The sequence below is a fragment of the Paraburkholderia sp. BL6669N2 genome, assembly GCF_003387275.1.
Classification (GTDB): Bacteria; Pseudomonadota; Gammaproteobacteria; order Burkholderiales; family Burkholderiaceae; genus Paraburkholderia.
Genome location: NZ_QUNA01000001.1, coordinates 4,873,843 through 4,931,513, shown reverse-complemented (window position 1 = coordinate 4,931,513; position 57,671 = coordinate 4,873,843). Strand labels below are relative to the sequence as shown.

56 protein-coding genes and 1 tRNA gene (2 of these 57 only partly in view) are annotated in these 57,671 nt (G+C 62.5%); 13 read left to right on the top strand and 44 right to left on the bottom strand.

Annotated elements, in window-relative coordinates:
- From B0G80_RS22345 to B0G80_RS22210, 28 genes are all read right to left on the bottom strand, one after another.
- Positions 1-519: the 5' portion of an acyl-CoA dehydrogenase family protein gene (locus B0G80_RS22345; RefSeq protein ID WP_116119433.1), read on the bottom strand. It extends 609 nt beyond the left edge of the window; only the first 519 of its 1,128 coding nucleotides appear in the window; the start codon lies at positions 517-519; its stop codon lies beyond the left edge, outside the window.
- Positions 520-529: 10 nt separating this feature from the next.
- Positions 530-1,726: an acyl-CoA dehydrogenase family protein gene (locus B0G80_RS22340; protein ID WP_116119432.1), complete on the bottom strand. Its 1,197-nt coding sequence runs from the start codon at positions 1,724-1,726 to the stop codon at positions 530-532.
- Between the two features lie 48 nt (positions 1,727-1,774).
- On the bottom strand, positions 1,775-2,200 hold the full coding sequence (locus B0G80_RS22335; RefSeq protein ID WP_106280386.1) for a DUF1178 family protein: 426 nt from the start codon (positions 2,198-2,200) through the stop codon (positions 1,775-1,777).
- 228 nt (positions 2,201-2,428) lie between these two features.
- A complete protein-coding gene (locus B0G80_RS22330; RefSeq protein WP_116119431.1) occupies positions 2,429-2,953 on the bottom strand; it encodes an AlpA family transcriptional regulator in 525 nt (174 codons plus the stop codon).
- Between the two features lie 54 nt (positions 2,954-3,007).
- Positions 3,008-3,253: a hypothetical protein gene (locus B0G80_RS46995; protein WP_106280382.1), complete on the bottom strand. Its 246-nt coding sequence runs from the start codon at positions 3,251-3,253 to the stop codon at positions 3,008-3,010.
- A gap of 339 nt (positions 3,254-3,592) precedes the next feature.
- Positions 3,593-4,177, bottom strand: a complete 585-nt coding sequence (locus B0G80_RS22320) for an NUDIX domain-containing protein (RefSeq protein WP_106280380.1) — start codon at positions 4,175-4,177, stop codon at positions 3,593-3,595.
- Between the two features lie 41 nt (positions 4,178-4,218).
- Positions 4,219-4,515 (bottom strand): DUF2818 family protein, encoded by a 297-nt coding sequence (locus tag B0G80_RS22315; protein ID WP_007175603.1) that lies wholly within the window; start codon positions 4,513-4,515, stop codon positions 4,219-4,221.
- Positions 4,515-5,987: an NADH-quinone oxidoreductase subunit NuoN gene (nuoN, locus tag B0G80_RS22310; protein ID WP_106280378.1), complete on the bottom strand. Its 1,473-nt coding sequence runs from the start codon at positions 5,985-5,987 to the stop codon at positions 4,515-4,517. The genes B0G80_RS22315 and nuoN overlap by 1 nt, the downstream gene beginning before the upstream one ends.
- A 24-nt stretch (positions 5,988-6,011) precedes the next feature.
- The gene (locus B0G80_RS22305; protein WP_116119430.1) at positions 6,012-7,502 is read right to left on the bottom strand and encodes an NADH-quinone oxidoreductase subunit M; all 1,491 of its coding nucleotides are present in this window, start codon (positions 7,500-7,502) and stop codon (positions 6,012-6,014) included.
- A gap of 14 nt (positions 7,503-7,516) precedes the next feature.
- Positions 7,517-9,583 carry an NADH-quinone oxidoreductase subunit L gene (nuoL, locus tag B0G80_RS22300; protein ID WP_116119429.1) on the bottom strand — a complete coding sequence of 689 codons (2,067 nt, stop codon included), beginning with the start codon at positions 9,581-9,583 and terminating at the stop codon, positions 7,517-7,519.
- A 17-nt stretch (positions 9,584-9,600) separates the two neighbouring features.
- Entirely contained in the window at positions 9,601-9,906 is a 306-nt protein-coding gene (nuoK, locus tag B0G80_RS22295; protein WP_013339863.1) for an NADH-quinone oxidoreductase subunit NuoK, read from the bottom strand.
- Positions 9,907-9,926: 20 nt separating this feature from the next.
- Complete coding sequence (locus B0G80_RS22290) at positions 9,927-10,616, bottom strand: NADH-quinone oxidoreductase subunit J (protein WP_106306767.1); 690 nt, start codon at positions 10,614-10,616, stop codon at positions 9,927-9,929.
- Positions 10,617-10,799: 183 nt separating this feature from the next.
- Positions 10,800-11,288 (bottom strand): NADH-quinone oxidoreductase subunit NuoI, encoded by a 489-nt coding sequence (gene nuoI / locus B0G80_RS22285; protein WP_012432383.1) that lies wholly within the window; start codon positions 11,286-11,288, stop codon positions 10,800-10,802.
- A 15-nt stretch (positions 11,289-11,303) separates the two neighbouring features.
- Entirely contained in the window at positions 11,304-12,368 is a 1,065-nt protein-coding gene (gene nuoH, locus B0G80_RS22280; protein WP_116119428.1) for an NADH-quinone oxidoreductase subunit NuoH, read from the bottom strand.
- Positions 12,369-14,702, bottom strand: coding sequence for an NADH-quinone oxidoreductase subunit NuoG (nuoG, locus tag B0G80_RS22275; RefSeq protein ID WP_116119427.1), 2,334 nt, complete (start codon positions 14,700-14,702; stop codon positions 12,369-12,371).
- Positions 14,703-14,825: 123 nt separating this feature from the next.
- Positions 14,826-16,154 carry an NADH-quinone oxidoreductase subunit NuoF gene (gene nuoF / locus B0G80_RS22270; protein WP_106306762.1) on the bottom strand — a complete coding sequence of 443 codons (1,329 nt, stop codon included), beginning with the start codon at positions 16,152-16,154 and terminating at the stop codon, positions 14,826-14,828.
- Complete coding sequence (gene nuoE, locus B0G80_RS22265; RefSeq protein ID WP_106280364.1) at positions 16,151-16,636, bottom strand: NADH-quinone oxidoreductase subunit NuoE; 486 nt, start codon at positions 16,634-16,636, stop codon at positions 16,151-16,153. The genes nuoF and nuoE overlap by 4 nt, the downstream gene beginning before the upstream one ends.
- A gap of 131 nt (positions 16,637-16,767) precedes the next feature.
- A complete protein-coding gene (locus B0G80_RS22260; protein ID WP_012432378.1) occupies positions 16,768-18,021 on the bottom strand; it encodes an NADH-quinone oxidoreductase subunit D in 1,254 nt (417 codons plus the stop codon).
- Positions 18,022-18,030: 9 nt separating this feature from the next.
- Positions 18,031-18,633 (bottom strand): NADH-quinone oxidoreductase subunit C, encoded by a 603-nt coding sequence (locus tag B0G80_RS22255; protein ID WP_106280363.1) that lies wholly within the window; start codon positions 18,631-18,633, stop codon positions 18,031-18,033.
- A gap of 21 nt (positions 18,634-18,654) precedes the next feature.
- Entirely contained in the window at positions 18,655-19,134 is a 480-nt protein-coding gene (locus tag B0G80_RS22250) for an NADH-quinone oxidoreductase subunit B family protein (RefSeq protein ID WP_006052903.1), read from the bottom strand.
- 63 nt (positions 19,135-19,197) lie between these two features.
- Positions 19,198-19,557 carry an NADH-quinone oxidoreductase subunit A gene (locus B0G80_RS22245; protein ID WP_013339872.1) on the bottom strand — a complete coding sequence of 120 codons (360 nt, stop codon included), beginning with the start codon at positions 19,555-19,557 and terminating at the stop codon, positions 19,198-19,200.
- 162 nt (positions 19,558-19,719) lie between these two features.
- Positions 19,720-19,804, bottom strand: a tRNA-Leu gene (locus B0G80_RS22240).
- 113 nt (positions 19,805-19,917) lie between these two features.
- Entirely contained in the window at positions 19,918-20,295 is a 378-nt protein-coding gene (gene secG, locus B0G80_RS22235) for a preprotein translocase subunit SecG (protein WP_095419939.1), read from the bottom strand.
- Positions 20,296-20,378: 83 nt separating this feature from the next.
- Positions 20,379-21,158 (bottom strand): triose-phosphate isomerase, encoded by a 780-nt coding sequence (tpiA, locus tag B0G80_RS22230; RefSeq protein ID WP_116119426.1) that lies wholly within the window; start codon positions 21,156-21,158, stop codon positions 20,379-20,381.
- A gap of 120 nt (positions 21,159-21,278) precedes the next feature.
- Positions 21,279-22,295 carry an NAD(P)H-quinone oxidoreductase gene (locus B0G80_RS22225; protein WP_106280359.1) on the bottom strand — a complete coding sequence of 339 codons (1,017 nt, stop codon included), beginning with the start codon at positions 22,293-22,295 and terminating at the stop codon, positions 21,279-21,281.
- Between the two features lie 151 nt (positions 22,296-22,446).
- Positions 22,447-24,603 carry a polyribonucleotide nucleotidyltransferase gene (gene pnp, locus B0G80_RS22220; RefSeq protein ID WP_181920001.1) on the bottom strand — a complete coding sequence of 719 codons (2,157 nt, stop codon included), beginning with the start codon at positions 24,601-24,603 and terminating at the stop codon, positions 22,447-22,449.
- A 344-nt stretch (positions 24,604-24,947) separates the two neighbouring features.
- Positions 24,948-25,220, bottom strand: coding sequence for a 30S ribosomal protein S15 (rpsO, locus tag B0G80_RS22215; RefSeq protein WP_011487489.1), 273 nt, complete (start codon positions 25,218-25,220; stop codon positions 24,948-24,950).
- Positions 25,221-25,395: 175 nt separating this feature from the next.
- Entirely contained in the window at positions 25,396-26,739 is a 1,344-nt protein-coding gene (locus tag B0G80_RS22210) for a branched-chain amino acid ABC transporter substrate-binding protein (RefSeq protein ID WP_116119425.1), read from the bottom strand.
- Positions 26,740-26,922: 183 nt separating this feature from the next.
- On the opposite strand from B0G80_RS22210, the gene B0G80_RS22205 reads away from it, so the two are divergent.
- From B0G80_RS22205 to B0G80_RS22195, 3 genes are all read left to right on the top strand, one after another.
- On the top strand, positions 26,923-27,474 hold the full coding sequence (locus B0G80_RS22205; RefSeq protein WP_116119424.1) for a hypothetical protein: 552 nt from the start codon (positions 26,923-26,925) through the stop codon (positions 27,472-27,474).
- A gap of 226 nt (positions 27,475-27,700) precedes the next feature.
- A complete protein-coding gene (locus B0G80_RS22200; RefSeq protein ID WP_106280351.1) occupies positions 27,701-28,339 on the top strand; it encodes a carbonic anhydrase in 639 nt (212 codons plus the stop codon).
- Between the two features lie 87 nt (positions 28,340-28,426).
- On the top strand, positions 28,427-30,007 hold the full coding sequence (locus B0G80_RS22195; protein WP_116119423.1) for a SulP family inorganic anion transporter: 1,581 nt from the start codon (positions 28,427-28,429) through the stop codon (positions 30,005-30,007).
- A 129-nt stretch (positions 30,008-30,136) separates the two neighbouring features.
- Here B0G80_RS22195 and B0G80_RS22190 read toward each other — a convergent pair whose 3' ends face one another.
- From B0G80_RS22190 to B0G80_RS22165, 6 genes are all read right to left on the bottom strand, one after another.
- The gene (locus B0G80_RS22190) at positions 30,137-31,684 is read right to left on the bottom strand and encodes a 2-isopropylmalate synthase (RefSeq protein ID WP_116119422.1); all 1,548 of its coding nucleotides are present in this window, start codon (positions 31,682-31,684) and stop codon (positions 30,137-30,139) included.
- Positions 31,685-32,101: 417 nt separating this feature from the next.
- A complete protein-coding gene (gene pssA, locus B0G80_RS22185; RefSeq protein ID WP_012432366.1) occupies positions 32,102-32,968 on the bottom strand; it encodes a CDP-diacylglycerol--serine O-phosphatidyltransferase in 867 nt (288 codons plus the stop codon).
- A 23-nt stretch (positions 32,969-32,991) separates the two neighbouring features.
- Positions 32,992-33,630 (bottom strand): phosphatidylserine decarboxylase, encoded by a 639-nt coding sequence (locus B0G80_RS22180; RefSeq protein ID WP_012432365.1) that lies wholly within the window; start codon positions 33,628-33,630, stop codon positions 32,992-32,994.
- 132 nt (positions 33,631-33,762) lie between these two features.
- Positions 33,763-34,779 carry a ketol-acid reductoisomerase gene (gene ilvC / locus B0G80_RS22175; RefSeq protein ID WP_074763518.1) on the bottom strand — a complete coding sequence of 339 codons (1,017 nt, stop codon included), beginning with the start codon at positions 34,777-34,779 and terminating at the stop codon, positions 33,763-33,765.
- A gap of 121 nt (positions 34,780-34,900) precedes the next feature.
- Entirely contained in the window at positions 34,901-35,392 is a 492-nt protein-coding gene (gene ilvN, locus B0G80_RS22170) for an acetolactate synthase small subunit (protein ID WP_012432363.1), read from the bottom strand.
- 124 nt (positions 35,393-35,516) lie between these two features.
- The gene (locus B0G80_RS22165) at positions 35,517-37,280 is read right to left on the bottom strand and encodes an acetolactate synthase 3 catalytic subunit (RefSeq protein ID WP_012432362.1); all 1,764 of its coding nucleotides are present in this window, start codon (positions 37,278-37,280) and stop codon (positions 35,517-35,519) included.
- 362 nt (positions 37,281-37,642) lie between these two features.
- Here B0G80_RS22165 and B0G80_RS22160 point away from each other — a divergent pair, with 362 nt between their 5' ends.
- The 10 genes from B0G80_RS22160 (at position 37,643) to B0G80_RS22115 (ending at position 45,239) form a co-directional block, all read left to right on the top strand.
- On the top strand, positions 37,643-38,206 hold the full coding sequence (locus tag B0G80_RS22160; RefSeq protein WP_116119421.1) for an RNA polymerase sigma factor: 564 nt from the start codon (positions 37,643-37,645) through the stop codon (positions 38,204-38,206).
- A complete protein-coding gene (locus tag B0G80_RS22155) occupies positions 38,203-38,631 on the top strand; it encodes a DUF3619 family protein (RefSeq protein WP_116119420.1) in 429 nt (142 codons plus the stop codon). The genes B0G80_RS22160 and B0G80_RS22155 overlap by 4 nt, the downstream gene beginning before the upstream one ends.
- Before the next feature lie 16 nt (positions 38,632-38,647).
- Complete coding sequence (locus B0G80_RS22150; RefSeq protein WP_116119419.1) at positions 38,648-39,403, top strand: DUF3106 domain-containing protein; 756 nt, start codon at positions 38,648-38,650, stop codon at positions 39,401-39,403.
- A 13-nt stretch (positions 39,404-39,416) separates the two neighbouring features.
- Complete coding sequence (locus tag B0G80_RS22145; RefSeq protein WP_116119418.1) at positions 39,417-39,941, top strand: RDD family protein; 525 nt, start codon at positions 39,417-39,419, stop codon at positions 39,939-39,941.
- Positions 39,942-40,274: 333 nt separating this feature from the next.
- Entirely contained in the window at positions 40,275-41,216 is a 942-nt protein-coding gene (locus tag B0G80_RS22140; protein WP_116119417.1) for a UDP-2,3-diacylglucosamine diphosphatase, read from the top strand.
- A 36-nt stretch (positions 41,217-41,252) separates the two neighbouring features.
- A complete protein-coding gene (locus B0G80_RS22135; protein ID WP_106280336.1) occupies positions 41,253-42,284 on the top strand; it encodes a glycosyltransferase family 1 protein in 1,032 nt (343 codons plus the stop codon).
- 20 nt (positions 42,285-42,304) lie between these two features.
- Entirely contained in the window at positions 42,305-42,952 is a 648-nt protein-coding gene (locus B0G80_RS22130) for a diacylglycerol kinase (RefSeq protein WP_116119829.1), read from the top strand.
- A gap of 203 nt (positions 42,953-43,155) precedes the next feature.
- Positions 43,156-43,881, top strand: a complete 726-nt coding sequence (locus B0G80_RS22125; RefSeq protein ID WP_106306725.1) for a TetR/AcrR family transcriptional regulator — start codon at positions 43,156-43,158, stop codon at positions 43,879-43,881.
- 2 nt (positions 43,882-43,883) lie between these two features.
- Positions 43,884-44,468, top strand: a complete 585-nt coding sequence (locus B0G80_RS22120) for a TIGR00730 family Rossman fold protein (protein ID WP_106280332.1) — start codon at positions 43,884-43,886, stop codon at positions 44,466-44,468.
- A 24-nt stretch (positions 44,469-44,492) separates the two neighbouring features.
- Entirely contained in the window at positions 44,493-45,239 is a 747-nt protein-coding gene (locus B0G80_RS22115; protein ID WP_116119416.1) for an SDR family oxidoreductase, read from the top strand.
- A 160-nt stretch (positions 45,240-45,399) separates the two neighbouring features.
- Here the strand turns inward: B0G80_RS22115 and B0G80_RS22110 are convergent, their stop codons facing one another.
- From B0G80_RS22110 to kdpA, 10 genes are all read right to left on the bottom strand, one after another.
- On the bottom strand, positions 45,400-46,035 hold the full coding sequence (locus B0G80_RS22110) for a DUF924 family protein (protein WP_116119415.1): 636 nt from the start codon (positions 46,033-46,035) through the stop codon (positions 45,400-45,402).
- Positions 46,028-46,441, bottom strand: a complete 414-nt coding sequence (locus B0G80_RS22105) for a group II truncated hemoglobin (protein ID WP_116119414.1) — start codon at positions 46,439-46,441, stop codon at positions 46,028-46,030. The genes B0G80_RS22110 and B0G80_RS22105 overlap by 8 nt, the downstream gene beginning before the upstream one ends.
- 27 nt (positions 46,442-46,468) lie before the next feature.
- A complete protein-coding gene (locus B0G80_RS22100) occupies positions 46,469-49,054 on the bottom strand; it encodes an ABC transporter permease (protein ID WP_181920000.1) in 2,586 nt (861 codons plus the stop codon).
- Positions 49,051-49,662 (bottom strand): DUF4126 domain-containing protein, encoded by a 612-nt coding sequence (locus B0G80_RS22095; protein WP_012432348.1) that lies wholly within the window; start codon positions 49,660-49,662, stop codon positions 49,051-49,053. The genes B0G80_RS22100 and B0G80_RS22095 overlap by 4 nt, the downstream gene beginning before the upstream one ends.
- A gap of 257 nt (positions 49,663-49,919) precedes the next feature.
- The gene (sugE, locus tag B0G80_RS22090) at positions 49,920-50,240 is read right to left on the bottom strand and encodes a quaternary ammonium compound efflux SMR transporter SugE (protein ID WP_116119413.1); all 321 of its coding nucleotides are present in this window, start codon (positions 50,238-50,240) and stop codon (positions 49,920-49,922) included.
- A 152-nt stretch (positions 50,241-50,392) separates the two neighbouring features.
- Positions 50,393-51,091 (bottom strand): two-component system response regulator KdpE, encoded by a 699-nt coding sequence (kdpE, locus tag B0G80_RS22085; RefSeq protein ID WP_116119412.1) that lies wholly within the window; start codon positions 51,089-51,091, stop codon positions 50,393-50,395.
- Positions 51,084-53,918, bottom strand: coding sequence for a DUF4118 domain-containing protein (locus tag B0G80_RS22080; protein WP_116119411.1), 2,835 nt, complete (start codon positions 53,916-53,918; stop codon positions 51,084-51,086). Before B0G80_RS22080 ends, kdpE begins: the two co-directional genes overlap by 8 nt.
- A gap of 172 nt (positions 53,919-54,090) precedes the next feature.
- On the bottom strand, positions 54,091-54,669 hold the full coding sequence (gene kdpC / locus B0G80_RS22075) for a potassium-transporting ATPase subunit KdpC (RefSeq protein ID WP_116119410.1): 579 nt from the start codon (positions 54,667-54,669) through the stop codon (positions 54,091-54,093).
- A 43-nt stretch (positions 54,670-54,712) separates the two neighbouring features.
- Complete coding sequence (gene kdpB / locus B0G80_RS22070) at positions 54,713-56,797, bottom strand: potassium-transporting ATPase subunit KdpB (RefSeq protein WP_106280318.1); 2,085 nt, start codon at positions 56,795-56,797, stop codon at positions 54,713-54,715.
- 68 nt (positions 56,798-56,865) lie between these two features.
- Positions 56,866-57,671, bottom strand: partial view of a potassium-transporting ATPase subunit KdpA gene (gene kdpA, locus B0G80_RS22065; protein WP_116119409.1) — the 3' end only. Its footprint extends 1,000 nt past the window's final position; 806 of the gene's 1,806 nt are visible here — the last part of the coding sequence; its start codon lies off the right edge, out of view; its stop codon occupies positions 56,866-56,868.

The window sequence follows — 57,671 nt, the reverse complement described above, 5'->3', positions numbered from 1 at the left end:
ATTCAGCCGGGCCGGGACGATCCAGTGATCCGCCTGGCCGCCGTGTTGCACCACAGACTTCGTGCCGCTCAATGTCTGCTGCTCGCCCTGCCCGCTTACGCCTGTCTCGACCGCGAACAGATCGTAGCGCGCATGCGGTTCGTGAAATGCCACGGCCAGCTTGATCTCGCCTTGAGCAGCACGTTCGAGCAGCGACGCGTCTTCGCCCTGGTCGCTACCTGCGAGGCGCAACGCCTCGATACCGACCGCAGTCGCCCAATAAGGCTCGACGACCAGCGCACGGCCGAGTTCCTGCATCACGACCAGCATGTCGATCGGGCCGCCGTTAAAGCCGCCTTGCGCTTCCGGCACCGGCAACGCTGTCAGACCCAGTTCGGCAAACGCGGCCCAATGCGCGTCCGACACGCCGGTTTCCGATCGCACGATCGCCTGTCGCGCTTCGAACCCGTAGTTCTTGTCCAGATAGCGGCGCAGCGCGTCGGCGAATTGCTGCTGTTCGTCGTTGAAAGTGAAGTCCATGCGCCGCTCCTCAGAGTCCGAGAATCATCTGCGCGATGATGTTCTTTTGAATTTCGTTCGAGCCGCCGTAAATCGACGTCTTGCGGAAGTTGAAGTAGTACGCGGCGAGAGGCGCGGCATCGTCGTCGCCGGCCAGGCTGTGTTCGCGTTCGCCTTCGAGGAACGGAACGTCGAATGGTGCGGCGAGCGGCCCGACTGCTTCGAACATCAGTTCGGTCAGTGCTTGCTGCACTTCCGTGCCCTTGATCTTCAGCATCGACGCTTCCGGTCCCGGTCCGCGTCCGCCCGTTTCATTAGCGACGACGCGTTGCACGGTGACTTCGAGCGCCATCAACTCGATCTCGAGGCTCGCAACTTTCGCGGCGAACACCGGGTCTTGCAGAAGCGGCTTGCCGTTCTTTCTCTGATTCAGCGCAAGGCGTTTCAGGAAAACGAGTTCGCGCTTCGATTGGCCGACCCGCGCAATGCCGGTGCGCTCGTGGCCGAGCAGATATTTCGCGTAAGTCCAGCCGCGATTCTCTTCACCAACCAGATTCTCGACCGGCACCTTCACGTCTTCGAAAAAGACCTCGTTGACTTCGTGGTCCTCGTCGAGCGTAATGATCGGCCGCACGGTGATGCCCGGCGTTTTCATGTCGATCAGCAGGAACGAGATGCCCTCCTGCTTTTTGGCGCCGCTGTCCGTGCGCACCAGGCAGAACATCATGTCGGCGTACTGGCCGAGCGTGGTCCATGTTTTCTGACCGTTGACCACGTAATGGTCGCCGACGCGATCGGCGCGTGTGCGCAGCGAGGCCAGATCCGAACCCGAGCCCGGCTCGGAATAACCCTGACACCACCAGTCCGTACCGTCGAGAATGCGCGGCAAGTAGTGACGCTTCTGCGCCTCGTTGCCGTATTTCATCAGTACCGGCGCCACCATAGAGACGCCGAAAGGTAGCACGGACGGCGCGCCGATGCGCGCGCACTCTTCGTCCCAGATGTGCCGCTGGGTCGCGTCCCAGCCCGGGCCGCCATACTCTTTCGGCCACGCGATCGCCGACCAGCCGCGCGTGCCGAGCAGCTTATGCCAGCCTGCGAAGTCTTCGCGGGCAAGACGCTTGTGATTGAGTACCTTGTCGCTCAGCTCACGAGGCAGATTCGCTTCGAGCCAGGCGCGGATGTCTGCGCGGAACGCGTTATCAGCAGCGGAATAGTCCAGATCCATGCGTCGTGTCTCCTGGCCGCCACCATCCGCCGCCAGTGAGCCACTGCGCTATTGCAGCGGTTCCTTCAAGGCAGCCGGGACCGGCAGCGGCATCACTTCAATGCCTTCTTCGACCAAGGCTTTCGCGTCTTCCGGTGTCGTGACACCGCGAATATTGCGTGCGGGCGCTTCATTGTAGTGAATGCGCCGTGCTTCCTCGGCGAAGCGGTCGCCCACGTTCTCGGTCTTTTCCAGTACCTCGCGCAAGGCGCGCATGACACGCGCCTGCATTTCCCCCGCGCCCGCCGGCGCTTTCGTTTCGGTCGCACCCGACAGGTTCAGGCGCGGGGCCGACGGCAAACGGCTCACCTCGTTCGCACCGCAGATCGGACATTCGACGAGCTTGCGGGACTGCTGCGATTCGAAGTCATCAGTCGAAGCGAACCAGCCTTCGAACCGATGGCCATGCGGACACTGTAAATCGAGGACCTTCATGTGGAATCAGGGCTTGCGTGCCAGTTTAGCGCAAAACGTAAATTTGTGAACGGTCGTTCGTAAATTTTTACGGACAACGGTACCGGTGGCGGAAGTTGCGGACAATCCGAACGCGGTGGGCGATTTTAACGCTTTGCGCAAAGGCCTGCCGAAGGTGCTCCGGAAGGCAAACAGGCTTGCCGATCACCTACGCTTGCGGTGCTTCGCACGCCGCCTGCCGTAGCGCTTTTACGCGACGAGACATTCCAGTTGACGGCCAAGCCGGGGCTCGAGTTCGCGTGCCTCTTTCGCGAGGTTGATCTGCTTGACCGCTCTCGCAATGTCGAACACGTCTGGCTTGATTTCATAGCCACCGCGCGCAGCGAGCCAGTCAAGGATGTCCGACAGATGCCATACCGACGCACTGCCCTCGTGGACCGGCGGCGGAAAGTCGATTGCGTGACTCAGCATCAGCTTGCGCATGTTTTGCCGCGACACGCCGGCGACTTCCGCGACGTCAGTCAGTCCGACGAAGTCGGGGCCGGCCTCGATAAGACGCGCGGACGGCACCACCCGCTTGATGTCCTGGAGAGCGCTGACCACCGCCTCGAATGCGGACTCGCCTTCGCGAGTGAAAAACAGCGAGATGCGGCCCGGTTGCCCGATACCCACGGTGGCGTCGTCGCACCCGGCTTCGCCCAGACGCTCGACGATCGCGTCAAGATCGCAGTCTTCAACCGCGAGACCGTACTTCAGCGTGAATACATATTCCATAAATTACTCCTGCCTTCATTCAGTCCCAAAGCTTTCGCCCAAAGAACGGATTTGCTACCGGCGAGCCGTGCAGTTGTCGACGATGCGCCTCAGATGTCTGGCGTGGTTGCCGGGATTCTTCGGCGTGCTCCAGACGCTCGATATGCAGAACTCGCCACACCGACACTCCGCGTCTTTATCAGGACAGTACATCCGTCCCCAAGCGTGACCTTTGCCACCACCCTGAACACGCCAGCCGTTTTTCTCGGCGTACACCAACGCGGCCTCAACCTCTTTCTTGGAATGGGTTCCTCGAACCATCTGATGTCCTCCAATTTAGCGGGTGTGGATCAGGTTGTCAAGTGACAACCTGATCCACACCCGAAATCAAATGCGCCCACCGCCACTTCGTCATCCGAAATAAAACGAACAGTGGAAGTCGATCTCGAAGGTCGATACTAGAGGGACAAAGGCCGCAGGACGAGACTGTCGAATGGCATAAGGCAAACGACACACTTTTAAGACGCCGGCCAACATGCCGGCAATTGCGCAATTTCGCGCGCGTCGCAATGAGAAAAGCCCCTGCCGGTCTTAGACCAACAAGGGCTTTCTCAGACTTCCGAAGCAGCTAGCAGCGCGCGCGTATTCTTCGCTGCAGTGTTATTCAGGCTCCGCCAACGGCCACGCACCCGACAACACTTTCTCCAGCCAGAACGTGCCGATCACCGTCTTGACATCAGTCACCTTGCCGGTGCGCACCCACTCGGACATCTCCGGCACGGTCGCCGTGAACAGTTCGAGAAACTCGCCTTCGTCGAGCTTGCGCTCACCGGCGGTCAAACCGCGCGCAAGATAGATATCGATAAATTCGGTCGAATAGGAAATGATCGGGTGAATGCGCGTCAGATAAACATACTCGCGCGCGCTATAACCCGTCTCTTCCCGCAGTTCACGTATCGCGCAGGCCAGTGCGCCTTCGTTCGGATCGAGCTTGCCGGCCGGATACTCGACCATGACCTTGCCCATTGGGTAGCGATACTGGCTTTCGAGCAGCACGCGGCCGTCGTCAAACAATGGAATCACCATGACGGCGCCGGAATGCTGAACATATTCGCGCGTGGCGTGCTTACCGTCCGGCAGGCGAACGGTATCGCATTTGAGCGTCAGAAACGGTCCCTGATGGATCGTTTTGCTCTCAATGCAGGTCTCTTTGAGCGCGGCGTCGTGATCGGGAAGTTCAGCCATATGCGGACCTTAGGACAGGGTGCGCCGACGGCGAGACGCCGTCAGCGGCGTTTGACGAGATACTGAAAGGTAAAGCCAGGGAACGCGAACACCACGAAGAGTGCGAACGTGATCGCGTAGAATTGCCAACCCTGTTCAAAGCGGTTACCCGCGCGCGCTTCCAGCAGAAAACCAAGCGCGCCGACCACGAAGTACAGCACGATCAATTCGGCAATCCGGATCCAGGCGCTTTTCTTCGCCGCTTTCAACGGCACGGCGGCGAAGAGGCGCTGATTCAGAAACGGCAGGTTGGCGCCGACCAGCGCCAACAGCACGATAAACCAACCCGCTGCCGACATCAGAGCAGCAGCGTGTGCTGGATAGCCTGCAGGCAGGCCTTCAACAACGGATCCGGCACGATACCGAGCACCAATACGGCCACACCGTTGAACGCGAGCAAGGCACGCGTGCTGGTGTCAGCGAGAATGGGCGACTTGTCTTGCGGATCGTCGAAATACATCAGCTTGACGATACGCAGGTAGTAGAACGCGCCAAACAGCGACGTGATCACGGCCAGCACCGTCAGCCAGGTCAAACCGGCGTTCATGGTGGCCTGCAGCACCGCGAGCTTCGCGTAGAAGCCGACCGCGGGCGGAATGCCGGCGAGCGAGAACATCATGATCATCATCACGAACGCGAACACCGGGCTGCGTTGATTCAAACCCTTGAAGTCCTCGAGCGTGTCCGCTTCGAAATCGCGGCGCGCCAGCAGCATGATGACGCCGAACGTGCCCATCGTCGTGATCAGGTAGACGATGCTGTAGTACATCGCCGAGCCGTATGCATTGGCGGCGCCCGTGGTCTTGCTGTCGACCACACCGGCCAGCAGACCCAGCAGTACGAAGCCCATATTCGAGATCGCCGAATACGCGAGCATGCGCTTGACGTTGCGTTGCACGATACCGGTAATGTTGCCGACGATCAGCGACAGCGCCGCGAGAATCACCAGCATTTGCTGCCATTCCACCGCCAGCGGCAACAGGCCCATCACCAGGAAACGCAGACCCCAGGCGAACGCGGCAACCTTAGGGCCACCGCCGACCATCAGCGTCATCGCCGTCGGCGCGCCCTGGTACACGTCGGGCACCCACATGTGGAACGGCACCGCGCCCATCTTGAACGCCACGCCCGCCACGATGAAGATCACGCCGAACAGCAGCACGCTCGGGTCGTAGTGGCTCGTGCCGATCGCCTTGAACACTTCGTTCAGGTCGAGCGAACCGGTCGCGCCGTACAGCATGGAGATGCCGTACAGCAGGAAACCGGAAGCCAGCGCGCCCAGCACGTAATACTTCATGGCCGCTTCGTTCGACGGCGCCGCGTCACGACGCAAGGCGATCGCACCATACAGCGACAGCGACATCAGTTCCAGGCCGAGATACAGCGTCAGGAAGTTATTGCCGGAGATCATGACGAGCTGGCCGAGCAGCGAGAACATACCCAACAGGAAGAACTCGCCGCGGAACAGACCGCGATCTTCGAGGTAACGACGCGAATACACGATCGACACCGCGTAGCCGAGCGTCACCACGGCTTTCATCACGTTGGCGAACGAATCCACCACGTACATATGGCCGAAGTAGTAGCGCACTTGCGGGTCGAACGCGTTCATCGCGAACCAGACGCCGGCGACCAGCGTCGAGAAGAACGCGATGAAGTACGTGGTACGGCGACCGGCCTGGCCGACGAACGTGTCGTTGAGCCACGCGACGACAACGGCGAGCATCACCAGCGCGTCGGGCAACAGAGCAGTCATAGGGGCGTTTTGCATGGTCTCTAAATTCCTCGCTCGGCGTTACTGAGGCAACGGCAGCTTTGACTGCGCAACGTGGGCGAGGAGGTTTTCCACGGATACGTGCATCACATCGGTAAAGGGCTTCGGATACAGGCCCATGAACAGCGTCAGTGCGGCAAGCACTGCCAGCATGAAAAATTCGCGACGGTTGATGTCGAGCAGACCCTTCACGTGATCGTTGGCGATCGCGCCGAAGTACACGCGCTTGTACATCCACAGCGTGTAGGCCGCGCCGAGAATCAACGTGACCGCCGCACCGCCCGCGATCCAGAAGTTGTACTGGACAGCCGCCAGAATCACCATGAATTCGCCGACGAAACCGGAGGTGCCCGGCAGGCCGCAATTCGCCATGGAGAACAGCATTACGAACGTCGCGAACTTCGGCATCACGTTGACGACACCGCCGTAATCGGCGATCTGACGCGAATGCATACGGTCGTACAGCACGCCGATGCTCAGGAACATCGCGCCCGACACGAAACCGTGCGAGATCATCTGCACGATCGCGCCTTCCACGCCGAGCTGGTTGAAGATGAAGAAGCCGAGCGTGACGAAACCCATGTGCGCGATCGACGAATACGCGACCAGCTTCTTCATGTCGGCCTGCACCATTGCCACGAGGCCGATGTAGATCACCGCGATCAGCGACAACGTGATGACGACCGGCGCCAGAAAGTGGCTCGCGTCAGGCGTGATCGGCAGGGAGAAGCGCAGGAAACCGTATGCGCCCAGCTTCAGCATGATCGCAGCCAGTACCACCGAGCCGCCGGTCGGCGCTTCCACGTGAGCGTCAGGCAACCACGTGTGAACCGGCCACATCGGCACCTTCACGGCGAAGGCCATGAAGAACGCTATGAATATCAGCACCTGTGGCGTCATGGCGATCTGCGCATGCTGCCACGTGGCGAGGTCGAACGTGCCGGTCTCGATGTACAGATACAGCAACGCGACCAGCATCAACAGCGAGCCCATCAGCGTGTACAGGAAGAACTTGAACGCCGCGTACACGCGGTTCGCCCCACCCCACACGCCGATGATGATGTACATCGGAATCAGCGTCGCTTCGAAGAACACGTAGAACAGCATGCCGTCGGCCGCGCTGAACACGCCGACCATGATGCCCGAGAGGATCAGGAACGCGGCGAGGTACTGGCCCACGTTCTTCGTGATCACTTCCCACGCGGCGATCACGACGATCACCGTAATCAATGCGGTCAACACGACGAACCACATCGAGATGCCGTCGACACCCAGGTGGTACGTGATGTTGAAGCGCTCGATCCAGTTCGCCTTTTCGACGAACTGCAGATCGGCGGTGCTCGAATCAAAACCGGTAATCAGCGGAATCGTCACGAGGAAGCTGACGACCGAACCGATCAGCGCAATCCAGCGCGCGGGAGCCGGGTTCTGGTCGGAACCGATGGCCAGGACCAGGAGGCCGACGAGGATCGGCAACCAGATCGCAATACTGAGAATCGGATAAGCGTGCATTAGTGTCCCTCGCCTTATTTGCCGCCGAGCGTTACAAACAGGGTCAGGAGCCCCAGCATGCCGATAATCATGGCGAACGCGTAGTGATAGATGTAGCCGGATTGGAGGAAGCGGATCACGCCGGCGAACCAGCCGATAAAGCGTGCGCTGCCGTTGACGATGCCGTCGATCACCACGACGTCGCCTTCTTTCCAGAGACCACGGCCAATTGCCACGGCGCCCCGCGCGAACACGACTTCGTTGATCTTGTCCATGTAGTACTTGTTATCGAGCAGCGTGTAGATCGGGCCGAACGCGCGCTTGATGACAGCCGGCAGGTCCGGACGAACCAGGTACAGGAACCACGCGACCACCACACCCGCGAGCGCCAGCCAGACCGGCAGACCCGCAACCGAGTGCAGGCCCATCGATGCCCAGCCCTGGAACTCCTCGGCCATCTCATGCAACGCCGGATGGTTTTCGCCGATGAAGATCACCTTGTCGAACGCCACGCCGTGCTGGAAGAAGTCGCCGAACAGCATCGGGCCGATGCCGATCGCGCCGATCACCACCGACGGAATCGCCAGCAGCACCAGCGGCAGCCACACCACCCACGGCGTTTCGTGCGGCTCGTGAGCGTGGTCGTCGTGACCATGGCCGTGCGCGTCGTGACCATGGCCGTCATGCGCATGCGCCGCGGCTTCGATGCCCATCGGCGATTCCGGATGCTTCGGACCACGGAAGCGCTCCTCGCCGTGGAACACCAGGAAGTACATACGGAACGAATACAGCGCGGTCACGAAGACGCTCGCCACCACCGCGAAGTACGCGAAGCCCGCACCCGGCAGATGCGACAGCTTCACTGCGTCGATGATCGAGTCTTTCGAGTAAAAGCCTGAGAAGAACGGCGTGCCGATCAGCGCCAGCGAACCGACCAGCGACGTGATCCACGTGATCGGCATGTACTTGCGCAGGCCGCCCATGTTGCGGATGTCCTGATCGTGATGCATGCCGATGATCACCGAACCCGCGCCGAGGAACAGCAGCGCCTTGAAGAACGCGTGCGTCATCAGGTGGAACACGGCGACCGAGTATGCCGACGCGCCCAGCGCGACCGTCATGTAACCCAGTTGCGACAGCGTGGAGTACGCCACCACGCGCTTGATGTCGTTCTGGATGATCCCAAGGAAGCCCATGAACAGCGCGGTAATCGCGCCAATGACCATCACGAACGAGAGCGCCGTATCCGACAGTTCGAACAGCGGCGACATGCGCGTGACCATGAAGATACCGGCCGTCACCATGGTTGCCGCGTGAATCAGTGCGGAAATAGGAGTCGGGCCTTCCATCGAATCCGGCAGCCAGACATGCAGCGGGAACTGCGCCGACTTACCCATCGCGCCGATGAAGAGGCAAATACACGCCATCGTCAGCAGACCCCAGTCCGTACCCGGAAAGGTCAGTGCCGCGAGTTCGGTGCGCTTCGCGAACACGTCGCCGTAGTTCATCGAACCGGCGAACGCGAACAGCAGGCCGATGCCCAGCAAAAAGCCGAAGTCGCCAATGCGGTTCACGATGAACGCCTTCATGTTCGCGTAGATCGCCGTGGGACGCGTGAAGTAGAAGCCGATCAGCAGATACGACACCAGACCCACCGCTTCCCAGCCGAAGAACAGCTGCAGGAAGTTGTTGCTCATCACGAGCATCAACATCGAGAACGTGAACAGCGAGATGTACGAGAAGAAGCGCTGGTAGCCGTCCTCGTCGGCCATGTAGCCGATCGTGTAGATGTGCACCATGAGCGACACGAAGGTCACCACGCACATCATCATGGCCGTCAGCGAGTCGACCAGGAAGCCGATCTCAAACTTCGTCTTGCCGATCGACATCCATTCGTAGATGGTCGCGTTGAAGCTCGCGCCGTCCAGTACCTGGAAGAAGACGATGGCCGACAGGATGAACGAGATCGCGACGCCGAGGATCGTGACCGAATGCGCACCGGCTCGCCCTACCGCTTTTCCGGCCAGACCGGCAACCAGACAGCCGGCCAGCGGTGCCAGCGGGATCGCCAGCAGCAGGTTTTCATTGAGTATCGTGGACATAACCGCTTTTCCTGAAATTAACCTTTGAGCTGATCGAGATCTTCGACATTGATCGTGTCGAGACTACGGAACAGGGTCACCAGAATCGCGAGGCCGATTGCCGCTTCCGCCGCTGCAACCGTCAGCACGAAGAAAACGAAGATCTGGCCGTGCACGTCGCCGAGGTAATGCGAGAACGCGACGAAGTTGGTGTTCACCGCGAGCAGCATCAATTCGATCGCCATCAAAATAATGATGACGTTGCGACGGTTCAGGAAAATGCCGACGACGCTGATCGCAAACAGGATCGCGCCGAGGACAAGGTAATGAGCAAGGGTCAACATGATTTCTATCTCCTGTCCGCTCAGCTGTTCTTGGCTGGTGCCGAGTCGGCCGCTGCTGCTGCCGCTGCCGCGGCTTCTTCCGCCGCGACGGTTGCCGCGGTCTTTTCCGATTTCATCTTCACGACGCGCACGCGGTCTTGAGCGCGTACCTTGACCTGTTCGCTGACGTTCTGACGTTTGCTGTCTTTCTTATGACTCGTGGTCAGCGCGATGGCCGCGATGATCGCCACCAGCAGCACCAGACCGGCCACTTCGAACGCGAAGATGTAGTCGGTGTAGATGACCTTGCCGATCAGGCGCGTGTTCGACCAGTCGCCCATGCCGTTCGCGGCGGCCGTGGTGTCACGCAGCGCCGTGGCGGTCGCGCCGTAACCGTGCCAGAGAATCAGCGCGGTTTCGATCACGATGATCGCGCCCACCAGCGTGGCCATTGGCACGAAGCGTTTGAAGTCTTTACGCAGCACGTCGATGTTGATGTCCAGCATCATCACGACGAACAGGAACAGCACCATCACCGCGCCGACGTAGACCAGCACCAGCAGGATCGCAAGGAACTCGGCCTGCAGCAGCATCCAGATCGCGGCTGCGTTGAAGAACGCCAGCACCAGAAACAGTGCGGACGACACCGGGTTGCGCGAGGTGATCACCTTCAGCCCTGAAACCACCAGGAGCAGCGCGAAGATGTAGAACAGTACGGTCGTGAATTCCATGATTACCGGTTCATCGTTAGGCCATCGTCAGGCATTGTTCTTTGGCACTTGTGGTTGGCATACCGCTGGCATACCGCCAGAACAGCCGCACAGGTGCGCCGTGCCGCGGCGTTCGGGCCGCGGCGCCCGGCCCGACAACAGGCCGTGATTGCTGCATTTACTGCTTTAACTGGATAAAGCGCTTCAACGATACGGCGCGTCGGCTGCCTTGTTCGCCGCGATCTCCGCTTCATAGCGATCGCCCACGGCCAGCAGCATGTCTTTCGTGAAGTACAGGTCGCCACGCTTCTCGCCGTGATATTCGAGAATGTGCGTTTCGACGATCGAATCGACCGGGCAGCTTTCTTCGCAGAAACCGCAGAAGATGCACTTGGTCAGGTCGATGTCGTAACGCGTGGTGCGACGGGTGTTGTCCGCGCGCGTTTCCGACTCAATGGTAATGGCGAGCGCCGGGCACACCGCTTCGCACAGCTTGCAGGCGATGCAGCGCTCTTCGCCGTTTTCATAGCGGCGCAGCGCGTGCAGGCCGCGGAAACGCGGCGAAATCGGGGTCTTCTCTTCCGGGAACTGCACGGTCACCTTGCGTTGGAACGTATAACGTCCGGTCAGCGCGAGGCCTTTGAGCAGTTCCGTGAGGAAGAAGGTCTTGAAAAAGTTTTGGATTGCGGTCATGGGTTCATCCGCCCTTTATTTCCAGATGTTCAACGGCGACATGATCCAGAAGCCGACCACCACCAGCCACACCACGCAGACCGGAATGAAAATCTTCCAGCCCAGACGCATGATCTGGTCATAGCGATAGCGCGGGAATGTGGCACGCGCCCAGATGAACACCGACAACAGGAAGAAAACCTTGAGGACCAGCCAGAAGATGCCCGGGATGAACGACAGAAACCCGAACGGAGCGCTCCAGCCACCAAGGAACAGCGTTGCAGCCAATGCCGAGATCACGATCATGTTGATGTACTCGGCGAGGAAGAACAGCGCGAACGCCATACCCGAGTAATCGATCATGTGGCCCGCGACGATTTCCGACTCCCCTTCCACCACGTCGAACGGGTGACGGTTCGTTTCGGCGATGCCCGAGATGAAGTACACGACGAACATCGGCAGCAGCGGCAGCCAGTTCCACGACAGGAAGTTCAAGCCGTACGACGCGAAGATGCCATGTTCCTGCGAAGCGACGATGCCCGACAGGTTCAGCGTGCCGGCGGTCATGAGCACGACGACGAGCGCGAAGCCCATCGAGATTTCGTACGAGACCATCTGCGCCGCGGCGCGCATCGCGCCGAGGAACGCATACTTCGAGTTCGACGCCCAACCCGCCAGAATCACGCCGTACACGCCGATCGACGAGATCGCCATTGCGTACAGCAGACCTGCGTTGATGTCGCCGAGCACCGCGCCCGCCTGGAACGGAATCACCGCCCAGACCGCGAAGGCCGGCACCACCACCATGATCGGCGCGATCAGGTAGATCCAGCGGCTCGCCTGCGCCGGCTGAATCACTTCTTTCAGCAACAGCTTCAGCACGTCGGCGATCGGCTGCAGCAAACCTGCGGGGCCGACGCGGTTCGGGCCGAGACGCACGTGCATCCAGCCGATCAGCTTACGCTCCCACAGAATCAGGTAAGCCACGCACAGCAGGATCACGACGGCCACCACCAGGATGCGCACCAGTGCCCACACCGTGGGCCATGCCACACCGAGAAGCTGGGTGCCGCCCGAGTTGATCGTATCGAACAAGCTCATTTACGCCTTCTCCACCACCAGTTCACCGAACAGGCTGCCCAGCGCTGCACCGGCAGGCGTAGCCGCCGATACGCGGACGACCGTCTCCGCAAGATTAGCGTCACGCACGGCCGGCAACTGCACCGATTGCTCGCCCTGGCGCACGCGCACCGCGTCGCCTTCCTTCAAACTCAGTTTGTCGAACAGCCCAGCGGGCAGACCGACCGTATTCGCCGCACGTGCCGCAGCGGTCAGATGCAACGACTCGGCGCGACGCACCAGCGCATCGGCGTGATAGATCGGCACGTTCGCGATACGTTCGAACTTGCCTTCCGCTGCCTTCGCCGCCTTGCCGCGTGCAACCGTGACGCCCGTCTTGTTCGACAGACGCGAATTCAGTTCGCCGTCGCCGAGAGCGGCCGCGCGCACTTCTTCCGAGGTATCGAATTCGAAGCCGGGCAGGCCCAGCAGGCTGCCCAGCACGCGCAACACCTTCCATGCCGGACGCGTGTCGCCGAGCGGACGCACGACGCCGTTGAACGTCTGCACCGTACCTTCGGCGTTGACGAACGTGCCGGCCGTTTCCGTGTACGGAGCGATCGGCAGCAGCACGTCGGCGTATTCCGCGCCGGTCTGGAACGGCGACATCACGACAACCATTTCAGCCTGCTTCAACGCGGCCAAAGCCTGCGCCGGATTGGCCGTGTCGAACTCCGGTTCGACGTTCAGCAGCACATAACCCTTGCGCGGTTGCTCGAATACTTCGCGAGCGTTCAGACCGCCCTCGCCCGGCAACGCGTTCACGAGATGCGCGCCGACCGTGTTGGCCGCTTCCGTCAGGAAGCCCAGCGTCGCACCGGTCGCGTCCGCGATCCATTGGGCGGCTGCGTGAATGACGGCGAAGTCCGGGTGACGGACCGCGCTGTTGCCCAGCAACACCAGGCGACGTTCGCCCGTGGCGAGCGACTTCGCGACTTTCTTGTGCGCATCCGAGGGCTGCGTGCCGGCGAAGGCTTCCGGCAGTGCCACGCCGTTCGCTTCCGACACCGCGCCAGCGATTCCAGCGAGTGCCTCGAGCCATGCGGACGGCGCTGCCACGACGCGCTCCGCTTGCGGAATCAGCGCATCGTCGTTGGTGGATTGCACGAGCGTGAGCTTCGCGCCGCCCTTCGCGGCCTGACGCAGACGCGCGGCGAACAGCGGATGATCGCGACGCAGATCCGAGCCGATCACCAATGCGGCGTCGACGTTCGACAGATCGGCGATCGCCGTGCCGAGCCACGGCGTGCCGCTGACCGGTGCGGAGAAATCCGACTGACGCAGACGGAAGTCGACGTTAGGCGTGCCGACCGCTTGCGCGAGTTGCTTCAACAGGAACAGTTCTTCGACGGTGCTGTGGGCGCTGCCGAGCGCGGCCAGCGCATTCGCGCCGTGGTCGCCCTTGATGCCCTTCAGTCCCTTCACCACATATTCGAGCGCGGTTTGCCAGTCGGTCTCGACCCACTTGCCGCCTTGCTTGAGCATAGGCTGGGTCAGACGCTCGGGGCTGTTCAGGCCTTCGTACGAGAAGCGGTCTTTATCCGAAATCCAGCATTCGTTGATGGATTCGTTTTCGAACGGCAGAACGCGCATCACGCGATTGTTCTTTACCTGCACCACGAGGTTCGCGCCGACGGAATCATGCGGGCTCACCGACTTGCGGCGCGACAGTTCCCACGTACGGGCGCTGTAGCGGAACGGCTTGCTGGTCAGCGCGCCGACCGGGCACAGATCGATCATGTTGCCCGACAGTTCCGAATCCACCGTCTTGCCGACGAACGATGTGATTTCCGAATGCTCGCCGCGGCCCAGCATGCCGAGTTCCATCACGCCGGCCACTTCCTGACCGAAACGGACGCAACGCGTGCAGTGAATGCAGCGCGACATTTCTTCCATGGAGATCAGCGGGCCGACGTTCTTGTGGAACACCACGCGCTTTTCTTCGCTATAGCGCGATCCCGACTTGCCGTAACCCACGGCCAGATCCTGCAACTGGCACTCGCCGCCCTGATCGCAGATCGGGCAATCCAGCGGGTGATTGATCAGCAGGAATTCCATCACGGCTTGCTGGCCCTTCACCGCTTTGTCCGACTTGGTGCGCACGATCATGCCGGCCGATACCGGCGTGGCGCATGCGGGCACCGCCTTCGGCATCTTTTCGACATCGACCAGACACATCCGGCAGTTGGCCGCAATCGACAGCTTCTTGTGATAGCAGAAGTGAGGAATGTACGTGTCGACCTTATGCGCAGCCTGGATCACCATGCTGCCTTCAGGCACCTCTACTTTCTTGCCGTCTATTTCAAGTTCAACCATGATGGTCAATCTTCCTTAACCTGTTACCGCTCAATCGTTCGCCCGTTCATCGCCCGTTTCAGGCGATGAATCCCGCGGATGACGTGTTCTTCTGCGTGCCTATCTGCTTATCGATCCGCAGACTCAAGCCGCTACGGTTTCCGACGCCGCCGCTGCGCCGGCATGACCGCCGACGAGGCAATGCTTGTGGGCGACGTGATATTCGAACTCGTCCCAGTAGTGCTTGAGCATGCCGCGAACCGGCATGGCCGCTGCATCGCCGAGCGCGCAGATCGTGCGGCCCATGATGTTTTCAGCAACCGAATTCAGCAGATCCAGATCTTCCGGACGGCCGAGCCCATGCTCGATACGATGCACGACGCGGTACAGCCAGCCCGTGCCTTCGCGGCAAGGCGTGCACTGACCACACGATTCTTCGTAATAGAAATACGACAGCCGCAGCAACGAGCGCACCATGCAACGCGTCTCGTCCATGACGATGACCGCGCCTGAACCGAGCATCGAGCCGGCCTTGGCGATCGAGTCGTAGTCCATGTCGGTCTGCATCATGATGTCGCCCGGAATCACCGGTGCCGACGAGCCGCCAGGAATCACGGCTTTGATCTTCTTGCCGCCGCGCATGCCGCCGGCGAGTTCCATCAGCGTGGAAAACGGCGTGCCGAGCGGAATTTCGTAATTGCCCGGACGTTCGACGTCGCCGGCGACCGAGAAAATCTTCGTGCCGCCGTTATTCGGCTTGCCGATTTCGAGGTAATTCTGCGGGCCGATTGCGAGCAGGAACGGCACTGCGGCGAACGTCTCGGTGTTGTTGATCGTGGTCGGCTTGCCGTACACGCCGAAGCTCGCCGGGAACGGCGGCTTGAAGCGCGGCTGGCCTTTCTTGCCTTCCAGCGATTCGAGCAGCGCGGTTTCTTCGCCGCAGATATAGGCGCCGTAACCGTGGTGCGCATGCAGTTCGAACGAGAAGCCCGAACCCATGATGTTTTCGCCGAGGAACCCGGCGCGGCGAGCTTCGTCCAACGCCTGTTCAAAGCGTTTGTAGACTTCCCAAATCTCGCCGTGAATATAGTTGTAGCCGACCGTAATGCCCATCGCGTACGCGCCGATGGCCATGCCTTCGATCAGCGAATGCGGGTTGAAACGCAGGATGTCGCGGTCTTTGAACGTGCCCGGTTCGCCTTCGTCCGAATTGCAGACGAGGTACTTCTGGCCGGGGAACTGACGCGGCATGAAGCTCCACTTCAGACCGGTCGGGAAGCCTGCACCGCCACGGCCACGCAGACCCGACGCCTTGACGTCGGCGATCACCTGCTCCGGCGGAATCTTCTCTTCAAGAATACGGCGCAGCTGGGCATAACCGCCGCGCGCCACGTAGTCTTCGAGATGCCAGTTGTCGCCGTTCAGGCCGGCGAGAATCAGCGGTTTGATGTGACGATCGTGTAAAGACGTCATTTCGAAAGTTCCTCGAGCAGCTGGTCGATCTTCGCGCGGCTCATGAAGCTGCACATGCGATGGTTGTTCACCAGCATCACCGGCGCGTCGCCGCACGAACCCATGCACTCACCTTCTTTCAGGGTGAACTTGCCGTCGGGCGTGGTTTCGCCGAAGTCGATGCCGAGCTTCTGCTTCAGATATTCAGCAGCGCTGTCCGAGCCGCCGTCCGGGCCGAGCTGGCACGGCAGGTTGGTGCAGAGCGTGATCTTGTACTTGCCGACCGGCGAGGTCTCGTACATCGTGTAGAAGGTAGCCACCTCCTGCACGGCGACTGCCGGCATGCCGAGATAGTCCGCGACGAACTGCATGAGTTCGGGCGTCAGCCAGCCATGCTCTTCCTGAGCAGTGGCCAACGCCGACATCACGGCGGACTGTTTCTGATCGGCGGGATACTTCGCGATCGCGCGATCGATTTCTTTCAGGCCTTCAGCTGAGATCATTTTCAGACACGACTCTTTCAATTCCTACCGAACGAAAACCTGTCGCGCGCTGCATGATGCGACAGACCCGGCGTTCCTTTGCTTGACGCGCGCTTCGGTGCAATCTGAAGGCGCGCTCTGATGAATACGTCCTAGCGATCCACTTCGCCGAACACGATGTCCTGCGTGCCGATGATCGTCACGGCGTCGGCGATCATGTGACCGCGCGCCATTTCATCCAGCGTGGACAGGTGCGCGTAGCCCGGTGCGCGGATCTTCAGGCGATACGGTTTGTTGGCGCCGTCGGAAATCAGATAGATGCCGAACTCGCCCTTCGGATGCTCGACCGCGGCGTATGCCTCGCCTTCCGGCACATGGAAGCCTTCCGTGAAGAGCTTGAAGTGGTGAATCAGCTCTTCCATGTTCGACTTCATGCCCACGCGCGACGGCGGCGCAACCTTGTGATTGTCGATCATCACGGGGCCGGGATTCTTACGCAGCCACTCAATGCACTGTTTCACAATGCGTGTGGACTGGCGCATTTCTTCGACGCGTACCAAATATCGGTCATAACAGTCGCCGTTGACCCCCACCGGGATGTCAAAATCGAGCTTGTCATAGACCTCGTACGGTTGCTTCTTGCGCAAATCCCATTCGATACCCGAACCGCGCAGCATCGCGCCGGTCATGCCGAGATTCAGCGCGCGTTCCGGGCTGACCACGCCGATACCGACCAGACGTTGCTTCCAGATCCGGTTGTCGGTAAGCAGCGTTTCGTATTCGTCGACGCACTTCGGGAAACGCGTGAAGAAATCGTCGATGAAGTCGAGGAGCGAACCCTGACGGTTCTCGTTCATCTTCGACAATGCCTTGGCATTGCGAATCTTCGACGCTTTATATTGCGGCATTGCGTCAGGCAGATCGCGATAGACGCCGCCCGGACGATAGTAAGCCGCGTGCATCCGTGCGCCGGACACCGCTTCGTACACGTCCATCAGGTCTTCGCGTTCACGGAACGCGTACAGAAACACCGCCATTGCGCCGACGTCGAGCGCGTGCGCGCCGATCCACATCAGGTGGTTCAGCACGCGCGTGACTTCGTCGAACATCACGCGAATGTATTGCGCGCGCACCGGCACTTCGATGCCGAGCAGCTTTTCGATCGCCATCACGTAGCCGTGCTCGTTGACCATCATCGACACGTAGTCGAGACGGTCCATGTACGGCACCGACTGGATGAATGTTTTGGTTTCGGCGAGCTTTTCAGTCGCGCGATGCAGCAGGCCGATGTGCGGATCGGCGCGCTGAATGACTTCGCCGTCGAGTTCGAGCACGAGGCGCAGCACACCGTGCGCTGCCGGATGCTGAGGGCCGAAGTTGAGCGTGTAGTTCTTGATCTCTGCCATGGCGTTCTCTTAGTGTTTCAGACCGCCATAGCGATCTTCGCGGATCACGCGCGGCGTGATTTCTCGCGGCTCGATCGTCACAGGCTGATAGACGACGCGCTTCTCTTCCGGGTCGTAACGCATTTCGACATAACCGGAGACAGGAAAATCTTTGCGGAACGGGTGCCCGATGAAACCGTAGTCGGTCAGGATGCGGCGCAGATCCGGATGGCCTTCGAAGACGATGCCGTACAGGTCGAATGCTTCGCGCTCGTACCAGTTGACCGAATTCCAGATTTCGACGACAGACGGCAGGATCGGCACTTCGTCGTCCGGTGCGAACACGCGCAGGCGCAGACGCCAGTTGTTCTGCACCGACAACAAATGCAGCACGGCCGCGAAACGCGGACCGTCGTAAGCGCCTTCGGCGTAGGTTTGATAGTCGACGCCGCACAGATCCACGCATTGCTCGAAACCGAGCGAGCGGTCGTCGCGCAGACGCGTTGCCACGTTGAGGTAGTCGCCAGCCTTCACGACGATCGTCAACTCACCGATTGCTTCGCTGAGGTTCAGCAGGAGGCCGCCAAAGGCCGCCTCGAGGTTCGCTTTCAGGGTCTCGAGTTTGCTTGCCATATTGTGGGGGAGGCGTTGGCCTTATTGACGGGCGATTGTGTTGGTGCGGCGAATCTTGGCCTGCAGCTGGATCACGCCATACACCAGCGCTTCCGCCGTGGGCGGACAACCGGGCACGTAGACGTCCACGGGCACGATCCGGTCACAGCCGCGCACCACCGAATACGAGTAGTGGTAATAGCCGCCGCCGTTCGCGCACGAGCCCATCGAGATGACCCAGCGCGGCTCGGCCATCTGGTCGTAGACCTTGCGCAGAGCCGGCGCCATCTTGTTGCACAGCGTGCCGGCGACGATCATCACGTCCGACTGACGCGGACTCGGACGAAACACCACGCCGAAACGGTCGAGGTCATAACGGGCAGCGCCCGCATGCATCATCTCGACCGCACAGCATGCAAGACCGAACGTCATCGGCCACAGCGAGCCGGTGCGCGTCCAGTTGATCAGTTTGTCAGCTGTGGTGGTGACAAACCCTTCCTTCAAGACCCCTTCGATACTCATTTGCTTTCCACTCCAGACGGGGCGGCAAGCCTTGGCCACCCACGCAAACCGGCGATTAATCCATCATTCCCAGTCGAGGCCGCCTTTCTTCCAGATATAGGCGAAGCCCAACAGGAATTCGAGCAGGAAAATCATCATTGCCATGAAGCCGGGCCAGCCGATGTCGCGCAGGGCGACGCCCCACGGAAACAGGAACGCGGTTTCAAGATCGAAAATGATGAAGAGAATGGCGACGAGGTAATAGCGCACGTCGAACTTCATGCGCGCATCTTCGAATGCTTCGAAGCCGCACTCGTACGGTGCGTTTTTCTCGGTATCGGGCTTGTTGGGACCGAGGATCTTGCCGATACTGACCAGTGCTACGCCTAAACCGGTGCCCACAACGAGGAACAACAAGACGGGGAAATAGGCTGCGAGGTTCAAGACTATCCTCAATCGGTTGGTTCTGAGTGCCGTCAGGAGCATAGCACTCCTGACGCGAAATCACTTCCGAAACGCACATGCCGCAAGCCCAACGCAAGCCGCACGCCAGAAGTGAAAATGCCAGCCGAAGCGAAGCAAGCGGCTGGCATTTAGATAACATTTTGGTGCCGACGGCGAGACTCGAACTCGCACAGCTTTCGCCACTACCCCCTCAAGATAGCGTGTCTACCAATTTCACCACGTCGGCACTGCATGCAATCCGGGAAAACAACTTATAAAACCCGCGAATCGCTTCAAGACTTAGATTGTAACTGGTCTAAACAGATTGTTCAACGCACAAAAGCACGTTTGAACGAAAATTTATTTCGGCACGTCGGTCGCCGGGACCGACGCAGCCGACGCCGGCAAAACAGCCGAGCCACCTGCCGGTGCCGAGGCAGCCGAGGCCGCAACCGGTGCAGTGACAGCCGCGCCCAGCACGCCTGCGGAAGGTTTCGCACGATACGCGCCGAGGTAAGTGAGCGTCAGCGTGGTGACAAAAAACACCGCTGCGAGCACCGCGGTTGTACGCGACAAAAAGTTCGCCGAACCGGTCGCGCCGAACAGGCTGCCGGACGCGCCGCTACCAAAAGCCGCGCCCATATCGGCGCCTTTGCCGTGCTGCAGCAAAACGAGGCCAATCACCCCAAGTGCCGACAACAGCTGAACGACGATAATCAATGTTTTCAAATACAGCATCACACTCACCTGAGTCTTTATTTAACCGCGCCACACACTGCGTGTTGCACGGGATGGGGTCATCCCTCGCCAAGGCGCCCTGCTTAACCGGCGACGCTCGTTGCGGCCGCCGCCTTGCAGATCGCCAGGAAATCCTGGTCTTTCAACGACGCGCCGCCGATCAGGCCACCGTCGATATCCGGCTGGCGGAACAGTTCTTCCGCGTTCTCCGGTTTCACACTGCCGCCGTACAGCAACGGCACATCCGCCACCACCGCGCCCTTTGCCGCCAGACGCGCACGCAGGAACGCATGAACTGCCTGCGCCTGCTCCGCGCTCGCGCTCTTGCCGGTGCCGATCGCCCAAACCGGCTCATACGCGACGACAAGCTTAGCCGCCTCTTGCACCGACAATTTCGCCAGCACTTCGTCGAGTTGCGTGCCGACCACCTGCTCGGTCGAACCGGCCTCGCGCTCCTCAAGCGTTTCGCCGACGCAAACGACCGGCGTCAGGCCCGCTTCCAGCGCGCGCTGCGTTTTGACCGCGACCAGCTCAGCGCTTTCGCGATGATAGGCACGGCGCTCCGAGTGCCCGACGATCGCCAGCGTGGCGCCGAACTCCGCCACCATCGGCGCGGCCACTTCGCCGGTATAGGCGCCGTGCGTGAACGCCGACACGTCCTGCACGCCCCACACGACCCGGCTGCCGTCCAGCAACGATTGAGACTGCGCGAGATACGGACTCGGCACACAGACGCCGACGCGCACGTCGGCCGGCAATTCGCCCGCGCCTTGTGCCACCGCCTGCAACAACGCGGCATTCTCGGCGAGGCGCCCGTGCATCTTCCAGTTACCGACTACCAGCTTGGCTCGTTGTTTCGACATCGTCTCGTCTTGTCTTGGCGGCGGACTTCGTTTGCGCTTACAGTCCGCCTTTCGGTTTCATGCGGCGTGCGCAAAACGCGCAATTTTACTGCGTGGGGTGGATCGGGTCAAACCGACCTGTCAAGCGTCCTGACCCCAAGACAGTACGATCTTGCCGACGTGCGTGCTGCTCTCCATCAGCGTGTGCGCGTCGGCAGCCTGCGCGGCTGGAAATACGCGATGCACCACGGGCTTGATGCGCCCATCTTCGAGATGCGGCCACACATGCTCTTTCAACTGCGCGGCAATCTTCGCCTTGAATTCGATCGGCCGCGGACGCAGCGTCGAACCCGTCACCGTCAAACGGCGGCGCAACACTTCGTTCAGGTTCAGCTCCGCTTTCGCGCCGCCCAGCAACGCGATCAGCACAATGCGGCCGCCATCTGCCAACGCCGTCAGCTCGCGCGACACATAACTGCCCGCCACCATGTCGAGCACCACGTCGACACCGCGATCGTTGGTCAGCGACTTGATCACTTCGACGAAATCTTCAGTCTTGTAGTTGATCGCGCGCTCGGCGCCTAGCGCTTCACACGCGCGGCACTTTTCGTCCGACCCGGCGGTTGCGAACACGCGAAAGCCGAGCGCATGCGCAATCTGGATCGCCGTCACGCCAATGCCGCTCGAACCGCCCTGCACCAGCAGCGTTTCGTTCGGCGCGCCTTCGCCCTTGCCGAGTTGCGCACGGTCGAACACATTGCTCCACACCGTGAAGAATGTTTCGGGCAGCGAAGCAGCTTCGACATCGGACAAACCCGCCGGCACCGGCAGGCATTGCAGCAACGGCGCGACCGCGTATTCCGCGTAGCCGCCGCCGGCCAGCAACGCGCACACGCGATCGCCTACCTTCAGACCGAACGGGTTGTTCTTCTCGTCGATGTTTCCTTCGACGATTTCGCCCGCCACTTCCAGCCCCGGCAGATCCGACGCGCCCGGCGGCGGCGCATAGCCGCCCTTGCGCTGGAACACGTCCGGACGGTTGATGCCGGATGCGGCCACCTTGATCAGCACCTCGCCCGCTTTAGGCTGCGGCGTGGGCCGCTCAGCCAGCTTCAGGACTTCCGGCGCTCCGAATTCGGTGATTTCGATCGCTTTCATCTGCGTCAACTCCAAGATTGGATTGCGTTGCATGCCGGGATGAACAGGTAGAGTACCCGTTTCTAATTACCTGCAACGCAATCCACCCTGCAGCCTTCATAAAAAACGGCCGGCGCGCATTCGCGCTGCCGGCCGTTGTTCCGCTACCGCATTACTGCGGCGTCGGCTCGCCTTGCGGCGCGCCACTTGCGCCATTCGCGCCTTCGTTCAGCAACGCCTTGGCCGACAAACGCACGCGGCCCTTCTCGTCCGTCTGGATGACCTTGACCTTCACTTGCTGGCCATCCTTCAGGTAGTCGTTGATGTCCTTGATACGCTCGTTGGCGATTTCGGAGATGTGCAGCAGACCGTCCTTGCCCGGCAGGATGTTCACGATCGCGCCGAAATCGAGCAGCTTGAGCACGGTGCCTTCGTACACCTGGCCCACTTCGACTTCCAGCGTGATGTTCTCGATACGCTTCTTCGCTTCGGCCATCCCTTCGCTGCTCGTGCTGGCGATGGTGACGACGCCGTCGTCCGAAATGTCGATCGTCGTACCGGTTTCTTCGGTCAGCGCGCGGATCACCGAACCACCCTTGCCGATCACGTCGCGGATCTTTTCCGGATTGATCTTGATGGTGATCATGCGCGGTGCGTAGTCCGACAGCACCGTGTTCGCGCCCGACACCGCCGAGGTCATCTTGCTCAGAATGTGCATACGGCCTTCCTTCGCTTGCGCGAGGGCGACCTGCATGATTTCCTTGGTGATGCCCTGGATCTTGATGTCCATCTGCAGCGCGGTCACGCCTTGTTCCGTACCCGCCACCTTGAAGTCCATGTCGCCGAGGTGATCTTCGTCGCCGAGGATGTCGGTCAGCACGGCAAACTTGTTGCCTTCCAGGATCAGGCCCATGGCGATGCCGGCGACGTGCGCCTTCATCGGCACGCCGGCGTCCATCAGCGCGAGGCAGCCGCCGCACACCGAAGCCATCGACGAGGAACCGTTCGATTCCGTGATTTCCGACACGACGCGAATCGAGTAGCCGAATTCGTCGGCGCTCGGCAGGCACGCAGCCAGCGCGCGCTTGGCCAGACGGCCGTGACCGATTTCACGGCGCTTCGGCGAACCGACGCGGCCCGTTTCGCCGGTCGCGAACGGAGGCATGTTGTAGTGGAGCATGAAGCGTTCGCGGTACTCGCCTTCGAGCGCGTCGATGTTCTGCTCGTCGCCCTTCGTGCCCAACGTGGCCACCACCATCGCTTGCGTTTCGCCGCGCGTGAACAGTGCCGAACCGTGGGTACGCGGCAGCACGCCGGTACGGATTTCGATCGGGCGCACGGTACGCGTGTCGCGGCCGTCGATACGCGGTTCGCCGTTCAGGATCTGCGTACGGACGATCTTCGCTTCGATGTCGAACAGCACGTTGCCGACGGTTGCCTTGTCGGCCGCCACCGTGCCGCCCGCGGCAGCTTCTTCTTCCAGCTTCTTCGACGTCGCCGCGTAGACTTCCTTCAGCTTGGCCGAACGGGCTTGCTTGTCGCGCAGTTGATACGCAGCCAGCAGGTCGGCTTGCGCCAGTTCCGTCACGCGTGCGATCAACGGCTCGTTCTTCGCCGCCGGTTGCCAATCCCATTCGGGCTTGCCGCCTTCGCGGACCAGATCGTGGATCGCGTCGATCGCGATCTGCATTTGCTCATGACCGAACACCACGCCGCCGAGCATCACTTCTTCGCTCAGTTGCTGCGCTTCCGATTCCACCATCAGCACCGCGCGTTCCGTACCGGCAACGATCAGGTCGAGCGCCGATTCCTTCATTTGCGGACGCGTCGGGTTCAGCACGTATTCGTTGTTGATGTAGGCCACGCGTGCTGCGCCGACCGGGCCGTTGAACGGCAGACCGGACACGGCGAGCGCCGCCGACGCGCCGATCAGCGCGGGGATGTCGGCGGGGATTTCGGGGTTCAGCGACAGGACGTGGATCACGACCTGGACTTCGTTGTAGAAGCCTTCCGGGAACAGCGGACGCAGCGGGCGATCGATCAGGCGCGAGATCAGCGTTTCGCCTTCCGACGGACGGCCTTCGCGACGGAAGAAGCCACCCGGAATCTTACCGGCGGCGTAGGTCTTTTCGAGGTAGTCGACGGTCAGCGGGAAGAAGTCCTGACCCGGCTTGGCGGTCTTGGCGCCGACCACGGTGGCCAGCACCACGGTATCTTCGACGTCGACGATCACGGCACCGCTCGCCTGGCGAGCGATTTCGCCGGTTTCGAGGCGAACCTTATGTTGTCCCCACTGAAATTCTTTGACGATCTTATTGAACATAGTCATTGCTTTTCCTCTTCGTTATGCCGCGCGGACCAGAAGCGGCGCGGCAACGCCAGGACCGGCGCCACATGGGAAGAGTAGTGTTATGCCATTCCAGAGAACCACGCCTTACGATGAGTACGCGCGAACCGCTGGAATGACACAAAGCTCCGCCCCTGAAGCCCGGCCGTGAATCCCTTCTTTACTGCCTGCTCTACTGCCTGATTACTGCTTCGCTGCTTCCGCCGCATGAACCGGCACGCTACTGCGGAGAACAGCCGGCGCGCATCACATGAAGCGCACCGTGCAAAAACAAAATGCCTGTATCAGTGGAACTGACACAGGCATCTTGCTGAACGACTGGCCGATTACTTACGCAGACCCAGCTTCTCGATCAGTGCGCGGTAACGATCCGCGTCCTTACCCTTCAGGTAGTCGAGCAGCTTACGACGGCGGCTCACCATGCGCAGCAGACCGCGGCGGCTGTGGTGATCTTTCGTGTGTGCCTTGAAGTGAACGGTCAGTTCGTTGATGCGGGTCGTGAGCAGCGCGACCTGAACTTCGGGGGAGCCGGTGTCGTTGGCTGCGCGTGCGAATTGCGCAACGACTTCGGACTTCTTGCTTGTTTCAACTGCGGACATGTCGATTTCCTTAAGAACTAGACAGGCGGTCACGGAAGAAAGGCCGTGCCGTGGGTTACCCGTATTTGACACGCCCTGGATACAGGCTTGCCTCATAACGGGACGCGTATTGTAGCACAGCCGATTCCGGCCGCGAACCCGGCTGTGCCGGGCGATGGCGCGCGCCCGATCCGCATTACGGCCGCTTCATCTTGCAGACGGTCGGCAAGACGGTGCGCTCGGGCGGCAACGCCAGCACCGTGCGAAACCCGTACCCAGAGCCTTCATTATCGAAATGCACGCCCGGCGTGCCGGCCTTGTCCATCTCCATCACGTAAAGGGGCTGAATCAATTGATGGTCGTCGGCGCGCATCCGCGAGGCGTGAAAGCCGTTGTCGAAGCGGATTCCTTCCAGCGCTTTCGCCACTGCCGCCGGGTCGGCGCTGCCGGCGCGGGTCATCGCCGCGGCCAGGGTTTCGATCATCAGCGGCATGCGCAGCACGGGGTAATCGTCCTGCGCGGCCGGAAAACGGGTCCGGAAGGCGGCGTACCAGGCGTCGGACGCCGCGCCGCCGGCGTTCGGATGCCAGTCTGCCACCGCAATCACGTGACCGACGCCGGCGTCGCCCAAAGCGGCGGGCGCGCCAAGGCTGTTGCCGTAGAACGTGTAGAACTTCGTATCCAGCCCCTGCTCGCGCGCGGCCTTGACGAGCAGCGTCAGATCGTTGCCCCAGTTGCCCGTGATCACGGCGTCCGCCCCGCTCGCGCGGATCTTCGCGATATACGGCGCGAAGTCCTTCACGCGGCCGATCGGGTGAAATTCGTCGCCGACCACCGCGATGTCCGGACGCTTCGTCGCCAGCGTCGAGCGCGCGAGGCTGCTGACGTCGTGCCCGAAGCTGTAATCCTGGTTCAGCAGATAGACTTTCTTGACCGCCTTGTCGCGCTGGATCACGTCGGCCAGCGCGTCCATACGCATGCCCGCGTGCGCGTCGAAGCGGAAATGCCAGAAGCTGCAGTTGGCGTTGGTCAGCGCCGGGTCGTCGGCGGAATAGTTGAGAAACAGTTCGCGGTCGCCCGGTTCGCGGCTGTTCTGCTTGTCGATCGCGCCGATCAGCGCGGCGGCGACCGCCGAGCTGTTGCCCTGCATGATGTAGCCGATACGGCGGTCGGCGGCCGCGCGCAGTTGCGTGAGCGCTTCTTCGGTGCCGCCTTTGCTGTCGAGCACGACCAGTTCGAACGGATGCGCGCCGTCGGCGAGCTTTACGCCGCCATGCGCATTGACCTGTTCGACGCCGAAGCGCAGGTTGCGCTCCACCGCCGCGCCCGCGTTGGCGAACGGGCCCGACATGCCTTCGATTAGCGCCAGCTGGATCGGCGCGCCGGCGGGTTTGCTCGCGGGTTTCGCCGCTGCGTTAGCCGCCGGGTTAGTCGCCGTCGCGCCCGGCTCGCCCGCTGCATACGCAACCGCTGCCGCCACGGCCATCGACATCGCCGCCAGCGCCGCTGCCGCGCTCCGTTGCCACTTCGCCATCGTCATCGCCCCGCCTGCCTGGTGAAAGCGCGGATCATAGGTCGTTCAGCATGGAATAAGCAAGCCGGCGCAAGCGTTGTCGTATTGCCGGGCCGGCTCTGCACGCAGCGCAATCTTTTGCCGCAGCGCGTGTCAAAATAATGCGTCTCGATGATAAAAACCGCTATCCAAACGCCATCGGAGGAATACATGTTCAACCGCCATCACAGCACGGCGGCCTCGATCGGAGCGCCTGCCGCTGGGCGCCTGCGCCGCGCGGCGCTTGTTTGCCTGAGCGCGCTGGCGCTCGCCGGCTGCGTGCAGCCGTGGCAGCAATACACTCAGGGCGCGGACGAATCGACCATCGTCGCGCGCCTCGGCCCGCCGCGCGAAAGCTACGACCTCCCGAACGGCGGCAAGCGGCTGATGTGGCCGACTCAGCCGATGGGCGAAACCACCACCGCAGCCGACATCGACGCGGCCGGCAAGATCGTCAACGTGCGCCAGGTGCTGCAACCGAACGAGTTCTATCGCGCCGAAATCGGCAAATGGACCAAGAGCGACGTGCTGGTGAACTTCGGCCGCCCGGTAGAAACCTCGTACTTCCCGCTGATGAAACGCGAAGTCTGGACCTATCGTTACCTGGAAGACAACGTCTGGTACATGATGTACAGCTTTTATTTCGACGAGCAGGGCATCGTGCGGCTTACGCAGAAAACGCCCGATCCGTTGCACGATCCGGATCGTCGCAGCCTGTTCTGAGCGCCTCGCGAACCAATCCGCATGAATCTACGAAGCCGCCTTCCCGGGCGGCTTTTTTTTATTTATTGCGCATCGCGGCGAATATTATTTCGTGCACAGACGATTTATTTTTTGATAGAAAGGCTTTCGTAAGCATTGATTCGGCGCTGGCCTCACATGAGGCCGCACGGCTTAGCCGTGAATTTTGGCGCCGAATGAATACGCCCCATTTACGGAGCCGCTCTCGATGAACCGTCCCAAACGCCTGCTAGTCGCCAATGTTGCCTGGGCGCACGAAACCGCCGTGCGCAACCCCCAGTTTTTCCGTGATCTGGCGCGAGGTCAGAATCCCCACGTACTGTGGATCGGCTGCTCGGACAGCCGCGTGCCCGCCGAGACCATCACGCATTGCGAGCCGGGCGACCTGTTCGTCCACCGCAACATCGCCAACCTTTTTCAGCCCGACGACGACAATTCGGCGAGCGTTCTCGAATATGCGGTGAAGGTGCTGAAGGTCGGCCACGTGATCGTCTGCGGCCACTACGGATGCGGCGGTGTGCGCGCCGCGCTGCTGCCGCCCGAGCCGAGCCTGCCGCATGTGAATCGGCGGATCGCGCCGCTTTGCTCGCTCGCCAACGCGCATCGCGAAGAACTACAGGACCTCGAGAGCGAACGTGAGCGTGTCAATCACCTCGCCGAGCTGAATGTGCTCGAACAGGTGCGCGGGTTGCGCGCGCACCCCGTCGTGCGGGACGCCGATCCGGCGCCGCTCGTGCACGGCTGGATCTTCGCGCTCGAAGACGGCCGCCTCAAGGTCCTCACGTCGGGCTACGACGCCGACGACGCCATGACCTGCGCGACCGCCGCCCACAGCGCGGCAGCCTAGCGCGATAGCCGCGCGAGACCTTATGCGAATCCGATCCGGTTCAGCTTTCGCCGCATACCAGGCGCCACTCCTTACTGCACCGACACCATGAACCTTCGAGCTTTTTTCTCCACATTTCAGCGCGACCTGCTGGCGGGCACGGTCGTTTTTCTGGTGGCTCTGCCGCTCTGTCTGGGCATCGCCAACGCATCGGGCGTCGAACCATTTGCCGGGCTCGTCTCGGGCATCGTCGGCGGGCTGGTGGTGGCCGTGCTGAGCGGCTCACGTCTGAGCGTGAGCGGGCCGGCGGCGGGCCTTGTCGTGATCGTCGTCGATGGGATCGCGCAGCTCGGCAGTTTCTCCGCGTTCCTGGCGGCCGTGCTGCTGTCCGGTGCAATCCAGTTCGGTTTCGGCATGCTCAAGGCCGGCCGTTTTGCCGCCTATGTGCCGTCGCCGGTAATCAAGGGCATGCTCGCGGCGATTGGCGTGCTGCTGATCGTCAAGCAGTTTCCGCTCGCGCTCGGACTGTCCCGCGTGGATGCAGCGTCCGGTGCGCAAGCCACCGCGCAGACAGCAGCGGCGATTGCCACGCCATTCGGTTCGATCTCGCTGGCGGCTTGCGTGATCACCGTGCTGTCGCTGGCGATTCTGATCGGCTGGGAGACTCGCGCATTTCGCCGCTTCGCACTGGTGCGCCGCGTACCGGCGCCGCTCGCCGTCGTTCTGCTGGGGATCGGCGCGACGTTGCTGCTCGGCCTGCTGGCGCCGTCGCTCGCGCCGCCCGCCGAACATCGCGTGGCGCTACCGCCGCTGGAATCGTTCGCCGCATTGCGGGTCGCTCTCGAATGGGCCGACTTCGGGCCGCACTTCGCGCAGCTGATCAATCCGGATGTCTGGCGCGTCGCCATCACGCTGGCGATCGTCGCGAGCCTGGAAACGCTGCTGAGCCTCGAAGCCGTCGAGCAGATCGATCCCGAGCGACGCGCCGCGCCGCCGGATCGCGAACTGAAGGCGCAAGGTATCGGCAACCTGATTGCCGGTGCGATCGGCGGATTGCCGATCACGTCGGTGATCGTGCGCAGTTCAGCCAATGTGCATGCGGGCGCGCAAAGCCGGCTCTCGGCGATCATTCACGGCATGCTGCTGCTCGTCAGCGTGTTTGCGCTCACCAGTGTCATCAACCTGATTCCGCTCGCCTGTCTCGCGGCGATTCTGATCTTCACGGGGATAAAGCTCGCCAAGCCGTCGCTGTTCGTCGCCATCGCGAAACAGGGCTTTGCGCCGTTCGCGCCGTTTATCGTCACCCTCGTCGGCGTGCTCGCGACGGATCTGCTGATCGGCATCGTGCTCGGCATTCTGTGCAGCGTGCTGCTCGCGCTGTATGCGAATCTGCGCAGTCCGATCGTGCTCGCGCAACATGGCGACCACTATCTGCTGTCGTTTCGCAAGGACGTGTCGTTTCTCGGCAAGGTGCCGCTCAAGCACTACCTGCAACAGATTCCCGACGGCGCCACCGTGATCGTCGATGCGACGCGCGCCGATTTCGTCGATCACGATGTACGCGAACTGCTCGACACGTTCGTGGCCGATGCGCCGCGCCGCGGCATCGCCGTCGAAGTGCGGCATCAGGTGCAGGCACAGGCGCGCGCGTCACGCGGCTGGTCGGTGCGGCGCGCGGCGACGGAGTAACGCAGCTCGCAATGAACAAAGCCCCGTGCCAATCAAGGCACGGGGCTTTTTCGATTCATAGGCCGACGATAACGACAACGACAACGCTATCTACGCCGTCACGCAGTTAGCGCGCGGCTACCGCGCCGCTCACTCCGAACGCTGCGGATTCAACCTGTCTGCGTTCGAATACAGCTTGTTGAGCGCCGAGATATACGCCTTCGCCGACGCCGCGACGATATCCGGATCAGTGCCGACGCCATTGACGATGCGCCCGCTCTTAGACAGGCGCACGGTCACTTCGCCTTGCGCCTGCGTGCCGGTGGTGATCGCATTCACCGAGTACAGCAGCAGTTCCGAGCCGCTGCCCACTTCTGTTTCGATCGCGTTCAGCGTGGCGTCGACCGGGCCGTTGCCGCGCGCTTCGCCGGTCACTTCCTTGCCTTCCATGGTGAACACGATCTTCGCGTGCGGCTGCTCGCCGGTTTCCGAATGTTGCGACAGCGACAGGAACTTGTAGTGCTCCCTCTCCTGCGCCTCGGCGGATTCTTCCGTGACGATCGCGATGATGTCTTCGTCGAAGATTTCCGACTTGCGATCGGCCAGTTCCTTGAAGCGCGCGAATGCCGTGTTCAATTCCGCTTCGCTGTCCAGCGCGATACCCAGTTCCTGCAGACGCTGCTTGAACGCGTTACGGCCCGACAGTTTGCCGAGCACGATCTTGTTCGCGCTCCAGCCTACGTCCTCGGCGCGCATGATTTCGTAGGTATCGCGCGCCTTCAGCACGCCGTCCTGATGGATACCGGATGCGTGCGCGAACGCGTTCGCGCCGACCACGGCCTTGTTCGGCTGCACGACGAAACCCGTGATCTGCGACACCAGCTTCGAGGCCGGCACGATCTGCGTGGTATCGAGACCGATGTCGAGGCCGAAGTAATCCTTGCGGGTCTTCACCGCCATGACGATTTCTTCGAGCGACGTGTTACCCGCGCGCTCGCCGAGGCCATTGATCGTGCACTCGACCTGACGCGCGCCGCCGATCTGCACGCCGGCCAGCGAATTCGCCACCGCCATGCCAAGGTCGTTGTGGCAATGTACCGAAAACACCGCCTTATGCGAGTTCGGAATACGCTCGCGCAGCGTTTTGACGAGCTGACCGTACAACTCCGGCACGCCATAACCCACTGTGTCGGCGATATTGATCGTGGTCGCGCCTTCGGCGATCACCGCTTCCAGCACGCGGCACAGGAAGTCCATTTCCGAGCGGCTGCCGTCTTCGGGCGAGAACTCGACGTCGTCGGTGAATTTGCGGGCGAAACGCACGGCCAGCTTTGCCTGCTCGAACACCTGGTCCGGTGTCATGCGCAGTTTCTTTTCCATGTGCAACGGCGAGGTTGCAATGAACGTGTGGATGCGGAAGTGATCGGCGGGTTTGAGCGCGTCGGCCGCGCGCTGAATGTCTTTGTCGTTCGCGCGCGCGAGCGAGCAGACCGTGCTGTCCTTGATCAGGGTCGCGATCGTGTGAATCGAATCGAAGTCGCCGTTCGAGCTTGCCGCAAAGCCTGCTTCGATCACGTCCACTTTCATCCGCTCGAGTTGCTTCGCGATACGGATTTTCTCTTCTTTCGTCATCGACGCGCCAGGCGATTGTTCGCCGTCTCGCAACGTGGTGTCGAATATGATCAGTTTGTCGGACATGTCGAGTCTCCTGCGGAGTCGTTCAATTATGGGGAGGGGATATTGGAATTGGCTGTTTGCGTTACCACTGGCGACGCTCGATCACGGACGAAGCGAACCCGGGGACAAAAACGATCTGCGTGACCAAAAGCGTGACGTTCGGCGTGACGGTCCGCGCGGCGCACGCTCCAGCACAAGCACGGTCAGCGACGCGCCGCGTGTCAAGACTCGTTGCGCGGCTCGGCAAGGAATGTAGACCCATTGATCCAACGACTATAGCGACATTCCCGCTGCCGTGCAATTAGCGCCGGACCTGCGTGAGAGGGCCCGCGGAGCGCCGCGGGGCGGCCTCGCCGAAAGCAAAACGGCGGCCCGAAGGCCGCCGTTTTCCATGCGGTACCTGGCAGCGCACGCAAACCGCTCGCTACCTACCGGTTGCTACCGGTCGACTGACACCGACCGGGCCGGATTCGCCCTGCCCCGCACCGCCTGATAACCCCAGAATACGTAGCCGGACAGGCCGTACAGCACGAACAGGCCGAACAGCATCAGCGGCGGGTCGGAGGACACCAGCACGAACGCGACCACCACCAGCAGAATCACCCCGAACGGCACGCGATGCCGCACGTCGAGCGCCTTGCCGCTGTAGAACGGCGCGTTCGACACCATCGTCACGCCGGCGTAAATCGTCAGCACGAAAGCAACCCACGGCAACCACACCAGCTTCAGCGGCACGCGGTTGTCCGTAGCGAGCCACACGAAACCAGCGATCAGCGCCGCCGCGGCCGGGCTCGGCATGCCCTGGAAGAAACGCTTGTCGACCACGCCGATGTTCGTATTGAACCGCGCGAGACGCAATGCCGCGCCCGAACAGTAGACGAACGCCGCGAGCCAGCCCCAGCGGCCGAGATCCTTCAGAATCCACTCGTACATGACCAGCGCCGGCGCCACGCCGAACGACACCATGTCCGACAGGCTGTCGAACTGCTCGCCGAACGCACTTTGCGTATGCGTCATGCGGGCGACGCGGCCGTCCATGCCGTCGAGCACCATCGCCACGAAGATCGCGATAGCCGCGACCTCGAAACGCACGTTCATGGCCTGCACCACGGCAAAGAAGCCGCAGAACAGCGCCGCCGTGGTGAAGGCGTTCGGCAGCAGATAAATGCCGCGCTTTCTCAGGAACTGCTGACGCTGGGCGCGCCGGCTGTCGACCGCCGCCTCCGTCACCATCGGCTTGTTACGGCGGAACGGACGCGGAAGCGGTCCGCTGTTACGGGGTCGACGCGGTTTGAATGCGGCCATTCGGAAACCTCCTTGGTGCCGCTTTATAGTTCAGCGAGGATCGTGGACGACGCCGAAACCTTCTCGCCGATCGACACACGCGGACGGCTGCCCACCGGCAGATACACGTCGACGCGCGAACCGAAGCGGATAAATCCGTAACGTTGACCACGGGTGAGCGGCTCACCTGCCCGTACGTAGCAAAGAATGCGCCGCGCGATCAAACCGGCGATCTGCACCGAAGTCACCGTCTGGCCGCCGGCCATTTCGATCACCACCGCATTGCGCTCGTTTTCGGTCGAAGCCTTGTCCACCGCGGCATTCAGGTACGCGCCCGGAAAATATTCGACCTTGGAGATCGCGCCATCCACCGGCGAGCGTTGCGAGTGGACGTTGAATACGTTCATGAACACGCTGATCTTCAGCGCTTCACGATTGGCATACGGATCATGCGCGGTTTCGACCGCGACGATACGGCCGTCGGCCGGGCACAGCACGGCATTCGCCTGCGTGGGGATAGGACGCGCCGGATCGCGGAAGAACTGCACGACGAAGATCAGGAGGAGCCAGAACAGCCATGAAAAGCCGAACCCCGCGATGAAGTGAACCAGCAATGCAACGACGGCCGCGATGGCGATGAACGGCCAGCCTTCTCGCGCGATGATCGGATGAGGGTAATTCATGAATGGCTTCTGTGTTTTTGTAAAACCGTAGGATAGCAAAAGCCGCCCAGGGTTCAGCACCCTTGGACGGCTTTTTGATCTGTCCGGCTGTTACGGCATAGCGCCGCACCGGACATCAGCTGGAAAAACAGCTTAGTTCTTCGACTGGTCGACCAGCTTGTTCGCGGCGATCCACGGCATCATCGAACGCAGCTTGGCACCGACCGTTTCGATCTGGTGTTCAGCCGTCAGACGGCGGCGCGATTGCAGCGTCGGTGCGCCAGCCTTGTTTTCGATGATGAAGCTCTTCGCGTACTCGCCGGTCTGAATATCGGTCAGCACAGCCTTCATCGCCTTCTTCGTTTCAGCCGTCACGATACGCGGACCCGTCACGTACTCGCCGTATTCGGCGTTGTTCGAGATCGAGTAGTTCATGTTCGCGATGCCGCCTTCATAGATCAGGTCGACGATCAGCTTCAATTCGTGCAGGCATTCGAAGTACGCCATTTCCGGCGCGTAGCCCGCTTCCACCAGCGTTTCGAAGCCGGCCTTGATCAGGTCGACGGTACCGCCGCACAGCACGGCTTGCTCGCCGAACAGGTCGGTTTCCGTTTCTTCGCGGAAGTTCGTTTCGATAATGCCGGCACGGCCGCCGCCGTTCGCCGCTGCGTACGACAACGCGATGTCACGTGCTGCGCCCGACTTGTCTTGCGCAACAGCGATCAGGTGCGGCACGCCGCCACCTTGCGAATAGGTGCCGCGAACCGTGTGACCCGGCGCCTTCGGCGCGATCATGATGACGTCGAGGTCGGCACGCGGAATCACTTGACCGTAGTGAACGTTGAAGCCGTGTGCGAATGCCAGCGCTGCGCCTTGCTTGGCATTGGCGTGCACTTCCTTCGCATAGACTTCGGCGATCTGCTCGTCCGGCAGCAGCATCATGACCACGTCCGCGCCCTTGACGGCTTCCGCCACTTCCTTGACTTGCAGGCCGGCGTTCTCAGCCTTGCTCCACGATGCGCCGCCCTTGCGCAGACCGACCGTGATGTTCACGCCGCTTTCCTTCAGGTTCAGCGCGTGCGCATGGCCTTGCGAGCCATAGCCGATGATGGTGACTTGCTTGCCCTTGATGAGGGAGAGGTCAGCGTCCTTGTCGTAGAAAACTTTCATGTCGGTTCCTTGGCTAAATTCGATGATTCAATGAAATTCAAATGCTGCAAATAGTGTGTTGCGTGGCCGGGTTGGTGCAGGCACGGCCCGGCCTGGATCGAGACGGTTGAACGCTCGCGCGTCACACCTTCAGAATGCGCTCGCCGCGACCGATCCCCGAGCCGCCCGTACGGACCGTTTCGAGAATCGCTGTGGCGTCGAGCCCTTCGATAAAGGCATCGAGCTTGTCGCTCGCGCCCGTCAGTTCGATCGTGTAGGTCTTTTCGGTGACGTCGATGATGCGGCCGCGGAAAATATCCGACATCCGTTTCATCTCCTCACGCTCCTTGCCGACCGCCCTCACCTTGATCAACATCAGCTCGCGTTCGATGTGGGCGCCCTCGGTAAGGTCGACCACTTTCACCACCTCGATCAGGCGGTTCAGATGCTTCGTGATCTGTTCGATCACGTCGTCCGAGCCAATGGAGACGATGGTCATGCGCGACAGCGAACGGTCTTCGGTCGGAGCCACCGTCAAGGTTTCAATGTTGTAGCCGCGTGCCGAGAACAGACCCACCACGCGTGATAACGCGCCCGGTTCGTTTTCCAGCAGGACGGAAATGATGTGTCTCATGATTCGCTTCTTCCAGATGTTTTGTCGATGTCTGCGAACGGTTCGCGCCGCTTCGTCCGCTTGTCGCCTTTCATGAAGGCGCGCATGACGAAGCCGGCGCTGCGTTTAACTCAACGCGCCGTCGTTATAGATCTTCCGAACCCATGAGCATCTCGGTGATGCCCTTGCCGGCCTGAACCATCGGCCAGACGTTTTCGGTCGGATCGGTCTGGAAATCGAGAAACACCGTGCGATCCTTCAGGCGCAGCGCTTCCTTGAGCGCCGGCTCGACATCCGCCGTGCGTTCGATACGCATGCCGACGTGGCCGTACGCTTCGGCGAGCTTCACGAAATCCGGCAGCGCGTCCATGTAGGAATGCGAATAGCGCTTGCTGTATTCGATCTGCTGCCACTGGCGCACCATGCCCAGATAGCGGTTGTTCAGCGAAATGATCTTCACCGGAGTCTCGTACTGCTTGCAGGTGGAGAGCTCCTGGATACACATCTGGATCGAGCCTTCGCCCGTGATACAGAGCACGTCGTCGTCCGGGTGCGCCATCTTCACGCCCATCGCCGCCGGAAGGCCGAAGCCCATCGTGCCCAGGCCACCGGAATTGATCCAGCGGCGCGGCTTGTTGAAGCGATAGAACTGCGCCGCCCACATCTGGTGCTGGCCAACGTCGGAACACACGAAGGCATTGCCGTCGGTCAGTTCCCACGCCTTTTCCACCACGTACTGCGGCTTGATGATGTCGCTCTTGCGGTCGAACTTGAGGCAGTCTTTCGCGCGCCAGGCTTCGATGTCCTTCCACCAGTCGGCGAGCGCCGCGGTGTCCGGACCATGCTCGGCCGTTTGCAACTGCTCGATCAGCTCCTTCAGCACTTCCTTCACGTCGCCGACGATCGGAATGTCGACCTTGACGCGCTTGGAGATGGAGGACGGATCGATGTCGATGTGGATGATCTTGCGCGGACGCGACGAGAAGTGCGCCGGGTCGCCGATCACACGGTCGTCGAAACGCGCGCCGATCGCGATCAGCACGTCGCAGTGCTGCATCGCCATGTTGGCTTCGTACGTGCCGTGCATGCCGAGCATGCCGAGGAATTTCTTGTCGCTCGCGCGGTAGCCGCCCAGACCCATCAACGTGTTGGTGACGGGATAACCGAGCAGATCGGCGAACTGGTTCAGCTCGCGCGATGCATCCGCGAGAATGATGCCGCCGCCGGTGTAGATATACGGGCGCTTGGCTGACAGCAGCAAGGACACGGCCTTGCGGATCTGGCCGGAGTGACCTTTCGTGACCGGGTTGTACGAGCGCAGCGAAACAGTCTTGAGCGGTTCGTACTGGCAAGGCGCTTTCGACACGTCTTTCGGAATGTCGATCAGCACCGGGCCGGGACGGCCGGTACGGGCAATGAAGAACGCTTTCTTGACGGTGGCGGCGAGGTCGCGCACGTCCTTCACGAGGAAGTTGTGCTTCACGCACGGACGCGTGATGCCGACCGTGTCGCACTCCTGGAACGCATCCTGGCCGATCGCGGCAGTCGGCACCTGGCCGCTGATCACGACCATCGGAATCGAATCCATGTATGCCGTGGCGATGCCGGTTACCGCATTGGTGACGCCGGGGCCGGAGGTCACGAGGCACACACCGACCTTGCCGGTAGAACGCGAGTAAGCGTCGGCGGCGTGGACCGCGGCCTGCTCGTGGCGCACGAGGATATGCTGGAACTTGTCCTGCTTGTACAGCTCGTCGTAAATGTAGAGTACCGAGCCGCCGGGATAGCCCCACACGAACTCGACGTCTTCGTCGGCCAGTGCCTTCATGAGCACGGTGGCGCCGATAGAGTCAGCTTCAGGATGGGGTGTCGTATCCGACGTGGAGAATTCCGCGCTGGGCATATTCATTAATTCACCTTTCGAAATTTCGGCAAAAATTTGATCGGGTGCTCTCTGCCGGGCTTGTGGCTCGGGTTCAAGCGGCGCGTCCAGTTGACAGGTGAGCTTCTTGGGCCACACCTCAATTGAGACAAGTCACTTATGTTGCGAACCAGCGACGATATCTGCAGACGCCCGCGCGGTCAAGCAAATCTTGCCGTGCCGCCATCAGTCAAATCTCGCCAGCTCACCAGAAGCGACCGAAATCTTGTTGTAGACATGCAAGGTGCATCACGTTTCGCCCCAGCAGCGCAAAAGTTTGTTAGCATCCGCGAGTTTTACGACATTTTTCGACCGATTACGCGCACGCTCGCTGCGCCGACCCCCAACGGATGGCATCAGACAAGGAACTCGCCGATTTTCTGGCGGGCGTCGAAAGGCGCGCATTCAAGCAGACGGTCTACGCCGTGCGGGACGACGACGCCTCGCTGGATATCGTGCAGGACGCGATGATCAAGCTCGCCGAAAAATACGGCGACCGTCCGGCAGCCGAACTTCCGCTGCTGTTTCAGCGTATTCTGCAGAATGCGATGCACGACTATTTCCGTCGTGCCAAAGTACGCAATACTTGGGTGAGTCTGTTCTCGTCGCTCGGCAACGCCGACGACGAAGATTTCGACCCGCTCGAAACCTTCGAAGCCCAGCAGGGCTCGGCGGGCTCGGAGAGCAACGAACACAAGCTCGAACGCGAACAGGTCCTGCAGTTAATCGACGACGAGATCCAAAAGTTACCGGCACGTCAACGGGAGGCGTTTCTCATGCGTTATTGGGAAGATATGGATGTCGCCGAGACTGCCGCCGCTATGGGCTGCTCCGAAGGCAGTGTGAAAACGCACTGCTCGCGGGCCACCCACACGCTGGCGCAAGCGCTCAAGGCCAAAGGAATCACGCTATGAGCTCCCTAGAAACTAAAGAACTCGAGTTCGCCCGCCAGGTGCGCCGCGCGCTCGACGAAAACGCCGCCGGCATTCCGTCCGCCACCGCCGATCGGCTCGCCGCGGCGCGCCGTGCCGCGCTCGCCCGCAAGAAGCCCGAAACCGTGAGCGCGCCGGTGTTCGTGCCGGCCTTCGCCGGCGCGGGCATGGCCGCCGGCCTGCCGCCGGCCGAACTGCCGCAGCGCCGCCGGTCGCCGCTGCGCCGCTTCGCGCTTGCGTGGCCGCTGGCCGCGCTGGTCATCAGCCTCGTGGGCATTGCCTATTGGGAAGATCAGCAACGCACCGCCGAACTCGCCGATATCGATGCCGCCATGCTAAGCGACGACCTGCCGCTCAATGCCTATCTCGACCACGGTTTCAACGCGTACCTTTCACGCGCCCACTGAGCGGGAGATTTTTCGGGTGAGTTACAAGCGCGGCCTGGCCGTTGTTTTCGGATGCACGATCGCGGCCCTGGTGTCGTTTGCCGCGACTTATCCGCGCTTTTATCCGAGCCCGTCTCCGGCCAGCGCGCCTGTCGCGGGCGGCAACGTCACCGCCAAGGCGCCCGCGCCCACGCTCGCCGTCGAATTGCCTAGCCTGCCCGGCAGCAATAGCCCGATGGCGTGGTCGCGGCTGACTTCGGCCGAGCATATGGCGCTGGCGCCGTTCGAAGCCCAATGGGACTCCTTCAGCGAAGAACGCAAGCGAAAATGGATCAAGATCGCGTCGCGTTACCCGAAGATGCCGGCCGATGCGCAAAAACGCCTGCACGACCGCATGACTGAATGGACCCGCATGACGCCCGACCAGCGGCGCGTCGCGCGTGAAAATTATCAGGTATCGAAGGAATTGCCGCGCGAAACCCGCCAGAACGCGTGGAAAGCCTATCAGCAGTTACCGGAAGAGCAGAAAGAACGCCTTGCCGCCAGCGAGCGCAAGCGGCGCCCCAGCGTGGTCAGCGCGCCGCCCTCGGGCCGCACTGAAATCAAGGGGATCGATCGGCTCGTCAACGCGCGTGAGCACGGCGCAAGCCACGTGACAGCGGCCAGCGCCGCCGCGGCTTCGCTGCCGAGCCCCGTCGCCGTGCCGCCGATTCCCGCCGCCGGCAGCTTCGTGCCTGCTACGCCGCTGCCGGTTTCGCCAGCCGAAGCGCCGTCGATTTTCAACGGCTCCTGAGCCAGGCGCCGCCGTGTCCGAACCGTTCGCGAGCCAGGCCATCGCCGCCGACAGCAGCAACGGCAACGCACCTACCGTCCGCCGACGCCTCGCGGCGCTGCTCTACGAAGCGCTGATCCTGTTCGGCGTAGTGTTCGTCGCCGGCTATCTGTTCAGTACGCTGACACAGCAGCGCAACGGCCTGACCCACCACAACCTGCTGGCGGCGTGGATCGGCCTCGTGCTCGGCCTGTACTTCGTCTGGTTCTGGACTCATAGCGGCCAGACCTTGCCCATGAAAACCTGGCGCCTGTGCGTAGTCGCCGCCGACGGCGCGCCGCTCTCCACCAGCCGCGCCATCGCCCGTTACGTGCTTGCGTGGCTGTGGTTTTTGCCGCCGCTGGCGCTGCATCCGCTGCTCGGACTCAAGCTGCCGCAGACGCTGATGATCGCCGGCATCTGGTTCCTGCTGTGGGCGGCCACCGGCCGTTTCGATCCGCAGCGCCAATTCCTGCACGATCGCCTCGCCGGCACGCGAGTCGTCAGCGTCTCGCGCTGACCCGCGCCGGGTTCCCGGTCGGGATGTCACCCGCCTGTCGGGCCGCCGTCACGCCAGGCACATCATGCCGTTCGCGGCCGTGCCGACGGGCCGGCTAATTCGCTTGCTGTCGGGCCGCCACCACACCGTGGGCCCTGCAGGTCGCGGTCGTGCCGATCTCTCGATCATCACCCCATAGCCAGTCACCACGCGGCGCGAGCTACGCCCAGCGCGGTCATCGCTCTTTCCGCTCCCCGCCTCCCCGCCCCGCAGTAATAAGAACTTCTCATGACTGTCACGGCACAGTCACGCACACCCGGCCCAATACGGGCACCGCAACTCGACGCGTGAGCCATGGACCCCAAAACGTCCGCGACTTCCCTGTTCCGCCAGACCGGCCCGAGCGTCGACACCGTCGCGTTCCGCCCGGAACCCAACCCTAGTCACGGCTTGCCGTTGCCCGTGGCGCCACTGCCGCTCGACGCCCACACCGGCCAGCACGACGACGATCACGCCGAGCCGCATCGCTACCGCACCATCTGGCTGTCCGACATCCATCTCGGCTCGAGCGGCTGCCAGGCGCCCTATCTGCTCGACTTCCTGCGTCACAACGAGTCGGAGTATCTGTATCTCGTGGGCGACATCATCGACGGCTGGCAGTTGAAGAAAGGCTGGTACTGGCCGCAGGCGCACAACGACGTCGTGCAGAAGGTGCTGCGCAAGGCACGCAAGGGCACGCAGGTTATCTACGTGCCCGGCAACCACGACGAAGCCGCGCGCCAGTTCTGCGACCTCGCGTTCGGCGACATCCACGTGCGCGGCGAGGCGTTTCACACCACGCTCGCCGGCAAGCGTCTGTGGATCGTGCATGGCGATCTGTTCGACGGCGTGATTCAGCACGCCAAGTGGCTCGCCTATCTCGGCGACACGCTCTACACCATGATCCTGATCCTGAACCGCTGGTTCAACCGGATCCGCAGCCGGCTCGGTTTTCCGTACTGGTCGCTGTCCCAGTACCTGAAACATCAGGTGAAGAACGCGGTGAATTTTATCTCCTCGTTCGAACGCGTGATGACCGACGAAGCGCGCCGCCGCGGCTGCGACGGCGTGGTCTGCGGACATATTCATAAAGCCGAGATACGCGATATCGACGGCGTCCTGTATTGCAACGACGGCGACTGGGTCGAAAGTCTGTCGGCCCTCGTCGAGACGTACGAGGGCGAACTCAAGGTGATCTACTGGACCGTGATGCGCTCCCCGGAAGTGGGCGTGCAAAAGGCCCGGGCAACCGCGTAGTCCCTGCTTGTTAACTTCTCTATTGGGCCGAAACCGATGAAGATCATGATCGTCACCGACGCATGGGAACCGCAGGTCAATGGCGTCGTGCGCACGCTGAAAAACACCACGCGCGAACTCAGCGCGCTCGGCCATCACGTCGACCTGCTGACGCCGCTCGAATTCAAGACGATCCCTTGCCCGACGTATCCGGAGATCCGCCTCTCGCTGCTGCCGCGCCGCAAACTGCGCGAGCGTATCGACGCCTTCTCGCCCGACGCGTTGCACATCGCCACCGAAGGTCCGCTCGGCATGGCCGCACGCGCCTACGCAATCCAGCACAAGCTGCCGTTCACCACCGCGTATCACACGCGTTTTCCGGAATATGTGCAGGCGCGTTTCGGCATTCCGCTCGCCGCGACCTACAAGTTCCTGCACTGGTTTCACAAGCCGTCACTGGCCGTGATGGCGCCCACGCCGGTCGTCAAGAGCGACCTCGAGAAATTCGGTTTCACCAACGTCGTGCTGTGGACGCGCGGCGTCGACCTGGACATCTTTCACCAGATGGACTCGAAGGTGCTCAATAGCGCGCGGCCGATCTTCCTGTACGTGGGACGCGTGGCCGTCGAGAAAAACGTCGAGGCGTTTCTGAAGCTCGATCTGCCCGGTTCGAAATGGGTTGCCGGTGAAGGTCCGGCACTCGCCGAACTGAAGTCGCGCTATCCGCAAGTGAATTATCTGGGCGTGCTGACCCAGGCCGAGTTGGCGAAGGTCTATGCGGCGGCGGACGTTTTCGTGTTCCCGAGCCGCACCGACACATTCGGGCTGGTGCTGCTCGAAGCGCTCGCCTGCGGCACGCCGGTCGCGGCGTATCCCGTCACCGGTCCGATCGATGTACTCGGCGACGGCGGCGCGGGCGCGATGCATGAAGACCTGCGCGAAGCCTGCCTCGAAGCCTTGAAGATCGATCGCAATCATGCGCGCGCGTGGGCCGAACGCTTCTCGTGGGCGGCGGCCTCCGAGCAATTCGCCGCGCATCTGAAGCCGCTGCCGCGCGCCTCGTATCGCGAGGAAAGCGCCGCCGCGTGATGCGGCGTGCCGAGCCGTCCATGCGAACCAGATCATCCACCGTGGGGCGCGCGTCGAACGGCGCGCTGCGTGCCGTCGAAACCGGCAACGACAACGACACCGCGAGCATCGAACCGTTCGACGACGTGAGCGAACCAGGCACGCCGAATCATGCAGATCATGCGCATGGTTTGAACGGTGCGAGCATTGCGAACGGCACGCAACAGAACGTCACGCAACACGACCCGCAGAACGAACCGCTCAGTCCCGACGATCCGCTCGCGCCGCTGCCTTTCAATCCCTACAAAGGAAATCGCGGCCTCACCCGCGCCTGGCACGCGATGAAAAATTCGCTCGCCGGCTTTCGCGTCGCGATTCGCGAGGAAAGCGCGTTTCGTCAGGAACTCACGCTCGCCGCGATCCTGATTCCCTGCGGCGTGCTGGTGCCGGTCGAGCCGGTGTCGCGCGTGTTGCTGCTCGGCTCCGTGCTGCTCGTGTTGATCGTCGAGTTGCTGAATTCGAGCGTGGAAGCGGCCATCGACCGGATTTCGCTCGAACGCCACGAACTTTCGCGCCGCGCGAAGGATCTCGGCAGCGCGGCCGTGATGGTCGCGCTGGGCATGTGCCTGATGACGTGGCTGTTGATCGTCGGGCCGCTCGTCGTGCATTGGGTTCAGGCATGGCTGTGAAGCCGCGCCACACACTGTTTTAACGCCGTGGAAGCGGGTTCGAGCGACGCGCGAAATGGTCGCGGGAATGAAAACCCTGACTATCCGTTTGAGATTAGAACGCTCGGTTTATAATCGTCCGATACACCAACCGCGTCCGGGCGGATCACGCGAAGAGCGGCACGCCGCCGTGTGCCCCCCCGGCGTAACCAGGGCCGGACGACATGGAAGCCAAACCTCCCCGCCGCACGCGCGAACGGATTCTCGAACTGTCGCTGAAACTGTTCAACGAAATCGGCGAGCCGAACGTCACGACGACGACGATCGCCGAGGAAATGGAAATCAGTCCAGGCAACCTGTACTACCACTTCCGCAACAAAGACGACATCATCAACAGCATCTTCAGCCAGTTCGAGCAGGAGATCGAAAAGCGTCTGCGTTTCCCCGAAGACCACCGCGCGACCATCGACGAAATGTGGTCGTATCTGCAGTACATGGTCGATTTCACGTGGCGCTACCGTTTCCTGTATCGCGATCTGAACGATCTGCTGGCGCGCAATCGCACGCTCGAAACGCACTTCAAGCAGATCATCAGCCACAAGGTGCGTTTTGCAAGCCAGTTCTGCGAGCAACTCGTGGCCGACGGCGAAATGGTCGTCACGCCGGAAGAGCTTCATGTGATCGCCACCAACGTCGGCGTGATCGGCACGTACTGGCTCTCGTATCAGTTCGTGATGAATCCGCGCAAATACAACGAGCAGGAAGCGATTCGCGCGGAACTGCATCAGGTGAGCGTGCAGATCGTGTCGCTGATGGCGCCTTATCTGCGCGGCCGCTCACGGCAGATTTTCGACGACCTCGTGTCGGGCAAGCTGCCCAAGCGCGAGTTTTACGACTACCTGCCGCCCAAGGAAGGCGCCGCGCCCCGCAACGAACCGAAGGACGTTTGAGCATGAAGTCGGTGTGCGTGTATTGCGGCTCTTCCAACGGAGCCAAACCCTTGTATGCGGAAGCGGCGCGTGCCTTCGGCCGCGCGCTGGTGCAAGCCGATCTTGCACTGGTGTACGGCGGCGGCAAGGTCGGCCTGATGGGCGTGATCGCCGACACGGTGATGGCCGAAGGCGGCCGCGCGATCGGCGTGATTCCCGAGCTGCTGGTCAACAAGGAAGTCGGCCATAACGGCCTGACCGAATTGCATGTGGTGCCCGACATGCATCATCGCAAGAAGATGATGGCCGACCTGTCCGATGCGTTCGTCGCGATGCCGGGCGGTGCGGGCACGCTCGAAGAGCTGTTCGAGGTCTACACGTGGGCGCAACTCGGCTATCACCAGAAGGCGGTGGCAGTGCTGAATATCGACGGCTTCTACGATCCGTTGATCAACATGCTTCAGCACACGGTCGACGAAGGCTTCATGCGCCAGACCTATTTCGACATCCTGCAGATCGATGCCGATCCTGTCGCCTTGATCGGCAAGCTGCAACGCTATCAACCGCCCGTCGCCGACAAGTGGGCGATCAAGCGCGACGCGGTCTGACTGTCCCTTAACGTCGAGGTTGCGATGACGAAAGCCGTTCTGATCACCGGTGGCAGCCGCGGCATTGGCCGCGCGACGGCGCGTTTGCTGGGTGCGCGCGGCTGGTCCGTCGGCGTGAATTACGCGCGCAATCTCGCTGCCGCGCAGGACACCGCCGCCGAAGTCGATCGCGCAGGCGGCCAGGCGTTGACGATTGCGGGCGACGTCGCGAATGAAGCCGACGTGCTCGCAATGTTCGACGCGCTTGAGCAGAGGTTCGGCCGAATCGACGCGCTCGTCAACAACGCAGGCATTGTCGCGCCGTCCAGCCAGCTCGCCGATATGGACGTCGCGCGCCTGAAACGCATGTTCGACGTCAACGTGCTCGGCGCGTATCTATGCGCGCGCGAAGCCGCGCGGCGCATGTCGACGGATCGCGGCGGCGCGGGCGGCGTGATCGTCAACGTGTCGTCGGCGGCTTCGCGTCTCGGTTCACCGAACGAATACGTCGACTACGCCGGCTCGAAAGGCGCCGTCGACACAATGACGCTCGGCCTCGCCAAGGAACTCGGCCCGCGCGGCGTGCGCGTGAACGCGGTGCGCCCCGGCCTGATCGACACCGAGATTCATGCGAGCGGCGGCAAACCCGAACGCGCCGCGCAGCTCGGCGCGACCACGCCGCTGGGCCGTCCCGGCACGGCTGATGAAGTGGCCGAGACCATCGTCTGGTTGTTGAGCGATGCCGCCTCGTATGTGACGGGCGCGCTGCTCGACGTGTCCGGCGGACGCTAGGCGCCCGCCCGCTTCCCCTTTTCCCGTTATAACCGGCCGCATGCATGCACGAGCACCCGCTTTGCCTTTCGCGAGTGACGCGAACGAACTGGCGTGATTTGCGTGCTTACCCCAAGGGCCGCGAGAGCGGTGATCGACGAATAGTACCGGCGCCGCGCGCCTAGAACGATGAACCGGGAGTACCCAGAAAGGCGATTTCCTCAGCCGTCGAGGTACGCCCGAGCGTCGCATTGCGATGCGGAAAGCGCCCGAAACGCTCGACGATTTCCGCGTGCCGCACCGCGAACCGGTAGTACGATTTGCCACCCGGCTCCGCTTCCAGTTGCCTGAAAAGACGCAGCGACTCGCGCTGGCCTTCGAGCGTTTCATCGTGCTCGAACGGCAGATAGGCGAACGCGCGATGGTGCACGGTGGGCAACTCGCGGTCGGCGCCACTGGCGACGATTTGCCGCGCGACGGGCAATGCCTTCTGATCGGCCGCAAACGCGCGCGCTGTGCCGCGATGACAATTGCGCGAGAACTGATCCAGCACGATGACAAGCGCCAGCGCGCCGAGTGGCGTTTGCGTCCAGCTATCGAGCGCGGACTCACGCGCCGCGTCGATCAGCGCACCGAAGCGCTCGCGCAGCATCGCGTCGAAAGCCGAATCGCGTGAAAACCAGATTTTGCGCTCGGTGCCGTATTCCGGCGCGCCCGGTACGCCGAACCAGCAGTCGAGGACCTCGCGCGCTTCCTGAGGCAAGTCAGCGTAGTCCGGCGATGCCGCGCCGGATGCCGAGCCCGACACGTTAGCCATTCCGGTTGCGCATCCAGTCGGCCGTTTCGAAGAACGAGCCCAGAAGCCGTTCCCTCAGCGGCTCGCTGAGACCGACGTCTTCCATCGCCCACGCCATGCATCTGAGCCACTGATCGCGCTCGCTCGACGCGATTGCGAACGGCAGATGCCGCGCGCGCAAACGCGGGTGCCCAAAGCGGCTAATGTAGTGATCGGGTCCGCCTAACCAGCCGCACAGGAACCAGAAGAACTTGTCGCGCGAACCGTCGAGCGATTTGGGATGCAGCGCGCGGATGCCGGCGAAGTCCGCTTCGAGATCCATCAGGTCGTAAAAGCGGTCGACCAGTTCGCGCACACGCGCTTCGCCGCCCACCAGTTCGAAGGCCGTCGGCTGGGCCGCGGACACTTCGTCGTTCAAATCACTCATACCTGCTCACTAACCGATAAGAAAAAATCACGCGTCCCGCAGCGATTGCAGCGCGGGCCGCGCCAGCACATGCCGCAGGCTCAGCCAGCCGCCCACGCCGGCGCACGCGATGCCGGCGGCAACGCCCGCCGGCAACACCCAGGGATTGAAGCTCAGATAAAACTCGAACACCCGCGTCGCCAGCACGTAACCGATGGCCTGCGCACCGGCCGCCGCCATCAAGCCCGCCAGCGCGCCCACCGCGACGAATTCGGCGATCTGCACCGCCCGCACCTGTCGATGCGAGGCGCCCAGCGCACGCAGCAGCGCGGATTCTCGCATACGCTCATCGCGCGTGCCGGCGAGCGCCGCGTACAGCACGAGCACGCCCGCCGCGAGCGTGAACGCGAACAGGAATTGCACCGCGCCGATCACCTGCTGCAACACGCGCTGCACCTGCGCGAGAATCGGGCCGGTGTCGATGGCCGTGAGGTTCGGATAGGCGGCGATCAGGCCGTCGACCGTCGACTGTTTTTCCTGCGGCAAATGGAAGCTCGTGATGAATGTCGCGGGGAAATCCTGCAATGCCGCGGGTGGCATCAGCACGAAAAAGTTGACCTTGAACGAACCCCAGTCGAGCTTGCGCACACTCGTGACCGGCGCGTCGATCTGCAAGCCGGTCACGTCGAAACGCAGCATGTCGCCGGGCTTCACGTTGATCAGTTTGGCGAGGCCCTGCTCGATCGAAATCTGCGGCGTTTTCGTGTCGCCGTACCAGGTGCCGGCGGCGAGGCGGTTGTCGTCGGGCAGCTCGGTGGTGTACGACAGATTGAATTCGCGATCCACCAGACGTTTGGCGTCGTCGCCCTTGAATGAATCGGGGTTGACCGGCTTGCCGTTGATCGCCGTGAGCCGTCCGCGCACCATCGGCGCGAGCACCGTGCCGGGCACGCCCTGCGTGTTCAGATACTGCGTGACGGCGTCGCGCTGATCAGGCTGGATGTCGATGATGAATTCGTTCGGCGCATCGGGCGGCGTCGATTTGCGCCAGCCGGCCACGAGATCGTTGCGCGTCATCGCGATCAGTAACAGGCACATCAGCCCGATGCCGAGCGCGGTGATCTGCAATGCGCTGGCACTGCTGCGCCGTTCGAGCGACGCCAGCGCATAACGCCAGCCGATGCTCGCATTCACACGCTCGCTGCGCACGACCCGCGCCGCACCCCACAACGCCAGCCGCGCGATGCATGCAAACACCAGCATCCCGCCCGCGAAACCGCCCGCGACGATTCCGCCGAGCTTCAACTCGCCCGCCGCAATGATCAGCAGCGCGGCGAATAGCGCGATGCCGAGCGCGTAAGCCGCCCACGCCGTGCGCCCTGCTTCGCCCCACTCGCGGCGCAGCACGCGCACTGGCGGCACGCGCGTGAGCGGCAACAGAGGCGGCAATGCAAAGCCGAGCAGCAGCACGAGACCGGCCGCGATGCCTTCGAGCGCCGGCCATGCCGTCGGATAGGGGAGCGCGACATCGATCAGACTGCCGAGCCACGTGAGCAGTGCGAGATGCCCCAGAAAACCGAGCGCCACACCCAGCGCGCCGCCGATCAACCCGAGCCCGACGAATTCCAGCGTAAAGAGCGCACGCAAAGTCGACTGGCTGACGCCGAGGCAACGCATCGCCGCGCAGCCGTCCAGATGACGGCGCATATACCTGTGCGCGGCCATCGCAATCGCCACGGCCGCCAGCAACGCGGTGAGCAGCGAGACGAGCGTGAGGAAGTGGCTCGCGCGGTCGAGCGTCTGGCGCACTTGCGGCTGACCGTCCTGCAACGATTCGAGCGCGACGCCGCGCATCTTGCCGCCGTCCACGCGCTCATGCGCAAACTGCGCGAAACGCTTGACGGACTCGTCCGCGCCCGCGACCAGCAGGCGGTACGTTACGCGGCTGCCGTAGGTGACGAGACCGGTGGACGGCACGTCGTCGGCGCGCAGCATCAGGCGCGGCGAGAAATTGACGAACGAAAAACCGCGGTCGAGTTCGCGCGTGATCACCGCGCCGATCGTGAAGTTGCGGCCGCCGACTTTCACGCTATCGCCAACATGCACCTTCAACGCGTCGAGCAGCGCCTGATCGACCCACACGACACCCGGCGGCGGAATCGAGCGCGCAGGATGGTCCGCCGCGCCCGGCGCCGACGCAATGCGCAACGCGCCGCGCAGCGGATAACCCGGCGACACCGCCTTGATGGCGGCGAGCCGCGAGACCGGCTGCGCGCCGGTCGAATTGATCATGCTGGGAAAGATCGCCGTGCTGGCGGTATTCAGGCCGAGCGCCTTCGCTTGCCCGGCGAATTGCGGATCGACTGGATGATCGGCCCGCACGATGAAGTCGGCGGCAATCATGCGCCGCGCGTCGCGCTCGAGCCCCTGGTGCAAGCGGTCAGCCAGAAAGCCGACGCTCGACAGCGCCGCGACGGCCAGCACCAGCGCCAGCAGAAGCATCGTCAACTCGCCCGCGCGCCAGTCGCGCGACGTCATGCGAATGGACTGGCGCACCAGATCCATGCCACCGAACCGGCGCGTCGTCGTCGGTAACGCTCTACGCGCGGCGGAACCCCGTACCGTATCGCTCAATCGTGCCTGCTCCTGGCGAAGCGCGACACCATGTGCGTCGCCATACCGCGAAAACCGCCCTGCACCCCGCGCCAGAGACGCGGCAACGCCCAGCCGGCCAGCATCAGGAAACCGATCATCAGCACCAGAAACACCAGCGGCACGAACAGCGCGAGCAGCATGCCGCCGAACACGAGCCCGTCTTCAGCGGTGGAGGTCACCACATTGGACACCGGTTCCGGCGACAGATTGATCAATGCGCGCGTGCCGGCCTTGGCGAGGTGCGCCGTGCCGGCGAGCGTGCCGCCCGCGAGCGCGGCCACGGTCAGCAGCGCCGGATCGGCATGGCCGAGCGCGCCGGCGGCCAGCACAGCGCCCGCCGGAATACGAATGAAGGTATGGACCGCGTCCCACAGCGAATCGAACGCGGGGATTTTGTCGGCGAGGAATTCGGTGACCGTGAGCACGCCCGCCACGCCGATGACCCACGGCGAGGACAGCGCGGACAGCGTATCGGGGAGATGGACGAGGCCGAGACGGGCGAACACGCCGGCCAGCAGAACTGTCAGATAGAGGCGCAGGCCGCTGCCCCATGAGAGCCCCGCCGCGAGCGAAAGTGATTCAAGCATGGCCGCCTCCAGGCGCGCTGTGCGTGCCGGGCGTTTCGACGGGCCACAAATGGGGCCGCGCATCGAAGTCGTCAGACCCGCGCCAAGCCGGTCGCGCCAAATGGGCCGCGGACAATTTCAGGTTGGATTCGATCTCATTATAGCCACGTTAATTCGCAGAACGCAGAGCGGCGAATAAATGGGCGGCTTTAATGGAGGTGCGGGCCGGGCGCAGACAGATGGCTAACGACGCCCGGCGGCGGTTTGAAGTGCGAGACTCAGTGCCCGGAAGACAGCTTCAGGCCGATCAATCCGATCACGATCAGCGCCGCGCTGGCGACTCGCGCGACGCTCAGCGCCTCGCCCATCATCACGATGCCGAAGATGAACGCGCCGACCGCGCCAATCCCCGTCCATACCGCGTACGCGGTGCCGAGCGGCAACTGACGCATGGCCATGGCGAGCAGCACAAAGCTGCCGAGCGCCGTCACGATCGTGAACACGGACGGCCAGAGCCGGGTGAAACCTTCGGAGGTTTTGAGACCGGCCGCCCACGCGACTTCGAGCAAACCGGCAATCAACAGAAGAATCCAGGACATGAGACAGCTCCATGGTCAGATGGGGCCGTCCCCGTTTGTGAAACCGCAAGGTCGTCCTTACGATCTGTAATTATACCAACATCGCCCGAGGCCGCCGGCGGCCGCTCGCTGCCGGGACACGCGTGCCGCCGTGGCAAATTGTCGCCACATGCTCAAACCGCGCCCACCAGCCGGTATCCGACACCCGTCTCCGTGACGATGTGTTCCGGCTGCGCCGGGTCGCGCTCCAGCTTGCCGCGCAGATGCGCCATATAGATGCGCAAATAGTGATGGCTCTCGACATGCGACGGCCCCCACACGTCGCGCAGCAACTGGCGATGCGTCAGCACCCGGCCGGCGTGGCGCACGAGCGTCGCCAGCAGCCGGTATTCGATCGGCGTCAGATGGACCGCCGCGCCATCGCGGCTCACCTGCCGCAAGGCCAGATCGACCATGACCGTGCCGAAGCGCACCTGCGGCGTCTCGTTCGCGCCGCCCTGATTGCGCCGCCGCATGTGCGCGCGAATCCGCGCCAGCAACTCGGACACGCCGAACGGCTTGGTGAGATAGTCGTCCGCGCCGGCGTCGAGCGCGGCGACTTTCTCGCTTTCCTGGGTGCGCGCCGACAGCACGATCACCGGCAGCTCGCTCCAGCCGCGCAGTTCGCGGATCACGTCCAGACCGTCGGTGTCGGGCAGGCCGAGATCGACGATCACCAGATCCGGCTTGCGCGTCGCGGCTTCGACGAGACCCTGCTTGCCGGTTTCGGCATCGTGCACGACGATGCCCTCGCCTTCCAGCGCGGTTCGCACGAAGCGGCGAATCTGCTTTTCGTCTTCAATCAGGACGACGGTGATGCTCGGGTCACTCATGACTAGGCTTGGAAAGCGAATTAAGAGTTGAATCGCTGCCGGTGTCGGCGTGGGTCAAGGAATCGGCGCCTTCGTTTTCCAATGCATCGGGTGCGTCGGGCGGTGTGTCCACCGGCAGCGTGAACCAGAAGCGCGCGCCCTCGACACGGCCGTCCGCCGCAACGCGATTGAGCGCGCCGATTGTACCGCCGTGCGCTTCCACGATCGCGCGGCAGATTGCGAGTCCCAGGCCGATGCCCGGCTTGGCCGACTCCTTCTCGCCACGGGTGAATTTCTCGAACACGCGCGCTTCCATGCCGGCGGGCAGGCCCGGGCCGCTATCGTCGACGCTCACGCGCACGAACGACTTGCCGTCCGCGTCGAGACGCTGCGCGCCGATCGTCAGCGGCGTGGCCGGCGCGGTGTATTTGGCGGCGTTCTCGAACAGGTTGGAGAAGAGGCGCTCCATCAGCACGGCGTCGAGGTGCAAGAGCGGCAGATCCGCGGGCAGTTTCACCTGCACCGGATGATCCGCCAGCACGCGTTTGCACGCGCGCAGCGCGGCGCCTACCGTCTCTTCCAGCAGCGTCCATTGCTGGTTCAGTTGCAGACTGCCCGCCTGCAACCGCGCCATGTCGAGCAGATTCGTCACGATGCCGGTCATGCGCAGCGCTTCCTCGTGAATCGCTTCGACCAACTCGCGGTTGGGCCGCGCCTCGGGCGCTTGCTCCAGCATCGACGAAAAGCCGACGATGGTCGTCAACGGTGTGCGCAGATCGTGCGAGATCGCCGACAACAATGAGTTGCGCAAGCGCTCCGACTCCATGCTGACGAGCGCATCGCGGGCGATATCGACGTAATGCACCCGCTCCAGCGCTAGCGCGATCTGTGCGGCGAAGGCGTCGAGCATGCGCTGCTGCTCGGGCACGTCGAGCTCGCCGTCGTCGCGCATCACCACAGCGAGCACGCCGCGCGTGCGCATCGGAGCCTTGAGCGGCAGGTAGAGCGCGGCGGCGGCCGGCAGCGTGTCGGTGCCGTGGCCGGCCGGCTTCTGCTGATCGTAGACCCATTGGCCGACATCGCTATCGAGCATGTCGCCTTCGAGCGTGATCGCCGCGTCGGGATCCTCGATCTTCTGCTTCACCTGATCGGCGCTGTCCGGCAACAGAATCGCCACGCGCGCGCCGAACACCTCGCTCACATGCCGGCTGCCGATACCGACGATCTGTTCCATGGTCAGCGCCGCAGCCAGTTCGCGCGCCATCGCGTACATCGCGCCGGTGCGCTGCTCGCGGCGCCGCGCCACGCTCGCCTCGCGGCGCAGGCTCGAGGTGAGATGGCTGATCACCAGCGAGGTCAGCAGCATGCCGAAGAAGGTCAGCAGATATTGCGTATCGGAGACCGACAGCGACATGCGCGGCGGCACGAAGAAGAAATCGAACGCGGCCACGCTCATGAACGACAGCAGCACGCCTGGCCCGCGCCCCAGTTTCACCGCCGCGAAGATCACGCCGAGCAGATACAGCATGACGAGATTGGTCAGATCGATATGGTCGATCAACTGGCTCGCCAGCAGCGTGATGGCCGCGCAGATCAACAGCGCGAAGCCATAGGCGCGCGGCGGCGAGCGGCGCTCGCGCGCCGCGCTCAGCGCCTCGCGCCATGCGTTCGCCGTGGTGTTCAACAGATGCCGATGCTCGCCGCCGTCGCGCTCGGACGAGGCGCGAATCAACGTGAGATCGAGATCGCCCGCGTTTTCGGCGATCCGTTCGCCGAGCGGACGACGCAGCCAGCGCCTCAAGCCCGTGCGTGCCGACGCGCCGGCCACCAGCTTCGACACGTTGCGCGCCTGCGCATAGCCGATCAACGCGACAGCCGCGTCGGCGGCCGCGAGCGTTGCGGTTTCGGCGCCGAGTTCCGCGGCGAGCTTCAACGCATTGAGCGTGCGTTCGCGGCGCGCATCCGGCAGACGCTGCAAGGCCGGCGTTTCCACATAGACGGCGATCCAGTCGGCCTTCAGGCTGGCCGCGAGGCGCGCCGCCGCGCGCACCAGCATCGGCGCTTCCGGGCCGGGGCCGACGCACACCAGCAAGCGCTCGCGCGCCTGCCAGATGCGCTGAATCGAACGGTCAGCGCGGTACTCGTGCATTTGCGCATCGACGCGATCCGCGGTACGGCGCAACGCCAGCTCGCGCAGCGCGATCAGATTGCCTTTGCGAAAGAAGTTGCGCACCGCGCGCTCGGCCTGCTGCGGCATATACACCTTGCCGTCACGCATGCGGTCGAGCAATTCCTCGGCGGGCAAATCGACCAGTGTGACTTCGTCGGCACGGTCGAACACGCGGTCCGGCACCGTCTCCCAGACCCGAATGCCGGTGATCTGGCCGACCACGTCGTTCAGACTTTCGAGGTGCTGGACATTGACCGTCGTATAGACGTCGATGCCCGCGTCGAGCAGTTCATACACGTCCTGCCAGCGCTTCAGATGCCGCGCGCCCTGCACGTTCGAATGCGCGAGTTCGTCGACGAGAATCAGCGCCGGCTTGCGGGCCAGCGCGGCGTCGAGATCGAACTCGTTGAGCTTGCGGCCGCGATATTCGATATGCGCGAGCGGCAGCACGTCGAGACCGTCGAGCAGCGCCGCGGTTTCAGTGCGGCCATGCGTTTCAGCGATGCCGACCACCACGTCCGCGCCTTCGTCATGACGGCGGCGCGCGGCCTGCAACATCGCATAGGTTTTGCCGACGCCCGCCGACGCGCCGAAAAAAATCTTCAGCCGGCCTCGCTGACGTTTTTCTTCGTCGCGTTGCAGCTTGTCGAGCAACTCATCGGGATCGGGGCGGTTCATGCTCAATGGTTTTCATCGTTGGACGAGCGTCGGTGTATGCATGGTGGCACGGCGTCGGCGCGGCCGCAAATAACGGGCGCTGTCGCATCTATTGCGTCACGCCGTCAAAAGGTAAAGGCGGAGTCGCGCGGACGCCGCCTTTGTGAAGCGAAGCGCTGTTGCGTTACGTCGATCAACCGTGCTTCATCTCGTCCAGCGCCAGGTTCAGTTGCAGCACGTTCACGCGCGGCTCACCGAGAATACCGAACTGACGGCCGCTCGTATAACGATCCACCAGCGCCTGCACGTCGTTCGCTGCGAGCTTGCGTGCCTTGGCGACGCGTTCGATCTGATAAGCCGCCGCGGCAGGGCTGATCTCCGGGTCGAGACCGCTGCCCGACGACGTCACCAGATCGACCGGCACCGGCTTCGACATATCGGTGCCGGCGGCTTTCAACGCGTCGAGGCGGCCTTTTATTTCGTCGAGCAACGCCGGATTGGTCGGACCGAGGTTCGAGCCGCCTGAACCCTGCGCGTTGTACGGCATCGGACTGGTGGCCGACAGGCGGCCCCAGAAGTATTGCGGCGCATCGAACTGCTGGCCGATCAGCTTCGAGCCGACCACCTTGCCGTCCTGTTCGAGCAGGCTGCCGTTGGCCTGATCGTGGAAGGCCGCCTGACCGACCGCGGTCATCACGGCGGGATAAGCAAGGCCGGTGACGGCGGCGAGCACCGCGAAGATCACGATCAACGGACGCAACAGATTTTTCATGATGAATGATTCCTTGTGAACTGGCGAGCTAGCGCACTGGCGCTTAAACCCAACCGAACGCGGCCAGCACCATATCGATCAGCTTGATGCCGATAAACGGCACGATGATCCCGCCCAAACCGTAGATCAGCAGATTGCGGCGCAGCAGGATCGCCGCGCCCAGCGCGCGATAACGCACGCCCTTGAGGGCCAGCGGAATCAGCAGCACGATGATCAGCGCGTTGAAAATCACCGCCGACATGATCGCCGAGGCCGGCGTGGCGAGATGCATCACGTTGAGCGCATTCAGCGCCGGGTAGGTCGTGGCGAACGCGGCCGGAATGATCGCGAAGTATTTGGCGACGTCGTTGGCAATCGAAAACGTGGTGAGCGAACCGCGCGTCATCAGCATCTGCTTGCCGATCTCCACGATCTCGATCAGCTTGGTCGGATTCGAATCGAGGTCGACCATGTTGCCGGCTTCCTTCGCGGCCTGCGTGCCGGTGTTCATCGCCACCGCCACATCCGCCTGCGCGAGCGCCGGGGCGTCGTTGGTGCCGTCGCCGGTCATCGCCACGAGGCGCCCTTCAGCCTGGTGCGCGCGGATCGTGGCGAGTTTCGCTTCCGGCGTGGCTTCGGCGAGGAAATCGTCGACCCCGGCTTCCGCGGCAATCGCCGCCGCCGTCAGACGGTTGTCGCCCGTCACCATGATGGTCTTGATGCCCATCTTGCGCAGTTCGGCGAAACGTTCCTTGATACCGCCCTTCACCACGTCCTTCAACTCGATCACGCCGAGCACGCGCGCGCCCTGCTCGCCTTTCTCGGCGACCACCAGCGGCGTGCTGCCGCGCCGCGCGACGTCGGCCACGGCGTTGCTCACTTCATTCGGGAAACGGCCGCCGTTAGCTTCGACGTAGTTCTTCACCGCGTCGGCCGCGCCCTTGCGAATTTCGCGGCCCGGCAGATCGACGCCGCTCATGCGCGTTTGCGCGGTGAACGCAAGGAACGTGGCATGCAGCGAGGCCATATCGCGTTGACGGATGTTGAAGCGCTGCTTCGCCAGCACGACAATGCTTCGGCCTTCCGGCGTTTCGTCGGCAAGCGACGACAGTTGCGCGGCATCCGCGAGCGCTTCTTCCGTCAAGCCCGGTGCCGGCACGAACTGCGAAGCCTGGCGATTGCCGAGCGTGATGGTGCCGGTCTTGTCGAGCAACAGCACATCGACGTCGCCGGCGGCTTCCACGGCGCGACCCGAGGTTGCGATCACGTTCGCCTGCATCATGCGGCTCATGCCGGCCACGCCGATCGCCGACAGCAAACCACCGATGGTGGTCGGAATCAGGCACACCAACAGAGCGACTAGTGCAGTAATCGTCACCACGTGGCCCGCTTTCGCCGCTTCGACGGAAAACATCGAGAACGGCAGCAGCGTCGCGGTGGCGAGCAGCATCACGATCGTCAAGGCGACCAACAGAATCGTCAGCGCGATTTCATTCGGCGTTTTCTGACGCTTCGCGCCTTCCACCATCGCGATCATGCGGTCGAGGAACGCTTCGCCCGGATTCGCCGTGACCCGCACCACGATCCAGTCCGACAGCACACGCGTGCCGCCCGTCACCGACGAAAAGTCGCCGCCCGACTCACGGATCACCGGCGCGGATTCGCCCGTGATCGCGGATTCGTCGACCGACGCGACACCGTCGATCACTTCGCCGTCGGCCGGAATTACGTCGCCGGTTTCGACCAGCACCACGTCGCCCTTGCGCAGATCGGAAGCCGTCAGAATGCGGATCGGCGACTTCGGATGCGGCTCGTTCAGCTTCTTGGCCATCACGTCTTTCTTCGCGCTGCGCAGCGACGCCGCCTGGGCCTTCGAACGGCCTTCGGCGAGCGCTTCCGCGAAGTTGGCGAACAGCACCGTGAACCACAGCCACAAGGTGACCGCGAGAATGAAGCCCGCGGGCGCCTCGGCCTGGCCGCCGAGCGCGGCGATCCAGAGAATGGTCGTGAGAATGCTGCCCACGTACACGCAGAACATCACCGGATTGCGGAACTGCGTGCGCGGCGTCAGCTTCTTGAAGGAGTCCACGATCGCCGGGCGCAGCAGCGCTGGGTCGAACATGGACCGGGTTGCATTATGTTCAGTCATTGAATCCTCGAATTTCCCGTTTGCGCCTGTTCAGTCGTTGGTCGCTTGTGCCATCCCGACGGGCCGCCTCAATGGGCGCCCATCATGATCAGATGTTCGACACCAGGACCGAGCGCGAGCGCGGGCACATAAGTCAGCGCGCCGACCAGCAGCACCGTGCCGAGCAACAGCACGACGAAGAGCGGTCCATGCGTGGGCAACGTGCCGCCCGTTACACCAATGCGCTTTTTCGCGGCCAGCGAACCGGCAATCGCGAGCACCGGAATGATCGTGCCGAAGCGGCCGAACCACATCGCGATTGCGGTGAGCCAGTTGTAGAACGGCGTGCTTACGGTGAGGCCCGCGAATGCGCTGCCGTTGTTATTGGCCGCCGAGCTGAACGCATAGAGGATTTCGGAGAAACCGTGCGCGCCGGGGTTGGCAATGCCCGCCTTGCCCGCGTCGCTCAATACCGCGATCGACGTGCCGACCAGCACCAGCAGCGGCGTGAGCAGCACGACGATCGACACCATCTTCATCTCGTACGCTTCGATCTTCTTGCCCACGTATTCCGGCGTGCGGCCGATCATCAGGCCCGCCACGAACACAGCCAGCATCGCGAACACGAGCATCCCGTACATGCCGGAACCCACGCCGCCGAAGATCACTTCGCCGAGTTGCATCAGCAGCATCGGATAGAGGCCGCCGATCGGCGTCAGCGAGTCGTGCGTGTTGGTGACCGCGCCGCACGAAGCCGCGGTAGTCGCGACCGTGAAGATGCCCGACTGCGCGATACCGAAACGCGTCTCCTTGCCTTCCGCATTGCCGCCCGACTGCAGCGCGTTAGCCGACTGGTCGACATGCAAGGCGGCAATGGCCGGATTGCCGGCCTGCT

Coding starts and splice junctions, on each gene's coding strand:
- nuoE (WP_106280364.1), bottom strand. CDS start 16,636: ATGATCTCAGCTGAAGGCCTGAAAGAAATCGATCGCGCGATCGCGAAG.
- B0G80_RS22160 (WP_116119421.1), top strand. CDS start 37,643: ATGGCATCAGACAAGGAACTCGCCGATTTTCTGGCGGGCGTCGAAAGG.
- B0G80_RS22250 (WP_006052903.1), bottom strand. CDS start 19,134: ATGAGTATCGAAGGGGTCTTGAAGGAAGGGTTTGTCACCACCACAGCT.
- nuoK (WP_013339863.1), bottom strand. CDS start 9,906: ATGTTGACCCTTGCTCATTACCTTGTCCTCGGCGCGATCCTGTTTGCG.
- B0G80_RS22330 (WP_116119431.1), bottom strand. CDS start 2,953: ATGGAATATGTATTCACGCTGAAGTACGGTCTCGCGGTTGAAGACTGC.
- nuoH (WP_116119428.1), bottom strand. CDS start 12,368: ATGAGCTTGTTCGATACGATCAACTCGGGCGGCACCCAGCTTCTCGGT.
- pnp (WP_181920001.1), bottom strand. CDS start 24,603: ATGACTATGTTCAATAAGATCGTCAAAGAATTTCAGTGGGGACAACAT.
- B0G80_RS22320 (WP_106280380.1), bottom strand. CDS start 4,177: ATGGCTGAACTTCCCGATCACGACGCCGCGCTCAAAGAGACCTGCATT.
- B0G80_RS22225 (WP_106280359.1), bottom strand. CDS start 22,295: ATGAAAGCGATCGAAATCACCGAATTCGGAGCGCCGGAAGTCCTGAAG.
- B0G80_RS22210 (WP_116119425.1), bottom strand. CDS start 26,739: ATGACGATGGCGAAGTGGCAACGGAGCGCGGCAGCGGCGCTGGCGGCG.
- B0G80_RS46995 (WP_106280382.1), bottom strand. CDS start 3,253: ATGGTTCGAGGAACCCATTCCAAGAAAGAGGTTGAGGCCGCGTTGGTG.
- nuoI (WP_012432383.1), bottom strand. CDS start 11,288: ATGACCGCAATCCAAAACTTTTTCAAGACCTTCTTCCTCACGGAACTG.
- pssA (WP_012432366.1), bottom strand. CDS start 32,968: ATGGCCGCATTCAAACCGCGTCGACCCCGTAACAGCGGACCGCTTCCG.
- B0G80_RS22155 (WP_116119420.1), top strand. CDS start 38,203: ATGAGCTCCCTAGAAACTAAAGAACTCGAGTTCGCCCGCCAGGTGCGC.
- B0G80_RS22315 (WP_007175603.1), bottom strand. CDS start 4,515: ATGTCGGCAGCGGGTTGGTTTATCGTGCTGTTGGCGCTGGTCGGCGCC.
- ilvC (WP_074763518.1), bottom strand. CDS start 34,779: ATGAAAGTTTTCTACGACAAGGACGCTGACCTCTCCCTCATCAAGGGC.
- B0G80_RS22130 (WP_116119829.1), top strand. CDS start 42,305: ATGCGAACCAGATCATCCACCGTGGGGCGCGCGTCGAACGGCGCGCTG.
- nuoF (WP_106306762.1), bottom strand. CDS start 16,154: ATGACGTCTTTACACGATCGTCACATCAAACCGCTGATTCTCGCCGGC.
- B0G80_RS22195 (WP_116119423.1), top strand. CDS start 28,427: ATGAACCTTCGAGCTTTTTTCTCCACATTTCAGCGCGACCTGCTGGCG.
- ilvN (WP_012432363.1), bottom strand. CDS start 35,392: ATGAGACACATCATTTCCGTCCTGCTGGAAAACGAACCGGGCGCGTTA.
- B0G80_RS22335 (WP_106280386.1), bottom strand. CDS start 2,200: ATGAAGGTCCTCGATTTACAGTGTCCGCATGGCCATCGGTTCGAAGGC.
- rpsO (WP_011487489.1), bottom strand. CDS start 25,220: ATGTCCGCAGTTGAAACAAGCAAGAAGTCCGAAGTCGTTGCGCAATTC.
- B0G80_RS22340 (WP_116119432.1), bottom strand. CDS start 1,726: ATGGATCTGGACTATTCCGCTGCTGATAACGCGTTCCGCGCAGACATC.
- nuoL (WP_116119429.1), bottom strand. CDS start 9,583: ATGTCCACGATACTCAATGAAAACCTGCTGCTGGCGATCCCGCTGGCA.
- sugE (WP_116119413.1), bottom strand. CDS start 50,240: ATGTCCTGGATTCTTCTGTTGATTGCCGGTTTGCTCGAAGTCGCGTGG.
- secG (WP_095419939.1), bottom strand. CDS start 20,295: ATGCTGTATTTGAAAACATTGATTATCGTCGTTCAGCTGTTGTCGGCA.
- B0G80_RS22180 (WP_012432365.1), bottom strand. CDS start 33,630: ATGAATTACCCTCATCCGATCATCGCGCGAGAAGGCTGGCCGTTCATC.
- B0G80_RS22200 (WP_106280351.1), top strand. CDS start 27,701: ATGAACCGTCCCAAACGCCTGCTAGTCGCCAATGTTGCCTGGGCGCAC.
- kdpB (WP_106280318.1), bottom strand. CDS start 56,797: ATGACTGAACATAATGCAACCCGGTCCATGTTCGACCCAGCGCTGCTG.
- B0G80_RS22115 (WP_116119416.1), top strand. CDS start 44,493: ATGACGAAAGCCGTTCTGATCACCGGTGGCAGCCGCGGCATTGGCCGC.
- tpiA (WP_116119426.1), bottom strand. CDS start 21,158: ATGTCGAAACAACGAGCCAAGCTGGTAGTCGGTAACTGGAAGATGCAC.
- B0G80_RS22135 (WP_106280336.1), top strand. CDS start 41,253: ATGAAGATCATGATCGTCACCGACGCATGGGAACCGCAGGTCAATGGC.
- B0G80_RS22255 (WP_106280363.1), bottom strand. CDS start 18,633: ATGGCAAGCAAACTCGAGACCCTGAAAGCGAACCTCGAGGCGGCCTTT.
- B0G80_RS22290 (WP_106306767.1), bottom strand. CDS start 10,616: ATGGAATTCACGACCGTACTGTTCTACATCTTCGCGCTGCTCCTGGTG.
- B0G80_RS22120 (WP_106280332.1), top strand. CDS start 43,884: ATGAAGTCGGTGTGCGTGTATTGCGGCTCTTCCAACGGAGCCAAACCC.
- nuoN (WP_106280378.1), bottom strand. CDS start 5,987: ATGCAAAACGCCCCTATGACTGCTCTGTTGCCCGACGCGCTGGTGATG.
- kdpE (WP_116119412.1), bottom strand. CDS start 51,091: ATGAGTGACCCGAGCATCACCGTCGTCCTGATTGAAGACGAAAAGCAG.
- B0G80_RS22095 (WP_012432348.1), bottom strand. CDS start 49,662: ATGCTTGAATCACTTTCGCTCGCGGCGGGGCTCTCATGGGGCAGCGGC.
- B0G80_RS22125 (WP_106306725.1), top strand. CDS start 43,156: ATGGAAGCCAAACCTCCCCGCCGCACGCGCGAACGGATTCTCGAACTG.
- B0G80_RS22305 (WP_116119430.1), bottom strand. CDS start 7,502: ATGCACGCTTATCCGATTCTCAGTATTGCGATCTGGTTGCCGATCCTC.
- B0G80_RS22080 (WP_116119411.1), bottom strand. CDS start 53,918: ATGAACCGCCCCGATCCCGATGAGTTGCTCGACAAGCTGCAACGCGAC.
- B0G80_RS22260 (WP_012432378.1), bottom strand. CDS start 18,021: ATGGCAGAGATCAAGAACTACACGCTCAACTTCGGCCCTCAGCATCCG.
- B0G80_RS22140 (WP_116119417.1), top strand. CDS start 40,275: ATGGACCCCAAAACGTCCGCGACTTCCCTGTTCCGCCAGACCGGCCCG.
- B0G80_RS22105 (WP_116119414.1), bottom strand. CDS start 46,441: ATGAGTGATTTGAACGACGAAGTGTCCGCGGCCCAGCCGACGGCCTTC.
- B0G80_RS22205 (WP_116119424.1), top strand. CDS start 26,923: ATGTTCAACCGCCATCACAGCACGGCGGCCTCGATCGGAGCGCCTGCC.
- B0G80_RS22165 (WP_012432362.1), bottom strand. CDS start 37,280: ATGAATATGCCCAGCGCGGAATTCTCCACGTCGGATACGACACCCCAT.
- B0G80_RS22190 (WP_116119422.1), bottom strand. CDS start 31,684: ATGTCCGACAAACTGATCATATTCGACACCACGTTGCGAGACGGCGAA.
- nuoG (WP_116119427.1), bottom strand. CDS start 14,702: ATGGTTGAACTTGAAATAGACGGCAAGAAAGTAGAGGTGCCTGAAGGC.
- B0G80_RS22110 (WP_116119415.1), bottom strand. CDS start 46,035: ATGGCTAACGTGTCGGGCTCGGCATCCGGCGCGGCATCGCCGGACTAC.
- kdpC (WP_116119410.1), bottom strand. CDS start 54,669: ATGAAAAATCTGTTGCGTCCGTTGATCGTGATCTTCGCGGTGCTCGCC.